We start from the raw sequence: 57671 nt of genomic DNA, 5'->3' as shown, positions 1-57671 counted from the left end.
TGGTGGTTAAACTGGGCGTCAGTAACGCCCGACAGGCTATCAGACTGGGTGTTGAGTTAGATCTTATCAGACCGGCAGCGTCAGCGGCCAGGTAGTTACGGCGACGGGCGCGCAGCCCGTACGTGCAACAATATCCCCACCCAACTGCTGTTTATCGGTTTCCCCGGCTGGCAGCGTCAGCAGATAAATACGCTCTTTTTCCGTCAGAAAAGCTTCTTTGACCACGCTGATTTGCCATCCGGACCGTTTCAGTATTTTCAGCATTGCCCGGCTGACTATCGTGTAGATATGCGTATAAGCATTGTTCTGCGCCCAGTTAACCATAGCCAAAAACAGTACCTGGCTGACAGGATAGTGCTCACCCAGCAGTTCGCGCGCGCGGGCTTTATCAACAAAAAAACGGCTGGACTCGGTGCCGTAAGCGGGCAGGGGAACGTCGTCAAAACAGTGACGAAAGGTGTGGGTAATCATATTGGGGCGATCCAGGCAGGTAAAGCGGACACTGCACACTAACTGCCCTTCGCAGATACCCAGAATATAACGCGTCCCTGGGCCATCAAACTCATCCGACTCCATGCCCTGACTGCACACGACTTCCCATCCCAGGCGGTCGCTAAAAGTTTTTTTTCTGAGCTTATAAAGTTCTTCTGAACGTGTGGTTTGCAGCTCTTCATAACTGACGTCAAACAGTTCAAGCATTCCATTTCCTCTAAAAGTTACTGCAGCCCTCACGGCTATCCTGTACTGATTTTACTAACTTTTCACTCTGACGTTCAGCTAAATAACATTTTATTCATCTGAAAATAGGGCTGCTCAGTCGTTCAGTGGGCAGGATAACGCATCTCGGGCGGTAAAATTCTCCCTGAAGAGATATTATTTGCCATAACGCAACAGAAAACAATACAAATAGTAACAAGGCTATACTATTTCAAGCGTGCATATTCGCCATGTCATAGCGATTTTATATGAGAACATTACTGGCTTATAACAAAGTAACCCCACCTGGTGTCAAAAATATTTCGTCAAAAATGTATTGATCGATAAGTTATCAATATGCACTGCATCACAAACCCGCAAAAAAACTAAATATCATAAATTGGCTGGTAATTTCTGGAATTGTTGCTACTCCTCCAGACTACTAATACTTGAGCCTGGCCTGCCTGTACAGGCAGAGCGTGGAAAGCTGACTGAACAGGTTTTTCACCTAATTATAAGGCTCATAACAATGACTATATCCTCTGTATCCTCTGTGCTCACGACAAAAGATAAAATGGGTTACGGCATCGGTGATGCCGCCAGTTCAATGGTGTGGCAAACCGCCACCTTGTTCCTCGCCTACTTTTATACAGATGTGTTTGGGTTACCGGCCGCCATTATGGGGACGATGTTTTTGGTGGTTCGTCTGGCCGATGCCTTTGTCGATCCCTGTATTGGCGCGCTGGTCGATCGCACCCGAACGAAGCACGGTCGTTTTCGGCCCTGGCTGATGTGGTTTGCGATTCCGTTTGGCGTCAGTTGTCTCATTACCTTTTATGTTCCGGATGTCGGCCCCACGGCGAAGATCGTCTATGCCTGTGTCACTTACACGATTCTCAGCTTTATTTACTCTGCGGTAAACGTCCCTTACTGCGCCATGCCCGGTGCACTGACGCTCGATCCCCGCGAACGCCATTCTTTGCAATCCTGGCGGTTTGCCTGCGCGTTTATCGGCGGGCTGGTGGTGACCGTCATCGGGCTGCCGCTGGTGGATCTGTTAGGTCAGGGTGACAAGGCAAAAGGCTACCTTTTTGCCATGGGCTTCATGGGGTTCTTAGGGGTGGTTTTAATCTACTGCTGCTTCTTTATGACCCGGGAACGTTATTTACCCCGCAGTGACAGCGCAAACTCGATGTGGTCCGACCTCAAGGCGCTGAGTAAAAACAGCCAGTGGTGCATCATTGTTATTTTTAACATCCTGCTGCTCACGGCGGTGGTAACCCGTGGCTCCTCCACCATTTATTACATGAACTACGTTTTATTGCGTCCTGACCTCGTATTCACTTTTATAATTACCGGCATGATAGCGGCATTGTGCGGGGCCTTTTTTTCAGAGCGGTTATTGGGAAAATTTGATCGCGTGCGCACTTATCAGATTTGCCTTGCCAGTTTTGTTTTTTTTGTCACCACGATTTATTTTATTCCGCCTTCTCAGGTCTGGCTGATCATTGCCGTGAATATTGTTTTTGGTTTTGTTCAGAACCTGACCACGCCCATTCAATGGAACATGTTCTCGGATGTGGTGGACTTTGAAGAACAGCGCAGCGGAAGACGACTGGACGGCCTCGTATTTTCAACGGCGCTGTTTGCCATCAAATTTGGCCTTGCCATGGGCGGGGCTGTCGTGGGCTGGATTCTGGGACTGGTTCATTACCAGCCCGGCGTGGCCGCACAAACACCTCGCATCATCACCACCATCAACCTGATGCACAACATTATTCCCGGCGTTCTGTTTACCTGCATGTTGCTGCTGCTTTTTCTCTACAAACTGAACAGCGCGCGGGTGAATGCTATCGCCCTTGAGCTGGCCGCGAAGCGCGCCGCTGAAGAGAAAATGGACGCCAGCAAGACTATCTGAAATCTGCATAAAGGAGTGAAACATGACTGCAATCTATAAGGATCCTCATCGTCCGGTCGCTGAACGCGTCGCGGATCTGCTGCCGCGCATGACGGCGGAAGAAAAGTTCGCGCAGATGCATGCTTACTGGCTCATTCTGGATGAAGAGGGCAATCACCAGGAACGCACAGATTTAAGCGATGAGTTTACTGGCGTCAGTGCCCAGACAGCACTGAAAGAAAGATTAACCCGCGGTATAGGTCAGATTACCCGTCCGCTGGGAACGCATATCGTTGACGCGCTGACTGGCGTCCGAGCGGCGAATCGCCTGCAGCGCGACGTGACTGAAGGCTCACGCCTGGGCATCCCGGCGCTGCTGCATGAAGAGTGCCTGGTCGGTTTGCTCTGCAAAGGCGCCACGTTGTTTCCCTCATCGCTCAACTATGGATCGACCTGGGATCCTGAACTCATCAGGCGGGCGGCACAGCGCATTGGCACAGAGGCGCGTTCTGTTGGCTGTAAGCAGGGGCTGGCGCCGGTACTGGATGTGTCCCGCGATGTCCGCTGGGGCCGGACGGAAGAAACCTTCGGGGAAGATCCCTGGCTGGTGGGCGTCATGGCCACCGTCTACGTCGAGGGCCTGCAGGGGGACACGCGCGATCTGTTAGCCACGCTGAAGCACTACGTCGGCCACTCATTCAGTGAGGGCGCCCGTAATCACGCGCCGGTACACCTGGGTTTCAGCGAGTTAAACGATATCTTCTTACTGCCGTTTGAAATGGCGGTCAAGCTGGCGAATGCGGGTTCAGTCATGCCGGCATACCATGACATCGATAATCAACCCGGTCACAGCGATCGTTTTTTATTGACGGAGGTCTTGCGGGAGCAGTGGGGATTCGACGGCATTGTCGTCGCTGACTACGGCGGCGTCAGCCTGCTTCATCAGCATCATGGCGTGGCGCAGGATGCGGCAGAATCTGCCGCGCTGGCTTTTAACGCCGGGCTGGACGTCGAACTGCCCAAAGATGACTGCGCTCGCCATCTGGCGGACGCCGTATCACGTAATCTGCTGTCGATGGAGAAGGTGGATGAAATTGTTGGCCGCATCTTAACCGAAAAGTTTCGTCTGGGCCTGTTCGAGCAGCCCTACATTAATGAAGAGACGATTTCACTGCAGGACGAGGAAACCCGTCAGGTCGCCCGGGAGGTTGCCACGCGGTCGATCACGCTACTGGAAAACAACGGCATTCTGCCGCTGCAACAAGCCAGTCGCGTTGCGGTTGTGGGCCCCTGTGCAGACGATCCACTCGCGCTACTGAGTGGCTACAGTTTTCCTGTTCACCTGATCATTAGCGATATGCTGGAGGAAACCTCGCAGGTAACGACGCCGCTCGCCGCCCTGCGCCATACGCTGGGGCAGCAAAACGTCAGCTATGCCAAAGGCTGCCATATTATTGAGAAACGCGCGGCAGGCGCTCCCGTTTTCCCCGGAGACAGCGGGGCGAAACCTGTGCAGCAGTCGCCTGTTTCACAGGATACGCATCTGATTGCGGAGGCGGTTCGCGTGGCACAAGAAAGCGATGTCGTTGTTGCCTGCGTAGGCGATCTGGCGGGCCTGTTCCAGAGCGGCACCGTAGGAGAAGGTTCTGATACCGACAGCCTGAATCTGCCAGGCGTGCAGCAGTTATTGCTGGAGGCCCTTGTGGACACCGGAAAACCGGTGATCGCGGTCATGACCGGTGGGCGACCTTATAACCTGCAGGGCCTGGAGAACAAGGTCGCCGCCTTTCTGCTGGCCTGGGCACCGGGACAGGAGGGCGGCTGGGCGATAGCAGATATCCTCACCGGCCGCGCAGAGCCGCAGGGCCGCCTGGTGGTGAGCGTTCCGAAGAACGTCGGTGCGATGCCGTTCTATTACAACCACAAACTGAAAAGCGGCGGCACGCCAATCGCCTTCCATTTTGGCGCACGCTATCCGTTTGGCTACGGTCTGAGCGGGACAACGTTTAGTTGGGGGACGCTCCAGTCCGAGCAGGACAGCGTCGCTATTGACGGCGAAATCCGCCTCAGAATGACGCTAACCAATAGCGGCCAACGGCAGGGCAGTGAAGTGGTTCAGCTTTATATCCGGGACAAGGTCGCCAGCATGGTGCGCCCGCTCCAGGAGCTCAAAGCTTTTCAGCGCGTCACGTTACAACCGGGTGAAACGGCTGAGCTGTGCTTTACGCTTCCCGTTGATATGCTTAACTTTACCCGTCGCGATGGCAAGCGCATTGTTGAGCCGGGCGAGTTTGAACTCCAGGTCGGATCGTCCTGTCGCGATATTCATGGCGTCAGCACGGTAACGGTAAGAGGCGAAACGCGTGTTCTGCCTTGCCACTGGCGCATGTTAAGCGACTGCAAGGTCAATATCATCTGATGCCTTAACCCTGTCCATTGAGAGATGGACAGGGGCAACCCTTGCGTTTTTGCAGCGTGAAGATCAGCGCGCTGCGCTTAACGCTTTCGTCAGATAATGACGTTGCATGCCCGGTTGAGGGAAATCCGTTAACGACATCTGCCGGGCATAACCCTGCTTCTGGTAGAAGGGCAGCGCCTGGAAACTAAAGGTATCCACCAGGGCACTGTGGCAACCCGCCGTGACAGCATCCTGTTCGGCTGCATGAACCAGCTGCTGGCCAAGGCCTGAACCGCGCACGGATTCACTCACCCAGAGAAACTCAATACAAAGCCAGTGCCCTTTTTGGCTACCAATCAGTCCGCCCAGCAATTTTCCCTGCGGATCACGACAAAATACCGCCAGCGGCCCCCATGTCGAAGTATCGATGAACGCGTTGTTATAGGCGCGCAGCCCGACCAGTAAATCCTGCTTATCATTCTCGGTGTAAGACCGCGTGACGGCCAGAGGAAAGTTACATTTGGTCATTGTACCTCCAAAATATCCGCTATCGGGGATAATTAAGTTATCAGGCGAAAGAGCAGCAAGTCTGATAATATCCTCTAACGGGGATAAATCCTCACTTATCAGGGAGCATACCGCATGATTTACAGTCCCCGCCAGTTGGCAAATCAGGTCAGGCTACTGCGGCAGCAAAACGGCTGGACCCAGGTCGAACTGGCGAAAAAAGTGGGCCTGAAACAGGCAACCCTGTCTCACTTCGAAAATGCCCCGGATACAACCTCACTGGCAACGTTGTTCAAAATCTTACAGGCGCTCGATCTTGCTCTGTTGCTTCATGAAAACAGCGCATCCTCAGCCCCGGCTGAGGATGCCTGGTAATGGCAAAGCTCATTGCCTGGATAAACGGCGAGCGTACGGGAACGCTGACGCTGCATCACAACGGCGCGCTGCATTTCCAGTATGACGCCAACTGGCTTCAGCATCCGCTTGCCAGACCTCTCTCGCTTTCGTTGCCCTTACAGCGCGCCGCGATGCATTCTGAGAAAGTCGTGCACTTTTTCGAAAACCTTCTCTATCCCAGCGCGTTGATCGAAAAGGATTTTTACCCGACTCACCCGATAAAATCCTGTGAGGTCTTTGCAACATTGCAGAAAGTGGGACACACATTACCCGGGGCGCTCAGTCTGCTGCCGGCAAAGCGGCAGCCCGTCGCGCCGGACCAGGCAACGCACAGCATCTTCACCCCCGCCGATGAGGCACAGCAGTTCGATATCGATAATGCGTATCTGTGTCTGTCCCTGGCCCGGGAGCTGACTATCCCGGTGCCGGATGCCGTGTTAGTTCATGAGAACGGCATCCGTAAATTGAGAACAGAACGATACGATCGCCGTTGGCGTCACGACGGACAACACCTTTATCATCTTCCTGAAGAAGACGTGTGTCAGGCGCTCGGCGTGCCGCTCTCTGGCCGCGATGAGCAGCAGGGCGGTCCGGGAATTGATGACATCATGGCCTTGCTGATGGGCTCAAGCTCCGCCATGAAAGACCGTGAGGATCTGATGCGCTGTCTGGTATTTCAGTGGCTGACGGGCATCACGCGCGTCAACGCTAAACATCTCTCGCTGCTGATTGCTCGCGGTGGCAGCTTCCGGCTCGCGCCTTTTAAGCATCTCCTTTCCGCCTGCCCGGGCCTTTCTCTACGCACAACAGACAGACGGGATTTCCAGCTGGGGATGGGCGTGACAGGCCCTGAGGGCAAACAGCATCACATTGACGCGATTGGGCCCGCGCATTTTCTTGCCCTTGCGGGGAGCGTGGGGTTCAGTCAGGCAGCGATGCGGCAGATACTGGCGGCCTTTATTCCGGGCTTGCCTGCCGCGATTGTTAAGGTGCGGGACAGCCTGCCCGATGATTATCCCCTGACGCTCGCCGATGCGGTTTTCAGCCACGCAATGATGATGCTGGAAAGGGTGCGCCAGGCGATCTGAGGTTAATGGCCTTCTGGTGCCCGGCGTCAGGGTTTTACTGCAACATAGTTAAGATGGCCGACTACGCCGCCTTTGCCGCCATCCCGGGGATGATTATTGCCATCTGTGACGGGCACGGAGGCGAAATCGAAAGGCGAAACGCCCGTCAGACAGGCGGCATTCACGCCGTACTGTTCAGGATTGGACCGGCTTTGATGAAACGTGTAGATGCCACAAATGGAACAGAAGTAGTGGACTGCCTCACCCGAATTAAAACGGTACTCGCTTAGCGTCTCTTTGCCTTTCACCACCTCAAGCCCCGAGACGGGCGCAAACACCACGACCGCGCCGCGCATACGGCAGAAAGAGCAGTTACAGCGCCGGGCCGTGTTCAGGCCATCCAGCAGTTTTACGTTAAACGCTACAGCGCCACAGTGGCACTGAGCCGATGTCGCATCAGACATGATTTGCTCCTTTTTTCATCCTGCAACCTCTGGGGAGGTGACAGGGATGAAGCGTTGGTGGCACAGGTAAAACAGGGGATCCCGGCTGGTATTGTGACGGGTTAAGGTCAAAGACACCAGACGGGATCCCGCAGCCTACAGATTTTTCTTCAGCATCCTGCGTTTGGTGCGCTGATGAGGGCCGTTCTGCAAGTCAGCGTTGAGTTCAACGGGCACTATTGACGGGATAACGCGGCAGGCGGTACTTGCGCCACAGCGGCGCCTGCTGTCCCGTTATGCCTGTATGAGCATACATTTTGCCTGGCAAAGCCTGACGAGATCCAGGAGACGCGTGAAGAAGGCCGTTACGACGGGTGGTGAAAGGGTGCAGAACGCGAGCGGGGAACACGCGGGCATCCTGACAAAAGAAAACGGCAGAGCCCGTGACGCGCTCTGCCGCAAACGCCCTTATCAGAACTCTTTTTGCCCGCCCAGTTCGATCACCCGGTTAGCCGGGATTCTGAACTGCTCATGTGCGCGTAGTGCATTGCGCTGGAAGAAGTGGAAGATAACGCCTTTGGCATGGGCCAGACCGCGGCGCTTTTTCATCACCAGCGTGTCGTGCGAGGTAAAAAACGACGCTTCATTTAACGTACAGCCAAAGCCTTCCAGCCCACAAAGATGCAGGACATCCTGCATCGACGGACGCTCATGCCAGCCATAGGTGGCCGTCACCTGCCAGAACGACGGGGACATCTGGCGCAACGCAATGCGCTGCTGATTGTGTACGCGGGGCAGATCGACCGTTTTGATATGCAGTAAGACAGTGCGCTCATGCAGTACCCGGTTATGTTTCAGGTTATGCAGCAGCGCCTGCGGAATTTCATACTCTTTACGCGTCAGGAAGATAGCCGTTCCCCCCACCCGCATCGGCGGAGAGGCTTCCAGGGAGCTAATCAGCGCTTTCAGCCGCACCGGATCGTCAGTGAGACGGCGGATAAGCCGGGAACGCTCACTGCTCCAGATAAGCATCAGCACCAGCATGGTCATCGCCAGCAGCACCGGCACCCAGCCGCCAGACAGGAGTTTCATCAGATTGGCGGCAAACAGCGGCACATCAATTAACAGCATGCAGAGCAGAAAAACCAACGCCACCGGCAATGGCCACTTCCAGTTTTTAAACGCCACAATACCGGCCAGACAGGCCGTCAGCACCATCGTGCCCGTCACCACAATACCGTAAGCGGATGAGAGCGCTGAGGACTGGCGGAAAGCCAGGATTACGACAGTTACCGCGGCAAACAGCAGCCAGTTTACGACCGGGATGTAGATTTGCCCTGATTCCGTAGCAGACGTAAAGATCACTCGCATCGGCGGCAGAAACCCCTGGCGAATGGCCTGATGCGTCAGCGTGTAAACGCCGCTGATGATTGACTGGGCAGCAATGACCGTGGCCAGGGTTGACAGGACAATCAGCGGGATCTGTGCCCAGACGGGCGCCAGAATATAAAACGGATTTTGCACGGCGCTGGGTTCGGCGAGCACCAGGGCGCCCTGACCAAAATAGTTCAGCACCAGAGCGGGCAGGGCAATGATCAACCAGGCCAGCCTGATGGGGGTTTTGCCCAGATGTCCCATATCCGCATACAGGGCTTCAGCACCGGTGACGGCCAGCACCACCATGCCGAGCGCGGCAAATGACAGGGCTTCATGATGAAGCAAAAAGGTCAGGGCAAAGGCCGGATTGAGCGCATGTAAAACGTGCGGATTCATGGCGATGCCGCGCACACCGAGTATCGCCAGGGTAATAAACCACACCAGCATGATCGGGCCAAAAACGCGGCTGACGCGCTCGGTGCCGTGCTTCTGGATCACAAAGAGTACCGCCAGTATGACCATGGCCAGCGGCACAATAAAGCGATCCAGCGCCGGGGCCACGACTTCAATCCCCTCAACGGCGGAAAGCACCGAGATTGCCGGGGTGATAATGCCGTCACCGTAAAAGAAGGCTCCTCCTGTGAGGCCTGCCAGTACGATGATGCGGCTGAGCCGCGCGCCGACATTTTGCCGGGCCAGGGACATCAGCGTCAGTATTCCGCCTTCGCCATCATGATCTGCACGCATGATAAAGATGACGTATTTCACCGTCACAATCAGCGTCAGTCCCCAGAATATCAGAGAAAGAAACCCCATGACCGCCTCTTCGGTCACCGCCCCAGAGGGAAGAATAGACAGACACTCTTTTAAGGTATAGAGCGGGCTGGTGCCGATATCACCAAATACGATCCCCGCTGCCGCCAGCATGCCTGCAGGAAGAGACTGTTTTTCAGACTGCGCCATTTAATATCCTGTTTTGCTTCACGTAATTATCCACCTTCGCCGGAAAGGTTATCCGGTCAGCGATCAGCACGAGATTACGCGGTTTAGCGTGAGTTAGGGAGTAGGTGGTTAAGTTATGAACTGCATTTTTACAGGTTTGTACCTTTTTTTTACGACATTTTTACACGACTGTCGATTAACTCAGCAGTTATTTCGCGCGAGAAGTGGCGTAAATCCGCCGTCACGACCAGGCTGTTTAAAACCGGTTTAGTCAGCGTGTTGCATTAAGCCAAATTATGTCTTTTGCTTTGTCAGCCATGCCGACCCGCGGCGTGAATGCGGCGAATGACAAGGCTGTGTCGCGGCGGAGACAGGGAAGCCAGCGCTATGCGGGTTTTTAACGCCCGGCCCGAACGAACGGAGAAGAACGTCCCGGCGTTAACAAAAAAATAAAAAAATTTTTAAAATAGTCCTTACTTATGATTAATTCGTTCGCGTTTGTTGCAGCGTTAATTTATTTCAAAAACGGCGGCATTAAACAACGGCGCAGCCGGTATATTCAGGCACAATTTTAAGCTGGCTTTAAGCGAAATTTTATTAATTAAACGCGCGCGCCATTTTGAATAAAGATTATTTCCCTCCTCTTAAATAAAAATTGACTTTCCTCCACCCATTAATTCCATTTGTATTTCCTGAGTCATAAAACCCTGCATCTTTATTTATGCATTCAACGGGCTAATGCTTTTTAACGGTAATGCCGCGTCCGCCCCCATTATTCAGCGGATTTACTATTCAGCGCATTAATGCTCATTCACGCCCTGTCGATATCTTTATGGCTAGCGCGCTTCAGCATAACGTAATGAATAACGAACATAGTATTCGGGGAATTTAATATGACTATTACTCAGCGGCTTTTCCTGACGTTTTCACTGCTCTCGGCATCGATGATTGCCATGGTGGTGATCGTCATCATGGTATTGAGCGGCTTCCAGTCGCGCTTTCAATACGTACAAACCAATACGCTGCCTTCACTGGTTGACCTGGATAAAATGGTCAATGGCAGTAACCGGCTTAACGTCTCGCTTTACCGACATTTGAGTGCAAAAGATCAAGGCAAACAGGCCGAGTTCGAAAAGGAAATAACAACGCGGCTGGATACCGTTAAAGCGCTGACTGAATTTTATTTGAAAAATGAAACCACTAACGATCAGGACATCAGGCTGAGTCAGCATGCCTTAGCGCTGATTAAGCAGATGGAAGACCGTTTGCCCGGTTTTATGGCGAATTCCCGTCTGCATGACGACGCTGCGCTGGCCGATCTGCAGGGCAATAGCGGGGTCGGGCAGTCTATTCGCGATTTAATTGAAAGTTACCAGAAACAGTTACAGTTTAATGTGGAGGTAGGGGCGGCATTTGAAAAAGATAACAACCGGGTTTACCGGCAAACGCTGGTGTGGTTAATTGCCGGTTCGGCCGCCATCATTCTGCTGCTGGGCGCGTTCTCCGTCAGAACGATTCTGGGGATCCGCAGGCACCTTAACGGTATGCGAATCACCATGGAACGTGCCAGCGAGCGGCTGGATCTTACCCTGCGTGCGGATGACTCCCGTCAGGATGAAATTGGTCTTACGGCCAAAGCGTTTAACAACCTTATCGGGAATGTGGCCCACTCGCTGTCGTCCGTTGAACGTTCGGCCCATTCTGTCAGTTCTGCCACCTCGCAAATTTCGGCCGGCAACGAAGATCTCTCTTCACGCACCGAGCAGCAGGCGGCCTCGCTGGAACAGACGGCTGCCAGTATGTCAGAGCTGAGTGAAACCGTGCGCCAGACGGCTGAAAACACCCGACTGGCCAGCCAGCTGTCGAAAAACGCCCGGGACATTTCGGACGACAGCGCCACGAAAGTTCACACCATGCTCGGCACCATGACCGACATTAAACAGAGTTCTGAAAAAATCACCGCCATTATTAGCCTGATCGAAGGCGTGGCTTTCCAGACCAATATTCTGGCCCTCAACGCTGCCGTTGAAGCCGCCCGGGCCGGCGAGCAGGGACGAGGTTTTGCCGTTGTCGCCGGTGAGGTGCGTAACCTGGCGCAGCGTTCTTCGGCTTCAGCGCGCGAGATTAAAGAACTTATCGAATCCTCGATGCGCTATGTGGAAACCGGCGTTAATCAGGCTGAACAGGTGGGTGACAATATCGGACGAATGAAGGACGCGGTGCGACAGGTAACCGACCTCGTTGACGAAATTGCCGTCGCGTCTCAGGAGCAGTCATTGGGGATTGGTCAGGTGCATCAGGCCGTCAATCAGATGGATGACGTGACACAGCAGAATGCGGCGCTGGTGGAGGAAGCCTCATCGGCATCCCGCTCGCTCATGGATCAGGCCTCAGCACTGAATCAGCTCGTCGCCACGTTCGTGCTGACCGATGCCGCGCCTGTTGCCCAATCCAGCCCCGCACGGGTTTCTTCCGCCTTTGTTCAGGCTCGTGCGGCCTATGCTAAGCAGGAAGATAACTGGCAACGTTTTTAGGGTTGTGCGGCGGGTGGGGCGATAACACGGGATAAAGGCATGCCATCGTCCTACCCGCTCAACCCGCCGCCCGAATGGTTTTATCCTGTCCTGCCACTGTAAAGCACCGGGCCGGTAGGCTGCCCGGTGGGTGAACCGCCCTGGGGCTCAAGGCTGACCGCAATCACCGCGTTTTTCAGCGTATCACGCGCGGCAAGTTTGAGCTGCGTGGTCTCCTGGGCATTCAGCAGCCCCAAGGAAACGGGCTGTTGACCGGCAGGGATGAGCCACAGTTGCAGGCTGTTGTTTGCGCCAATAGCGACCGGCTGCAACGGTGTTACACGCAGCTGCGTCAACGCCTTATCTGCACTGACCACCCATTGCCCCTGTTGCTCCGCGCCCCGCATTACGGTCAGCGGGGTAAAGTCGGGCGTCCTGATAACCTGATACGACACCAGCGTCAGCGCGGCAAGGGCAGCGGCAACCAGCCAGCCTACATAACCGCGCCTGACGCGCGGCGTTATCTTTGTTGGCAGACTTAGCGTAATTTTTTTCCAGACGTATTCCGGTGGAATCTGAGGCATCAGACTACGATCCAGTCCGGCAAGCAGGGTTTGCCATTTGGCTACCTGCTCAGTCAGTTCCGGCTCACTCTGTAGACGCTTCTGAAAGCGTAACCGCGCATTGCCGCGCAGCGTACCCAGCGCGTATTCCGCAGAGAGCGCGTCGTCACGTTGGCGTTTATTCATAGTCCGACACACTCCCGAAGGTGCGCCATCGCCCGGCGGATCCAGCTTTTCACCGATCCAACCGGCTGCTGGAGCCAGTGAGCAATATCGCCGTGGGACATGCCCTGATAGTAGGCCAGCGTGATGCTCTGGCGCTGCTCACTGCTGAGGTTTCCCAGACAGCGCTGTAAGCGTGCGGCTTGTGCATCATCCTGTCTGTTATGCAGTTCGTCATGTTCAGCGGCCAGTAGGTCATCGTTATGGGCTTCTTCCGCACTGGCAAGGCGTGCCTGTCCGCTGCGGAGCCAGTCGATACACCGATTACGAACAATGTGGGTCATCCAGGTCAACGGGGAGCTCAGCGCGGCATTATAGGTTTCCGCCTTGCTCCAGATGGTGATGTAGCAATCATGCAGCACCTCCTCAGCCCAGGGGCGATGCTGCAACATGCGCAACGCGATGGCAAAAAGGTGAGGCGATGTCAGCCGGTAAAGTTGTTCAAATGCCTGACGATCGCCGTCGGCGATTGCCTGCATCAATTTCACCTGCTCCACTGCCTGCACCTTGTCCATAAGCGTCCCGAATGATCTGTTTCCGTTCGAGTATAAATTATTACTTCGGCATTAATACGGTATCAATCACATCTATCACGCCATTTTTTTGGTTGACGTCATAGGTACTGATATTCGCGACGTTGCCCTGGCCATCTTTCAGCTGAATATTGTGGGGGCCATTGTTCATAATCCATAACGGCTGACCGTTAACGGTCTTCAGCTCGGCATGACCGCCACCTTGTTTGATTTTGGCTTCCAGCGCCTTCATATCGTACTTACCGGCAACCACGTGATAGGTGAGTACGCTGGTCAGTTTCGCTTTATTTTCCGGTTTGAGCAGACTGTCTACGGTGCCTGCAGGGAGCTTAGCGAAAGCCGCGTTAGTTGGAGCAAACACGGTAAAAGGGCCTTTACCTTGTAAGGTATCAACCAAACCGGCTGCTTTTACCGCAGCCACCAGGGTGGTGTGATCTTTTGAGTTAACCGCATTTTCAACAATATTTTTTTGCGGGAACATGGCGGCACCGCCTACCATGACAGAACCCGACTCCATAGCGGCAAGAGAGGCAGTGGTAAACAGTAATGCACTTGATACAACGGTAACAGCGATTAGCTTTTTCATCGTAAATCCTCATTAGAGCGTGGAGTAAGTGGCTTTCAATGAGATATACGAGTAGGGGGACGAAAGTGGATGCAGAAAAAATTAAATATTTTTAACTCTGCGCTTAGCCTGCCCAATTCATCAGCCTGCGCGTGTTTTTCGGCCATGTGCGCACAGGCAAGCAGCGGCCAGAATGAGAGACGTCCGTCCCTGTCCTCTGTCACACGACATCAAAGGTAAGCCGATAATGAAAATCATCAAAAATGCCGCCGTTCCCTCAGCGAAAGGTCCTGAGGCGTATTTTACCGGCCAGGTCCGCATTGATTCGCCTTTCAGCACAGCGGCCCCGGCACGGGTTGGCGGCGCTATCGTCACCTTTGAGCCCGGTGCCCGTACGGCCTGGCATACGCATCCACTGGGGCAGACGCTGATCGTCACCGCCGGTCAGGGATGGATTCAGTGTGAAGGCGAAGAGAAGCAGACGATTAATCAGGGCGATATCGTCTGGATACCGGAGGATGTTCGTCACTGGCACGGCGCCACCGCCAGCCATGCAATGACGCATATTGCCATCGCGGAATCCCTTAACGGCAGTCCGGTGACCTGGCTTGAGAAGGTCACAGAGCACGAATTTTTATCGTAAGCAACGCCTGTTCAGCCGGTGCAACACCAGGGAGGCCTAATCGATCTCCCACTGCGGTGCGCTGAAGGTGTGTTTCATCAGGTCGATAAAGCCCTGAGTGCGGGGAAGGCGCTTTTTTTCCTGCAGGCTCGTCAGGGCGACGATATCGGCAGACGGCAGGGTAAACGCGGGCAGCAAGGGAACAAGAAGGCCCTGGCGGATCTCGCGGCTGACATCCCAGGCGGAGCGCACCATAATCCCTTTACCGCTCAGCGCCCATTTTTTAATGATACGACCATCATTGCTGGCGAGACGTGGCGTAATCCTTACGGTCGTTTCGTCCCCGTTGTGGCTGAATGTCCAGCGCGTCACATCTTCCGCATTTTCCCGGATCACCAGACAGTGATGGTGCTGCAGCGCATCAGGATGCGTCGGCGTACCCTGCTGCTGCAGATAAGCCGGCGAGGCGCAGAGTAAACGCGGATTGGCGGCGAGCCGGGTGCTGTAGAGCGTGGAGTCGCGCAGATGGCCGATATAGATCACCACATCCCACTTATCGGCCTGCATCCAGTCGGGGTTATCAGAGAGGGTGAGATCAATACTGAGATCGGCATGGCTGTCGACGTACTCCGCCAGCAGCGGGGCAATGTGTTCGGAACCAAAGCCCAACGGGGCCAGCACTCTCAGCGTTCCGCTGATGCGATTTCGTGTCTGATCGATCACATCCTGCAACTGGTCTATCTCATGCAAAATCACCCGGGCGCGACCCAGCAGAGCTTCGCCTTCATCGGTCAGAATGATGCGTTTTGCCGGACGCAGGATCAGCTTCACCCCGATCTTTTGTTCAATACTTTGCAGGCGCTGCGTCACGGAAGGCGGCGTGATATCCAGATGGCGCGCCGCCGCCGCCAGCGTCGGATGCAGGGCAATGACCTGAAAAAAACGTAAATCTTCGCTGTTGATCATTAGGTTCAAACCTAATCATTAATTGGGCCTGACGGCATTTTAAACAGATTTAAACGATGAGAGCATCAATAAAACCTTACAGGAATTCGACGATGCTCAATCACTTAACCATAACCACGCCTTATCTGCTGTTAGATAAAGTTAAGTTTGAACGCAATATCAACCGCTTGTATCAGCGAATCGAAGGGCAACGCTGTCAGATTCGCCCGCATCTGAAAACGCTTCGCACTCTCCAGTCTGCGCCTTATCTGCTCAAAGCATCCTCTTCACCTGCCACCGTTTCTACCCTGGCAGAGGCCGAAGCCTTTGTCGCCGCTGGCTTCAGCAATGTGCTTTACGCCGTGGGGATTGCGCCCGCTAAATTGCCGCGTATTGCCGCCCTGCGGTGCAGCGGCAAACAGGTGCATGTGTTGCTGGACAGCATGGCGCAGGCACAGGCCATCAGCGATTACGCTTTACAGCATCAGGTGACGTTTTCCGTTTTCATTGAGATCGACTGCGATGGCCATCGCGGCGGCATTCGACCTGAAGACGAGACGTTGGCCGAGATTGCCGGTCATCTGCATCAGCACGGGATGGTAGTGGAAGGGGTGATGACCCACGCGGGCGAGTCCTACCATTGCCGCACGCCGCAAGACATTCAGCGGGCGGCGCAGCAAGAGTGCCAGGCTGCCATTACCGCTGCCCAGCATATCCGTGCCGCAGGGATCCCGTGCCCGGTCGTCAGCGTTGGCTCTACGCCCACGGCGCATGCGGCTAAGGACCTCACGGGCGTAACCGAGGTGAGGGCCGGGGTGTTTTCCACCTTCGATCTGTTTATGCACAATCTGGGCGTCTGCACCCAGGACGACATTGCGCTTTCGGTGGTGACAACGGTGATCGGCCACAACCACGACAAGGGCTGGGTTTTTGTTGATGCCGGCTGGATGGCTATGTCACGCGATCGCGGCACCGCCTCACAGGATACCGATTATGGCTACGGGCTGGTGTGCGACGACGCGGGTTGTCCGTTGGGATTGCTGCTGACAACCACCAATCAGGAGCACGGAATTATTGCGTTGCCGCGCGACAGTGCGTATTCCACCGGAGATTTTCCACTGGGTACCCTGCTGCGTATTCTGCCCAACCACGCCTGCGCGACCGCCGCGATGCATACGCACTATCAGGTGATCGACACCCGAAACGGCGAACATGAGGTCTGGCAACGCATCGTTGGCTGGTAGCGTTTTTTCCATTCATTGTGAGAGGACATCATGTCAGATTTTGATCCCGATAAGGTCCGTCTTTCGACCGGGCATTTTATCAACGGCCAGTTTGTTTCGGCATCCGGCAAAACAATGGGGATTAAACGTCCCTCGGATGGCCAGTATTATGCCGACATCAACGAAGCGGGCGCAGAAACGGTTGGCGAGGCGGTAAGCCTCGCGGAAGACGCGCGCATTCGCAGCGGCTGGTCAAGCTGCTCGCCACGCGAACGTGGCGCGGCCATTTCCCGCTGGGCGGATTTGATCGATGCCGACAAAGATTATCTGGCGCAGCTTGAGGCGGTGGGCTCCACGCGTCCGATAACGGACACGATCAATATTGAAGTGCCTTTCACCGCCGCTGCTCTGCGTTTTTATGCAGAATGCGCAGACAAGTACAGCGGAGATGTGTTTCCAACCCAGAACAGTAGCCTGGGGATGCTGGTGCCGGAACCTTATGGCGTGATCGGCGCGATCACGCCGTGGAATTTCCCGCTGTCGATGGCGTCATGGAAGTGCGGCCCGGCGCTGGCTGCGGGAAACGCGGTGGTGCTCAAGCCCTCTGAGCTGACGCCATTTTCCACCGCGCGGCTGGCTGAGCTGGCCGTGCAGGCCGGTATTCCGCCCGGCGTGCTCAACGTCGTTCAGGGCGGCGGACAGGTCACCGGCAATGCACTGGTGACCCATCCTCTGGTCAGAAAGGTGTCCTTTACCGGTTCAACCGCGACCGGGGCGGCGATCATGAGCCAGGCCGCGTTACAGGGTACCAAGCCCGTGACGCTGGAACTGGGCGGAAAAAGCCCGCAGCTGGTTTTTGACGATGCAGGCGATGCGGATGAAATCGCCGAGCGCCTGTTTCTGGGCTTCACCGTCAACGCCGGTCAGGCCTGTGTTTCAGGGACGCGTCTGATCATTCAGCAAGGTATCGCGGAACGGGTCATCGAAAAGCTTATCGCCCTGTGCAAAACACCGCTGCCCGGTATGACCTGGCAGGCCGCCACGCGTTACTGTCCGCTGATTGATCAACGTCAGGGGGAAAAAGTCGCGACGATTATCGCGCAGTCCGTGGCGCAGGGGGCCAGCATTCTGGCCGGCGGCCAGCGTTACGAAAACACCGCGCAGGGCTGGTTCTGGCAACCGACGCTGTTAGCCAATGTGAATCAGGATAACGTCGCGATTCAGGAGGAGATCTTCGGACCGGTGCTGACCATCCAGACGTTTAGCGATGAAGAAGAAGCCCTGGCGCTCGCACAGCATCGCGTTTTTGGCTTATGTGCAGGCGTGCATACGCTCAACATGCCACGTGCGATGCGGCTGATGAAAGCCCTGGACAGCGGTACGGTCTGGATCAACCGCTATCGTCGAACCTGGGACTTTATCATTCCAACCGGCGGCTTTCAGGGGTCCGGTTTTGGCAAAGATCTTGGGCGCCAGGCCTTTGAGTCATGTCAGCGCTACAAGAGTGTCTTAATCGATTTTTAACACCTTTACTGGAGATCACAGACGATGCCCGCACCGCTCAGGCTTGTTCAGGACAGTACGCATTTCCCCGATTCGGTGGATGTGGTGATTATCGGTGCCGGGATTGCAGGTGCAGCGACCTGTTGGGAGCTGACCAAAAAAGGCTATCGGGTTGCCGTGATCGAAAAGGGCCTTGTCGGCGCAGAGCAGTCCAGCCGTAACTGGGGCTGGTGCCGTCAGCTTAACCGCGACGAGCGGGAAATTCCGCTTATTCTGCACGCCCTGCAACGCTGGCATGCGCTGAGCGACGACATCGGGATGGACGTAGGGTTTCGCGCCAGCGGGCTGGTCTATGCCACGCGAACGGAGAAGGATATTCGCAACTGGGATAACTGGGGCAAGATGGCAAAGCAGTACGGCATTCGCAGTCGAATGCTGAGTGCCGCCGAGGCCAAAACGATGACGCCGGGCAGTACCACAAACTGGCATGGCGGCGTACATTCCCCTGAAGACGGTTATGCCGACCCGGCTTTAGCCGCGCCAGGGCTGATGGAAGCCGCGGTGAAAAAGGGCGCGTTTCTGTTTCAGCGCTGTGCGGTTCGCGGGCTGGATATCTCGGCAGGACAGGTCAGTGGGGTGATAACCGAACGCGGCCTGATCAAAACCGCCCGGGTCGTATGCGCCACGGGCGCCTGGACATCGCTGTTTTGCCGCCGCCACGGCATCGATCTGCCCGCCGGTAACGTCATTGGCAGTGCGTTTCGTACCCATCCTGCGGAGCAGCCGCTCACTCTGCCTTTCTATACGGATGCCTTTGCCTGTCGTCCACGCCAGGACGGAGGTTATACCATTGCGCTGTCTGGAACCGGACGGCTGGAGCCGGGGTTCCAGGGCTTACGCTATGCCCGAGAGTTTTTCCCCTTATACAAAGCCCGCCGGTTAAATCTGGAAACCAAAATCCGGTTCTCATCGTTTTTGCAAGGCCCTGAATCCCGGGCAAGCTGGTCTATGGATGGCCTTTCACCCTTCGAGAAACTTCGGGTGCTGGATCCTCAGGTTTCAGACGGCATCGTTGAAAAGGGGCTGGCGGCGATAGGCAGGGAGTTTCCGGCGCTGGCCGGGCTGCGGGTGACTCAGGCCTGGGGCGGCGTGATTGACTGCATGCCGGACGACATTCCGGTCATTTCTGCCGTACCGCAGCTTCCGGGGCTGATCCTGTCTTGCGGCTACAGCGGCCATGGATTTGGTATTGGCCCCGGTGCGGGACGTCTCACGGCGGACCTGGTCACCGGGGATGCGCCGATTGTCGATCCCACCGCGTTCCGCTATTCGCGTTTCCGCGACGGCACAACGCTGAAAAAGCCGGGCATGATGTAAAGAGGTGAAGATGCAACCATTAATACACACGCGCGATATACAGGACACACCGCATCCGGGCCACTATTCGCACTATGCTCTGGGCTCGGGATTGATGTTTATCTCCGGCCTGTTGCCGGTCACGCCAGCCGGAGAAATGCGCAGCACGGCCTCCTTTGCTGAGCAGACGTCGCAGGTGTTGGCCAATCTGGAGGCCTGCCTGCAGCAGGAAGGCCTCAATAAGCATCATCTGGTGATGGTGAGGGTTTATCTGGTGGATGTCGGGCTGTGGGCAGAATTTAACAGGCTATATGCACAATGGCTCGGCGAGTGGAAACCCGCCAGAGCTATCGTGCCGGTGCCGGAACTCCACTACGGCGTGCTGCTGGAGGTTGAAGCAACGGCGGCAACGGGCCGCTAAAACGCCGGACGTGAGCCTGTCCGGCAGCCGTGGTGCGTAAAAAATAAAAACCGTCGCAGGCGCGCCCGCGACGGCAGAGGTCAGGCCGTGCCTTGCGGGGTTTCCGGCTGCACCTGTTCTTTCAGCGCCCGCACCGTCTGGTGGCGATGCCAGTAATAGTTGAGCGTGTATTTAACGTGTTCAATCTCTTTTTTCAGACCGGGCAGGCGGATTTTGCTGCGCTTTTTGCCCTGTGCATTGGGCTGAACATGCTGCACATACACACTGTCTCTGCCGAACTGACGCAGCACGTTAATATTTTTGACGTTATACCACTCAAGCAAACCGGCTGAATGCGGCTGCACGATGCCTTGCCAGGTAATGATCATCTGCGAACCATCTTTAAGTGTAAAAGGCACATCCGGAAAATACTTTAAGACCAGCGCGGTCTCTTCTTCACCCGTCGGTTGGTAACGCCAGGCCAGGCTCTCTTCATGTTGCGAGGTGAAGTCTCGCTCATATTTTTGCCAGAGCCGCTGCTCAATCTGATCGGCGACCGGGATTACATCGACCCAGCTGTCCGCCGGTGATGTCGCGGCGATGACGGCGTAATCCGCCTCTTCCACGGCATAGTTAACGTTGCGCATTCTTTCAGACAGTGGGGGATGAGAATCAAAGGGATGGGGGATATTCTGTTCACGCATCGTGCTGACAAAGTCTGCTGAACTCACGTGTTGCGGCAGGCCAACGGCGATGGCCTGACTGATCCCGGGTGCATTTTCATACAGCGTTTTATTTGCAAAAAGCTTACGCTCAACTTCGTAACGATAGCTGGCATAGGCTGAGATTTTGATTAACGATTCAATAATCGCCGCAGAGGAGACCCGCGCGGCGGCGTTCCGGTCGGCGATAAATTCGCGTTCACGGCTGTTACGCTGCCACGCGAGTTCGAAGAACAGGCGATAAAGATAGAGCGGATAAAAGACAATAAGCGTGGACAGATTCTCGCTCATTAACTGCGTATACATATCGAACCGATGGAGCTTTGGACCCAGCAAGGCACCCGATGCCGTATCGCCTTCGTGCAGGTGTGTCAGTTCATGCACCATCACGCTGTCAGCCTGCGCGGTACTCAGCTGACGCAGCAGGGGAATACTGACATACAGTTTTCGGCCTTGCAGTGGCTGGTCGTTCACGCTCAGCGGTGCTTCTGTCACGAAGAAGTTGGTATCGATACCGGCGATGATGTGATCCGGCGGGATAGTGCCCACGCTGGCCGCCAGCGCGTCAACACGCGCCCAGAGTGCCGGGGCTGCTTCGCGGCTGACCACGTCGCCTTCAATGCTCTCCTCCGGCGGCAGCTTTTTAAAGATGCCTTTGATCATGTAATACATCGCAGCCAACACCAGCAGCGCGACCAGGATCACCAGCTTTGGATAGTATTTTTGCGTGAAAAAGGCGGTGCCCCAGAAAGAAAGCCACACCAACATGGCGCCCTGTACCAGCACCTGCAGCGAGCACGCCAGCATTAAAAAGGGACGCGCCAGGCGGAGGCTGAGTAACTGCCCCCGTCGGCTTTTAAATGCCAGCGCACTGAACAGAAGGATCATCAGCAGAATGACGCCGCTGAAAACCATCGTCCATAGAGCGACTTTGCCGATGAGATAAAATTGCGACAGTTCGGAACCCGGTCCACAGACGGCATTTTTATAGTCAATCAAATTATCGGCGACCGGTCCGCAGACGCTGGAAGGCGGATTGGCTTGCAGAAACTGCATTAATTTACCCAGACTTTGATTCTGCGCACGCGCATTATCGATAAAAATCTGGGTGTATTCCTGATCGAGTTCGTGACTGCCGTAGTGAGCAAAAACCAATGTAATCGCAGGGGTTAAAAACAGCGTGAGCAAAAGCCATAAGAAAACTTTTGCATATCCTTTTTTCAATGCCGTTAATTTATTCACAATAATTCGCTCGCTCATTGTCGGTGGGGGGACAAGCTGTTTATTATCTGGCGATACTGACAGGGCGTTTCCGACATCAGGAAAATGGCGTGAGATCCGTCTCAGCATGCTTCAGCTTTGTGCGTGTCTTATTTGTGCGTATCTTAGAAGAGCAAGATGGATTATATGCCAGCAATTACTTTACGTCTTCTTAACACTCGTGGCGTTCAGCGGCAGACAGCCGATCTGTCAATGCGAGAGGCTCGCGGCGGGGCTCACAGGAAAGCGATCCTGCGGCAGGCTGGCCGCATGCTCATCAGTCACGCGATTTTCGTCTGATAATTTATGATTAAACCTGATTAATGCGGCGCGTTTCGTTTTAGATTTTTTCGCTGGAAGGGCTTACTGACGCTCCATAAAGACCGGCAATTCAGGCACCGGTAACACGGATAAGACTTTCAGGCGCTGTAATGTTCTGACCTGCGCCCGCTCAAGGTGATCGCGCATACAGGCGGCCGCCAGTTCCCAGTTCCTTTTCAGTAAAAATTCATAGACCAGGCTGTGTTCATCCAGCATTGCGCTGTCGACAGGGATGCTGAGCCGCTCGTAGAAGATTCGGGTGACGATAAACGGCGATTGATTTTGCCGTAAAATTTGCATCATCAGCTTATTGCCCGCAGGCTCCAGGCTGCGAATGTGCAGATCTTCTTCCAGCATTTCGAGTTCCGCGGCATTAAGCTGTTTGCCCCGGCAGGTTTGCACGTTATCCAGCCGCGCGTTAAGCCAGGCAACACTTAACCGTTCGCCGGCTTTTCGTAATGCGGCCGGCTCCAGATGCGCCCTGATTTCAAAATGGTCAGCCAGTTCGCGCGCGGTTAACGGGCCTGTCAGCCACTGAGAATAGGGCTCTTTTTCTACCAGCCCCTTGTCGCGCAGGCGCATCAGGCTCTCGCGTATCACCGCGCGGCTGGTGTTATAGTGCTTCGCCGCGCCCGTTTCATCCACCTGGTAGCAGCCGAATACCATCGCGGTAGACAGGATCCCCTGCAGGTTTTCCAGCACTTTTTCACCCGTGCTGCGCGTATCAACCAGCCCGTCGCGCTGTTCAAGGCCGAACAGCTCGCGCGTCAGCGCAATGCGAACCGGCTCAACGTCCTCATTATCGCGCGCAACGATAAATCCCCGACCTTCAAAACGGGCAATCCAGCCTTCATCATGCAGCATGCTTAACGCCCGCCGGACGGGAACACGACTGGTGCCAAACAGCTGCGCCAGCGGACCCTCCAGCAGCACCAGCCCCGCAGGCACGCTATTCTGCTGAAAAACCTTCAGTAAAACCTGGCGAATACTTTCGTAACGCGCAGAGCCTGCATCGTCCATGTCCGTTCCCGTAACCTTGTTTTGCATTGTTTCATCTTCTGCTCTCCGTCCTGCCAGCCACATTAGCATATCTGACAGCACTCCCGGTGCAGGCTATCAACAGCACTGATGTAGTGCACCTTGCCCAATAATGGATCACTTTTAAATTAATACATTTAATGTCTGCGCGCAATTTCATCTGTGACGTGACGAAATACTCGAAAATGCGGCAAATAACCCCTTGATAACTCATCAAATTTAATTATAAGGATCGACATGATCACAATTATGCAACTTAACAGTGCTTTTTATGGCACCGTTATTGCTATCTTCAAATGTACATTGAAACGTAATATACATTTAAAGGTGATGCTGTGCAGGCCGAAAATGTTCGTCAGTTATTCATGGCTGGTCAGATTGATGCGCTGGGAATCAGTGCGCTCTATGCACAACAGCGCCTGTCGCCGCTGGCCTTTACCACAGCCTGTCTAAAAGCGGCTGAAAACGCGCCTTCCGTTTTCATCTCAATGACCGCCGCCCGTGCCCGCGAAGAGGCCGAAGCCTCAACGCTGCGCTGGCAAGCGTGCCGCCCGCTGAGCCCACTGGATGGTATTCCGGTGGCCTGGAAAGATCTGTTCGATATTCAGTCAAGCCAGACCTCCGCCGGGTCGGCTACGCGAAGCAATGTCCCTGTCGCACCACAGGATGCCGCGCTGGTGGCAAAGTGTTCGGCAGCAGGACTGGTGACGCTGGGTAAAACCAACCTGAGTGAATTCGCGTTTTCCGGCCTTGGACTCAATCCCAGTTTTGGTACGCCGGCCATCCGGGGCACTACGTCGCAGCTTTTTGCACCCGGAGGATCGTCCAGCGGCGCGGGACGGGCAATTGCAGAAGGTCTCGCCTGTATCGCCTTTGGCACCGACACTCGGCGGCTCAATACGGATTCCTGCCGCATTCAGCGGCACGATTGGCTATCGCGCCAGTCGCCAGCGCTATGTGACAACGGGCGTCTATCCTCTGGCGCACTCGCTGGACACGGTGGGGCCGCTATGCCGAAGCGTACGTGATGCTATTGCCCTGGATGACATTCTGTGCGGCGCGCAAAAAATGCGCTTTCCTGCGCCGCACTTTCGTGTCGACGAGGCCTTACTGGCCGCGTGCCAGCCGGCCGTGCGTGAGAACGCTTGTCGCCGAATAGCCCAGTTGACGGCCGCCGGGTTCAGAATTGATCACGCGCCACTTCAGGCCTTTAACCAGGCACTGGCCTGGATTGCCGATAAGGACTGGCCGGGTGGACGTGAGGCCTGGCTGCTGCATCGCGAACTGTTAGCCTCGCCTGACGCGGCATTGATGGATGCGCGCGTACGGGAACGCCTGCTTGCCGCCAGCCATCAGGATCCAGCGGTGCTTGAAACGTTTCTGGCGCAACGCAAGTCGTGGCAACAGGCACTGGCGGCAGAACTGGACGGGGCGGTGCTGATTACGCCTACCGTTGCCCACACCGCACCGGAACTGGCCCCCTTGATGCAAGACGACGATCTGTTTGTCCAGACCAATCTTGCCACGCTGCGGTTAACCATGCCAGGCAGTCTGCTGGATATGCCGGGAATCGCTTTGCCGACCGGCAAAGACGCAAACGGGCTGTATACCAGCCTGCTTTTTTCCCTTCCTGCTGGCGAGGATCGCCGGCTTCTTCACGCTGCCAGCACGGTCGCAGGCACGTTTACGGCAGACCATTCCGTCTGCGCTTAACTCCTTAGAGGAAAGACTCATGGCTAAAGAAATTTTGTGTGCATTTGGTGTTGATGTGGATGCGGTTGCGGGCTGGCTGGGTTCTTACGGCGGGGAAGACTCGCCGGATGATATCTCACGCGGACTGTTTGCCGGGGAGGTGGGTGCACCGCGCCTGCTGAAAATGTTTGCGGAACACCAGTTGCGTACAACCTGGTTTATCCCCGGTCACTCCATTGAAACCTTTCCTGAGCAGATGAAAGCGGTGGTGGACGCAGGGCATGAAATTGGCGTTCACGGTTACAGCCATGAAAACCCCATCGCCATGACACCCGCGCAGGAAGAAGCCGTACTGGACCGCAGCATTGAGCTGGTCACCCAGCTGTCCGGAAAACGTCCGACAGGCTATGTGGCGCCCTGGTGGGAATTCAGCAACGTGACCAACGAGCTGCTGCTGAAAAAGGGCATCAAATACGATCACAGTCTGATGCACAACGACTTTCATCCTTACTACGTTCGCGTCGGCGACAGCTGGACCAAAATTGATTACAGCCAGCATCCCGACAGCTGGATGAAGCCGCTGACGCGTGGTGAAGAGACTGATTTGGTCGAGATCCCCGCTAACTGGTATCTCGATGACCTGCCGCCAATGATGTTTATCAAAAAATCGCCAAACAGCCACGGCTTTGTGAACCCCCGTCATCTGGAAGAGATCTGGCGCGACCAGTTCGACTGGGTCTACCGCGAAAATGACTACGCCGTGTTTACCATGACCATCCATCCCGACGTTTCAGGTCGTCCGCAGGTGCTGCTGATGCTGGAACGTCTGATCAAGTACATCCAGAGCCACCAGGGTGTGCGATTTGTCACCTTCGACGAAATCGCAGATGACTTCTTAGCGCGCAAACCGCGTTAAGTTTCTTTCCTTTATCTTGCAGAGCGATCACGACATGAGCATCTACAAAAAAAAATCCGTTAACGGCTGGCAGCCACAGCAGTTAACCATCAGGGATGTGAAATTCGCCACATGGATTGCCTTCTTCGCCTGGATTTTTGCCGTTTACGACTTCATTCTTTTCGGCACGTTACTGCCTGAAATCGGCGGCCATTTTGGCTGGAGTGAAGTTGAGCAGTCGGAGATTGCCACCTGGGTCGCTTTCGGCGGGGCGGTCATCGCCCTGGCCATTGGGCCACTGGTCGACCGGCTGGGGCGTCGCATGGGCATCGTGATTACGGTGGGCGGCGCGGCGCTGTGCTCGCTGCTGACCGCAATCGGCGGCCTGTGGGGCAAGGGCGCGTTAACCGCTATTCGCTCCGTCGCTGGCCTGGGCTATGCAGAGCAGACGGTAAACGCCACCTATTTATCTGAGCTTTATACCGCACTCGACGATCCTAAACTCAACAAGCGCAAGGGCTTCGTTTACAGCCTGGTGCAGGGCGGATGGCCGGTGGGTGCGCTGGTCGCATCAGCCCTGACCGCGATTCTGCTGCCGATCATTGGCTGGCAGGGGAGCTTTATCTTCGCCGCGTTCCCCTCGCTGGTCATTGCGCTGCTGGCGCTCAGACTCAAAGAAACGCCACAGTTTGAAGTGCAGAAAAAAATCAAAACGCTGCGCGAGCAGGGCAAAGACAAGGATGCCCGTCAGGTGGCTGCCGACTATCTGGTGCCGTATGAAGATCAGCCTAAATCGGGTTTTGCTTCGGCGTTTCGTGGCACCGCCCTGCGTTCGACCTTAGTGCTCGGCATTGCCATTCTGCTGAACTGGTTCGCAATCCAGATCTTTAGCGTGCTGGGCACGACGGTCATCACCAAAACCCACGATGTGTCGTTCAATAACTCGCTGCTGATCCTGATTCTGTCGAATCTGGTGGGTTACTGCGGTTACCTGGCGCACGGCTGGCTCGGCGATCGGATTGGCCGCCGCAACACCATTGCCGGAGGCTGGATGCTGGGCGGTATTGCCTTTGCCGCCATGCTGTTCTGTCCGGACAACTTTGCCATCATCGTTGCGCTGTACAGCGTGGGTCTGTTCTTCCTGATCGGACCCTATGCCGCTGCCCTGTTTTTTATCAGTGAAAGCTTTCCTACCGCAATCCGCGCGACGGCGGGTGCCCTCATCATGGCGATGGGACCGGTCGGTGCCATCGTAGCCGGTATTGGTACTACCTCGGTGCTGAGTCAGGGCGGCCACTGGCAGGAAGCCGCTCTCTGGTTCGGTGCCGTACCCTGTTTTGTCTCCGGCATCATTATTCTGTTTGCACGACCGGCGGCGCAACTGGATACCCAGGTCAACGCCACCTCGACCCAGCCTCAGGCTTAAGGACAGCATATGCAGAATGAAAACGGAACGCCGGTCGCCGCTATCAGCGGTGCCGCCAGCGGCATTGGTCTGGCACTGGCCACGCTGTATGCGCAGCGTGGCGTGCGGGTGATTGCGGGTTATTACCCGCAGGATCCGCACGATCCGGCGCTGGCGTCAGCACAGGTTGAAGCCGCGGGCGGAGAGGCACTCTGGCTGCCGCTCAACGTTGGCTCCACCGCCTCCGTCGATGCATTTATCGCCCAGGGCGTTCAGCACTTTGGTCGGCTTGACTACGTGGTGGCTAACGCCGGCATTCTGCGCCGCGCAGGCATTGATGAGATGAGCGATTCGCGCTGGGATGAGATGCTGAATGTCGATCTGACGGGCGTGATGCGGCTGTTCCGCGCTGCCGCCGCGCATCTGCATTCCGGGGCCAGCCTGGTTGCCGTGTCATCGATTGCAGGCGGGGTTTATGGCTGGCAGGACCATGCTCATTACGCGGCGGCGAAAGCCGCCGTACCGGGCATTTGCCGGTCGCTGGCGGTGGAGCTGGCACCGCGCGGCGTCCGCTGTAACGCCATTATTCCCGGCCTGATCGAAACGCCGCAGTCGCTGGATAAACACAACTCGCTTGGCCCGGAAGGGCTGGCGAAAGCGGCGCACGCGATTCCCCTTGGGCGAGTCGGCCGGGCGGACGAGGTGGCAAAAACAATCGCGTTTCTCACCAGCGAAGAAAGCAGTTATCTCACCGGGCAAAGCCTGATTGTCGACGGCGGGCTGACCGTCCGCTGGCCTGATTAAGGAGAGAGTATGCAGTTAGCAAGCAAACGCTGCGTTGTCAGCGGGGCGGCCAGCGGAATCGGGGCCGCCATCGCTACGCTGTTCGCCCGCGAGGGCGCGCACCTGATACTGACCGATCGGAACAGTGAGCATCTGGAGGCCATGGTGACACGCTGTCGCGCCTTAGGTGTGCCCTGTTTTGGTGTGGTAGCGGATGTCGGGGAGGTCGACGGGGCCACGGCGGGCGTGGATGCCTGCCTGGAACGGTTCGATGGGATTGATATTCTGGTTAACAATGCCGGCCTGCTCACGCAGGCCCGCTGCACGGATATCACGCTGGCCATGTGGGAGCAGATGATGGCGGTGGATTTACGCAGCGTCTTTCTCGCCACCCAACGTGCGCTGCCTTCCATGCTGGCGCAGCGCTGGGGAAGGGTGATCAATATCGCCTCGCAACTGGGAATAAAGGGCGGCGCAGAACTGAGCCATTATGCCGCCGCCAAAGCGGGTGTGATTGGTTTTACCAAGTCTCTGGCGCTGGAAGTCTCTGCCGATAACGTGCTGGTGAACGCGATCGCGCCGGGGCCAATTGAAACCCCGCTGATCGATGGCATCAATCAGGCGTGGAAAACCGCCAAGGCCGCTGAGCTACCGCTGGGGCGTTTCGGCCGGGCAGAAGAAGTGGCACCGGTTGCGCTGCTGTTGGCCAGTGAGCCGGGCGGCAACTTGTTTGTCGGTCAGACGCTGGGGCCGAATTCTGGCGATGTAATGCCCTAAGGAGCACGCGATGTGTGGAATTTGCGGATTGCTGGATAATGGGCCGCAGTGGAGCGATGCGCTGGAAAACAATCTGCCCCAGCGTCAGCTCCGCCTGCAGCAGCTGGCGCTGCTTAACCGGGCGCTTAAGCCCTGGCGACTGAGCTTAACCGAGTTTCACACCAGTTGGGTGCTGTCCAGTCCGACGGGGCAGCAGGTCATGGTGAGCTCGCTGGACCTGCTGTGGAAAGAAGCCGAGAAGATGACCCGACGCACTCTCGATCCGCTGGATGAGACCTGGCTGGCGGCGCTTTGATGGCGAGTAACGGAGAGTCCGCGATGCGAAATGAAAAACTGCCGCTGCATATCCTGAGCGGCTTTCTCGGCAGTGGTAAAACCACGTTGCTGAAGGGCTGGCTGACGCACCAGAATCTTAACGATGTTGCGCTGCTGGTGAATGAGTTTGGCGAAGTCGGGATTGATCACCATCTGTTAAATGAAGTGGCACCGGATACGGTGCTGTTACCCAGCGGCTGCGTATGCTGCCAGATTCGCGGTGAACTGAAAACGGCGCTACTGGACCTCTACGAACGCCGTACGCGCGGCGAGCTACCACCGTTTAGTCAAGTGATACTCGAAACCACCGGGCTGGCCGATCCTGCGCCCATTCTGTCAACCTTGCTGCACGATCCGCAGCTTAAACACCATTTCAGTCAGGGCACGCTGGTGACGCTGGTCGATGCAGAGCACGCCCGTTTACAGTCGGCCCATCAGCCCGAATGGTTAGCCCAGGTGAGCGCGGCTGACAAACTGCTGCTCAGCAAATGCGATCGGATCGATCACGACGGTTTGCTCGCCCTCCAGACATGGCTTGGCGGTTTAAACCCCCTAGCGGAGCTGAGCGATACGCAACATGCGCTGGCCGAACCCGGGCAGTTATTCGCGCTTCGCCTCGCCAAAGGAACGCACGCACAGCGGTTTCGCTGGCTTGGTGCCGTGGGCGATGCCCGCTACAATCTGACTCCCGGACAAAAAACGCATCATCACCCTCTAACCCAGACCTGCGTGATCACTCTGGAAGACGAACTGAACTGGCCCGCGTTTGCTATCTGGCTGTCAATGCTGTTACATAGCCATGGGCAATCGGTCTTGAGAATGAAGGGCATTCTGCGTTTTAGCGGCACCAGTGCGCCGGTGGTGATTCACGGCGTTCAGCATACCTTGCATCCGCCCATACATATGAACGACTGGCCGGGGGATTTAGACACTTCCAAACTGGTTTTTATTCTGCGCGGACTCGACGCAGAGCGGCTGAAACAGGGATTTAACCGCTTCCAGCAGGCGTTAAAGGACAGGTAAAACGATGAATTCTGCAGCGAAGGTCAACGATCAACTCACTTTACGCGTGCTCGGGACCTCCGTCACGTTGCTCGAAATGCTACGCGTCAGCGCCGAGAAAGATCTGGGCATTCGCATTGAATATTTGCTGCACAGTGTGGAAGATGCGCAGCGCATTGCCGTCATGCAGCCTGAGAGCTATGACCTTTACGATCAGTGGTTTCACAATATTGATTTTGTCTGGCCCGCGCAGGCCATTCAGCCGCTGGAGATTAAACGACTCAAATACTGGGACGAGATCACCCCGCTGGCTAAAACCGGCAGGCTGCGTCCGGATCTGCCGCACGCTGACGGCAGCGTGCCCTCTGAACGGCTTTATGTGCAGCGCGACAGGCATCTGGGCAGCCATGCCAGCGATCACATCAGCATGTTGCCGCTGACGCACAACGTTGACAGCTTTGCCTATCACGCCGACAGGCTCCCGGCCGCGTTACAGCAGCAGGAGGAAAGCTGGGGATGGTTGTTGCATCCTTCACTAACGGGCCAGGTTGCCTTACAGGAAGATGCGGCAATGGGCGGCATCGATGCGGCGCTTGCCATGCAGGGCGCAGGTCTGGCGCGCTTTGCCAACACGGGCAATCTGACGCTCGAAGAGATCGACCTGCTGACGCAGCAACTGGCGCGCCTCAATCGTAACGGACATTTTGCGGCATTCTGGGCCTCCCAGGATGAAGCCTGCGATCTCATTGCCAATCAGCAGGTGGAAGTGCAGAGCCTGTGGGCGCCCATCTATTTCCGTCATCACTTTCATCAACGTGGCTATAAAATGGCACGTCCGCGTGAAGGCTACCGCGCCTGGTACGGCGGCATGTCGCTTTCGCGCTGCGCGACCGGCAGAATCAAAGACGCGGCCTACGACTATTTAAACTGGTGGCAGTCCGGCTGGCCTGGCGCAGTGATGGCGCGGCAGGGTTACTATATTTCCAACGCGGAACGCAGCCGGGCGCATCTGTCAGCTGCAGAGTGGGATTTCTGGTACGGCGGCCAGCCTGCGAGAGAGGTGCTACTGGATGCCTGGGGCGCACCGCTGATCCCCCAGGGTGAAGTGCGCGACGGTGGTAGCTACGACGCGCGCATGAGCCATATTGCCGTCTGGAACGCCGTCATGGATGAACATAACTACCTGACGCGCCGCTGGCAGGATTTTTTACGGGCCAGTTGAAGGACTGCGCCAAGCTAAAACAGAAGGAAGAAGGCATGCGTACGCGCCGCTCGGCCCGACTACTGATCCTCAATGCTTCGCATAACCTGTTGTTGTTTCGTTTTGTGCATACACAGGATGCACTCGCAGGCCATGCTTACTGGGCAACGCCGGGCGGCGGCGTAGAGGAGGGCGAATCCTTCGAGCAGGCGGCGCTCAGAGAACTTTATGAAGAAACCGGTATTCGCCGGAACGATCCTGGCCCGTCCCGAAGAGAGCGATGCTTTGTCATGACGCTGCCCTCGGGCGAACGCGTTCAGGCACATGAGCGTTTTTTTATCATTAATGTCTCGGGAGACGAGATTGATACCCTGGGTTGGAGTGAAAACGAAAAGTCGGTTATTGCCAGCTATCACTGGTGGTCGATTAGTGCACTTAATGCCACAACCGAAACGGTATATCCAGGCAATCTCGTAGAAATGTTGACCAGCATTGATTCAGATTCATCTGGGAAGTAGATTGATGTTTGTATTTGGTAGTTATACTTAAGATAAATTTATATGATGCCAGCCAGCCATCGAATGCAAAGCAATCAATTTCAGGACGAGTATGCTCAAATCAAAAGATTATTCCAAGGCAGAAGGTTACGCCAGCTTGGCCAAAGCTTTGGGAAACACCGCCACTAATGAACTGGTTTCCCACACTGTTAAGACTTCATCAGTCAACGATTTAGAGATGCCGGGAAATCTGTTAAAGCTCGAATGTGAAAATTCTGTGGAAAATTTGGCAACCTGGTGCACTAACTTTCATTTGGCAGCGTCAGTTTGGTTTGCAGGTAATCATGCAGCCCATGCAGCCTTATAAAAAAATTAAGATGCGACATGCCGGGACTCTGTGCATCTTCCATAAACACGCTTTCTCTATGCTAAGTGAATCTCGACAGAGCAGAGATGCTGATGCGCATTTCGAACCATGAACATGCGTCGCAAAAGTTCATCATCATTTAATCTCACTGAGTAAAGAGGAAAGTCGCAAAACGACAAAGCAGTTTTTTCGATTGTGGCCTGATGACGAAATGAATGAGATGTAGGTCATCAGGCAAACTTAAAGCCAGGGCGTAAAGAGACAGTAATGGCTTGGTATGCGAAAAAGACGGGCTAAACGGCCATATCAAAGTCTACCTGCAAAAGTGCGCATAATGTATATTATGTTAAATAAGGCATCCCGACACGTACCCGGTTACGCACCCGGCACCTCACCTGCGTCCCCTCTGGACCTGAAGCCCGTTAATCACCGGGCGCGCTACGTGAAAACTGGCGCACAGAACCCCTGCGGGTTATACAGAATTCACGTAGCGTTGCCTGTCAGGATCTGACAATTGCCCACTTTTAGCTGCACGGCAGCGTCATCACACTCTGTTGTTTACGCGTCATGCGCTTTGACCGTTCAGGCTGCTCTCGCGCGTACTCATCAGCAAGCAATCATAACAATGCGATAAGAATAATCATCCGCACGCAAACTGCCGCTGCACAGATTTCAGCACTGCGTTTTCAGCACTACAGCAGCACATTTTCCAGTTACGCTTAAGCCAGCAAATCGCTTTGCGTTCTTCGCGTCAACTTGTTCGGTTCAACGTCACCTGCGCGCCGTATTCACGCGTCAGCCGGCGCGACTGGTAATAAACGGATTTCCAGTATGGGTTATCCAGTGACGAACGAATCACGCCTTTGCTGGCCGAGGCATGAATAAACTGATGGTCTGTGTCATAGAAGCCGACATGCATACCACCGCCGATACGGAAAAACACCAAATCGCCCGGCTGTAAATGTTCCGGTGCTACGCGTACGCCCATATGCAGCAGATCGGCGGTAGTCACGCGGTCCATCGGCAGATTAAAGCGGTCATGCAAAGTACGCCAGACGTAACCAGAGCAGTCCACGCCCGACAGCTGCGTGCCGCCCCATTGGTATGGCGTATCATGCCAGGTGTGCATTTGGTCGTGAAGTGCAGCAACAATGGGAATTAAATCAGGATTTTGAGCTGAATCCGATGCGGAAACGTCCTCTGGAGCTTCGGGACGAGGATGATGGCTGCAGCCGGAAATCAGCAATATAAGGCCGGAAAGTAAAAAGAAAGATGTTCTACGCTTCATCGAGTGATCCGCACAGTAAAGATAAAGAGTCAGCAAAGTTAAGGGCTTTTATAACCTATTCAGAATCTTATAGAAACAACAGTAGTCTGGTTTACTGAAACTTACAATAGCAGGCTGCTTAGATTTTACTCATACTTTGATAGTTACATTTCCTCACATTCCGTTGCAGTTGTTCTTTGATTATTTACCTACCATACCCGCTGTTTATCTGAATACACATAATTAAAATAATAGACTCCAGGCCATAATATTTATAATCATCTAATAAGCGACTCTGCGACCTTAATAAATTCCTTTTTTAATTATTTAAACCAAGTACACCCAGTTTTCCGGCAAGTTCGAGCCTGCTGTAACGCCAGTCAGTCAGAGCCTGGATCTGCTGCTTCTCTGCATCAGCAAGAGATTTCTGGGCATTGAGCAATTCAATGATATTACCCACGCCATTCTCATAGCGATATTCTGCTACTGAATAGGACTTTCTGGTGTTATCGAAGAGGCTTTCAATTAATGGTAAATTATTTGTGTTAGCTTTAAGAGACTGAAAACTTTTCCATACATCAAGTTCAACGTTATGTCTTACTTCGGAGACAGCCCCCTGCTTCTGCTCAGCCTGAGCAAGACCTTCCTGGATTTTATATTCCCGAGTGAATCCCTCAAACAAAGGGACCGAGACCTGAATGCCTATGTATCTGTCATTGTGAGAGGAGTCAAGATAGGGTTGGCCTATTCCTGCGCTGACTTTCTGATTATCGCGGCTGGCTTTCCCTATGAGACTTAAAGTGGGCATTCCCTCAGCCCTCGTTTGATCGACCTCAGCTTCTGCTGCCTGTAACTGAGCCTGAGCCGCAAGCAGCGCCGGATGTATTTTAATTGCCTCATCGATTAATGCTGAAACTGATTCCTTAAATCTAAAATCAGGTTTTAGACCTTCCTGGACATTTGCCAGATTTATGTAACTGTCTGGGCGTAACCCCATATCGATAGCAATAACACCTAAATCATTCTCAAGCGTATTTTCTGCTTTCTCTTTCTCAGTTTTAGCCTGCAGCCAGGCCGTTCTTGCTTGTAATTCATCACCGACTGAAGCAGCACCATGCCCTTCTTTAGTTACAACCACCTCTACGCTCTTTGAGGCTATTCTTTCCATATCAGCCGCAGCAGCCAGGTTTCCAGCAGCAGCCTGTGCTGCATAATAATCTTTGGCGGTGGCTATCATCACAGACTGCAGAGTTTCCATATGACTGGCTTCAGCAGCAACGAGAAGAGCTTTCGCTTTGTGCAGAGCTGCTGAGCGGGCTCCAAAATCATAGAGCACCCAGTTTAAACTAAAGTCTGCAGAATAATTTGGCGATGAATTGACTGAGCCAAACTCCGGGTGCCCGGCAACATTTGTTTCAGAACGTTCGCTGATTTCTCTTCCGGACAAGGAGAAAGTTGGCAGGTATGCACCTTTAGCTGTGCCGACAGCGGCGCTTTCTGCCTTTATTTCAGCCCAGCTTTGTGCCGTTTTGGGGTTATTACATAAACTGCGCTCCAGTGCATCATTCAAAGCCAGTGGGCTTGGCAATGGACCAAACTCGCATATTGAGTTTCCATATACCGGTGCGGCCTGTGAGGAAGGAACATCAGCTTCAGTGTCAAATATATCAGAAGCATGATTTTTCACTGTATACAGGCCTGAGAGTATTAAGGCCATCACAGGCAATATTTTATTATCTTTCATGCAGACTCTCATTGCTCATTCTGATAAGCGGGTCGAAAAAGTATTGCCAGACATTTCTTTTTCCAGTTTTAATCTCAGCGGACACGGTCATGCCCGGCGTCAGTTTAATCCATCTACCTCCTGCCTCAATGCCACTTTTATCAAGGTGTACCCTGGCAGTAAAATTCAAGCCATGATTACGGTCCTGAACGGCGTCATTTGATACTGAAATTACATTCCCTTTGATATAGCCATAGTACGTGTAGGGAAAAGCATCAATTTTAACTGTGGCATTCTGCCCCTCTTTTATAAAACCAATGTCTTTATTCGCTATGTTAACTTCAACTTCCATCGCATCATCAGGTACGATTTCCATCACTTTCTGAGCACTGGTGACCACACCGCCTATCGTATGAACACTGAGTTGCTGAACTGTTCCACTTACAGGCGACACGAGATTGAGCAATTGCTTGCGTGTTTTAGCCTTAACTTCATCTTCGACGCTTTGTTTTAATTTTTGCTCAGCCTGTTCCAGAGCATCGAGCTGTTCCCGTCGGAATTGTGAACCTACTGAGGCTTTTTCTGCAATCTGCGCATCAATAGCAGCTTTGAGTTCATTAGCGTGACTGCGTTTGGCCGTAAGGTCATGCTCCTGCCCCAGCGCCGTCTGCTCTTTGTCAAGGTAGTCATTTCTTGCGACATAATGATCTTTGGCAAGCAGCTTATAACTGTTCGCCTGCTCTCTTGCCAACGGTGCCGTAGATTTTAAGCGTTCAATGTCCTGTAAAGTCGTGGCCAGTTCATCACGATGCTGTGTAAGCTCAGCATCCGCACGGTTAAGCTTATCTTTGTACTCCATGAAAATACCGTCAGCAAAACGGCTCGTGGCGTTAACATCGGCTTGTGAGAGTCCATCACTGACTTTCATCTCAGGGACATGACCAGAGATTTGCGCATCCAGTAAAGCTTTTGCCCTGATTATCGCCAGCATGGACTCCGCTCTTGACGCCTCGGTTTTAGTTAAATCGGCTTCTGCCTGTGTGGAATCCAGAACCATCAAAACGTTACCAGCATTTACACGTTGCCCGTCATCAACGTAAATATGGCGCACCACCCCCGTGATGGCAGGCTGAATTTCTTTTACTCTTGCATCCGGAATAACTTTACCCTTAGCCACAACGACAATATCTAACCTGCCAAAAAGCGAGATGCTGATAAGAACAAGTGTCAAAATAACGATGATCCTCATCGTCCAGTAGGGTGCCGGGTGAACAGGTGCTTCTGCCAGTTCTATATTTGCCGGCAAAAATGCAAGCTCATAAGACTGTCTTTCATAAGCGTTCAGTTGCTTACGCATTTTCCAGTTGGCAAGGAATACATCCTTGTAACGACGCAGCAACTCAGTTAAAGCTATTATCTTCAACATTGAATGTTCCTTTTAAGCATGCTGAAGGGAAACCAAGTGACTGTACAGACCGTTTTCTTCAATTAGTTGAGAATGGTTGCCCTGCTCTACTATCAGGCCTTTCTCCATAACTAAAATGGTGTCAGAATTTCTTACTGCAGTCAGTCGGTGAGCGATGATAATAACTGTTCGGCCCTGACATATGGCCTGCATGTTTTTGTGAATCACCCGTTCTGTTTCAAAATCGAGAGCGCTCGTTGCCTCATCGAAGATGAGAATTCGTGGGTTCGTAATCAACGCGCGTGCAATAGCAATACGCTGACGCTGGCCTCCTGACAGCCCACTTCCGTGTTCTCCGATTCGTGTGTCATAACCCTCAGACATTTCACTGATAAAATCATGAGCGCCAGCAAGTTTGGCGGCGTTTATAACTGATTCTAAAGATATGCCAGGATCAGCCAGCGCTATATTTTCACGAATTGATCTACCAAAAAGTATGTTTTCCTGAAGGACCACTCCAATTTGTCTGCGTAACCATGAGGGGTCAGCCAGGGCTACGTCGGTTCCATCGATCCAGACACGGCCAGATTCGGGAAGATAGAGACGCTGAATTAATTTAGTGAGCGTACTTTTTCCTGATCCTGAACGTCCGACAACGCCAATAACTTTTCCTGGCTCAATATCAAAAGAGATATTATTCAGAACTGCAGGTGCTTCAGGTTTATATCTGAACCTTACATTCTCAAAACGAATGGCACCCTTCAGAGAGGGCTGAGAATTCCGGCCTTGTAAGTTTTCTGTACGGGTATTGAGAATATCACCTAACCGTTGCATCGAAATGCCTACCTGCTGAAAATCCTGCCATAGCTGTGCCAGGCGCAGAATCGGCGCAGAGACGCGTTGAGACATCATATTGAAAGCTATCAGAGCGCCTACGGATAGTGCGCCCGATATGACCAGTTTCGCTCCTAAGAAAAGGGTTAAAATAGTGACTATTTTCCCAACAAACTGAACTAACTGCTGCCCAATATTTCCTAAATTACTGACACGAAATGATGCAGCAACATAACCAGCCAGTAAATTATCCCACTGACGAATAAACAAAGGCTCAACTGCAGATGATTTGACAGTTTCTATTGCGGAAACGGTTTCAACTAAAAATGACTGGTTATCAGCCCCACGCGCGTATTTTTCATTAAGACGTCGTCTGAAAGCCGGGATGATAACTGTTGTAATAATGACATAGACAGGTAAAGACAGCAGCACAATGAGTGTAAGCTTTATGCTGTAAAGGCACATCACGGCGACAAAAACCACCGAAAATATGCTGTCTATTATCGCTGTAAGGGCCTGACCGGTCAGGAAATTGCGGATATTCTCAAGCTCTTTTACGCGTGCGACAGTGTCACCAACCCGGCGCGTTGCGTAATACCCGACAGGTAACGCAAGTATATGTCGGAAAATACGCGAACCCAGTTCAACATCCATGCGGTTAGTGGTATGTGAGAAAACATAATTCCGCAGGCCAGTCAGTAAAACTTCAGCGATACCGCTGACCAACAGCCCTATACAGACCACATTAAGCGTTGAGAGAGCATTATTTACCAGCACTTTATCCATTACAACCTGGAACATAAGTGGTGATACAAGACCAAAGAGTTGTATGAGCGCAGAAACAAAAAAGACTTCTAATAAAATTTTCCTGTACTTGACTATCGCAGGCATAAACCACGTAAAATCGAATTTCGCCAGTTCACCCGTTAAAGATGCTCTGGAAGCAAACAGAAGAAAATCGCCATTGCAGCGCTGCCAGAGCACTTCTGAAAGGATGACTGTAGGTTTTCCAGCATCAGGCTCCAAAACCAATACCCTGTCCCCATCGCATGCCGTAACAATAAAATGGCGACCAAGCCGATCCAGAGCCAGTGCAGGAAAAGGTGTTTTAGCTAAACGTTCAGGCCGCACGGTAACTTTACGGGATTTAAGCCCCATTGTTCGCGCGGCAAGAATGAGGTCACCATCGGTAAGCTGTTTTTTACCTGAACCTGATAAATGTCTGATTTGTTGTGAATCAGCAGCGATTTTATGATACCTGGCTATTAAAACTAAAGCTTCGACACCCGAATCTTGTTCTACTTCTTTTTCCGTATAATGGTTTTCATTCATTTTTTTATTTGAGCTATAAGAGGAACTCATGGAATTACCTGAGTAATTTTACACTGTTGCAATCATATAAAGGCAGGCCTCTACCTGAGTAAAAGCCTGCAGCTAAACGTTAATTCCAGGCTGCGTCTAAGCTTGGTTTTAATTGCGTCATCTGATCCTGGCTAAGTGTCGTCTGACCCATTGCAGGTGGTGTCATCGTCGCCATTGCGTTAATTAAATTATCAAGCTGTGAATTAACCAGTGCATGGCCGTCGCCTGACTTTATTTGTAGTTGATTTGTTCCGCCTTCGAACCAGTTGTTAACATCAATTTCCTGGTGCGTACCTATAACGGATGCCACCAGGGTATTTCCACTCTGGCTGAACCAGAGCTGATCGGTACTTATACCATTCATGAACTGCAAGGCATCGTCCTGTGTTGCGTTTGCAATATTAAGTGACAGCGTACCTGTATTGTTCATGGAAACAATATCAGCCGACCCTGTTATTGTCAGCGAGTCACCATTACCGCTTACTGTCACAGTGTCCCCGCTCCCCTGAACGGATGTCTGTATCTGGTTGCCAGCCAGTGAAACAGCCGTCACCCCGCTGGTGACGATACTTGAATTATCACCCGTTACGATAATGCTATTGTTTTGACCGGATACGGATATCAACTGATTTTTACCATCAAGCATGACAGCATTGGAATCTCCTTTGATGACAACAGTATTGCTGTCACCCTCAAGTTTAATAACCGACTGGTTACCGGTGTAAGCCAGGGCGTTATTGTTGCTCTGGGTGTTAACAGCCATTGCTGTTCCTGACACCATAAGGGCCGAGTTATCATTACTGAGCGTAACAGAGGTAGCTGTACCGGCCTGCAGGACGTTACCTTTGCCACTCACATCAACGTTGTCAGTTGTTCCGTTTAACGTAACCAAATCATTGCCCGTCATGGTAACTGTATCCGTGTTTCCGTTAACGGTTAATGTGTCACCCAGTCCCATAAGCACGGAGTTGAAGTCACCATTAAGAATATTGCTGCTGGCAGCGGTCGCTGTTGAGCTTCCACCGTACCAGTGGTCGACAACATTCTGCGCAGGTTTCCCCTGGACGCTGAAATCATCTGCGGCTACACCTGACGGATTGGCTTCCCAGTTCCACAGATAAGCCCCCTCCATCCAGCTGCCTTGCCCACTCCATGCCTCAAAAAAGGCTTCAAGAGCACGTGTCTGTTGCTGGAAATCAACCCAGTGGAAGCCACTCCAGTCACCGTTTAAAGTATTTGTTCCATTTACGCTGCGATAACCGACTTCAGTAAGAAGAACAGGCTTTCCATAAGCAGTCGACAGCGAATGGTAAAAATCAATCGGAGACAAATTATTGAATAGTGATGCTGTAGAGCTATCGCCTGAAACACTGTTCCAGCCGGCAACCATTTGCGCCACGGTGGGATCGGTGATATCGGTCGGGGCCTCATAGGCATTCGCCCCAATAACGTCTACTTTGTTCCAGAAGCTGACACTACCGGTTTCATTCCATGCGGAAGCATAGGTAATGGGTCCGGTATAAACCTGCCGTACGGCGGATATAATATCATCCCAGTAATTTGTATAAGCACTTCCACTCATTGATGTCAGCTCTGTGCCTACACTGAACATACCCACGTGCGTTGCCTGTGCAATCGCCGCGTAGTGCAGAATAAACGTTTTGTAACTGGCAAAAAAATCGTCAACATTGGAAGGTTTCAGTAATGCCCTCCAGGTACCATCTTCAATATCGATATGCGGCTTCAGAAGCACCGACATCCCATCCGCCTGAGCCTGTCCGATTGCGAGCTCAAGATTGGCGTCGGATTCTGTCGCCGCAGTGGCTGCAATGCTGTCGCTTGTCACAGAATCCAGATACTGAGTCACCACAATTTGTGTTGAGTTAGCGCCGGTCTGTTGCATGGCTTTAAGTGATTCAGATGCATTGGCATACTGACCATTTGCAGAGGAGGTAAAACCAAATCCTTTAACCTGGAAACCACTGTTCACATTACTGTTTGACGAAACACTGTCCAGCGTAAGAGACGAGCTGGTCATCTGTAACACGTTACCCGTGCCGGAAATATCCAGTGAACCGTTCGAAGCCGCAGTAACAGTATTGTTGTTACCCGAGAGATTCAGGCTTGCTCCTGCCTCTAAAACAGCATTACCGCTGTTCATCAGAGCATACTGACCATTACCATCAACGGTAAGTTGCCCGCCATTACCGTTAAAGCCGACACCATTTTCACTACCTTTCAGCAAGACTGTGTCTGTTGACTGCGCATTAACCCAGTTATCTCCGCCATCGACTTCAACATTAGCAACTTTGCCCGCGGTGACTATGTTGCCATGGCCCTGAAGAATGAGTTGCGCATCGGCAGCAGCTATTACACTGCCATTTTCCATGACGACCGTCTGGCCCGTTCCCGTTAAGCTGACTTCTCCACCCGTTCCGTTAACGCTGACATTGTTGCCATTTCCGTTCATCTGGATACTGTCGCTGTTGCCGTTAGCCGTAAACGTATTGCCTGAGCCATTCAGCGTTATGTTACTCCAGTCTCCCTGAAGCGAAGCACTACTCCCTGCTCCGTTGAAATTTAATGAATAACCGCTGCCATTGATTGATATATTATCATTGTCACTCAGGACGACTTTATTTCCCCCGCCATTTAACCATGCCTGGGTATTGTTTTTAACTGATACAGCATTCCCGCTCGTATGGAGGTCGTCCTGGCTGCCATCCAGTGAAATTTCATCCCCCGAACCATTGGCATAAATAACGTTCTGCTGCCCATGAATATCAATATTATTCATATCACCATTGGCCGTGATGCTGTCGTTATTTCCTGAAACAACATTAAAAGAATGTCCGCCATTGGTCGTAAACGTATTTTGATTGCCTTTAACGGTGACTACCTCACGATCACCGTTAGCGACAACAGTGGACTGCTGTCCAGTGAGGTTAATGACAAAGTCACCGCCATTAATGGTGTCGTTATCTCTGTTTCCAAGCGTGACACTGTCATCGACGCCTGACAAGGTTGCCTGAGTATCATCAGAGACAGCAACAGTACCGTCTCCGATTGTCAGTTTACTGTTTTCACCCTGTAACAGGACAATATCACCTGGCCCGTTTGCCACAATATCGTCGTTTTCACCCTGCATCTGAATCCAGGTGGAAGGACCATTCGCTGTCAGCATATTGTTGTTGCCGACAACAGTAACAACAGCTTTTGCACCGTTCAGTGTGATGGTGTTATTTACACCTTTAACGATAGCCACTTCTTTATCACCATTGGCAGTGATATATGATGCGCTTCCTTCTGCAAGCAATGTTGAGCCGCCACCGTTAACAGTGATTAAGTCTGCATTACCAATATGAACAGCATCATTATTGCCGTTGAGAGTGAGCTGGCTGGCATCAGACAAAACTATTTGTGCACCGCCTGTAGCCAGGCTGTCATTCTGTCCGGATATTTCCACATTGCTGTGTTGTCCATTTGCAGTAAAGTTATCATTATTTCCTGATACAAATACTGTTTCGTTGTCGCCGTTACTCGTGACAGACGAATTATCTGCCTGCAGATAGAAATTGTATTCACCGCCGTTTGCTGTGAGTGTTTCATTATTACCTATAGCAACCGTATCATTACCACCATTGATGATCAGTGAATCATTGTCTGCGAGTATGGCAGTACCGCCGGACAGCGTTACGTCCTCTCCCTGGCCTTTAATATAGACAGTGTCTCCCTTTCCGTTCGCAGCAAGTGTGTTGCTGTTTCCTTCAACGAAAAATTTCGCGTTGTCACCATTAACGGTTAAGCTGTTGGTATCACCTTCCGTTGTCATCACAGCTCTTCCGCCATTCATGACAAGGGTGTTTTTACTGCCTTTGGTGATGATGTTGTTTCCATCACCATTAGCAATAATTTGGGAGGCAGTCCCGTTTGTGGTGATCGAAAAGCCGCTTCCGTTTACCTGCAGGTTTTCATTACTGCCTGCACGGACAACACCCACACTGCCTTTGACTGTACCCTGACTGTCATTTGCAAAAAATACGCTGCCACCACCAACATTAGCCGTGTCAGCCTGACCATCCATAACGACCACGTCACCACTGCCGTTCGCCCATACGGTATCGTTATTTCCGGTAATCAGAATCTGATTGTTGTTACCATTTGCTGTAAGCGTTGATGAATTACCCTGTATAGCAGAAGTGAAACTGTTGCCGTTCGTTGTGACATTATCATTGTTTCCAAGGCCAACAATATTTGACAGCCCGTTGACCACAGCCTGAGTACTGTTTGCTGTCAGTAATGTACTGTTACTGGTAGTGGCACTGTTATTTGCTCCGTTAATAACAATAATATTTTTATCACCATTAGCAGTAATACTGTTCCCGGATCCCCCTATCGTGACAACTTCAGTGTTGCCATTGGTGGTAATTGCAGAGCCATTACCTTCGAAAGCTAATGCAAAATTTCCACCATTAATTGTACCGCTGTCGCTGTTATGGACAGTTACTGAATTATTGGTACCATTGATATTTACTTTAGTATTGTCATTCAAAACGATACCATTATGCCTTGAGTCGGCGGAAATTCGCGACATAATTGCCGTGTTATCATTACTGGCAACCTGCTGAATCTGACTGGGAGTGCTTGACGCATTAGCGCCGTCTGGCAAGCTTCCGTTATCAATCACGCTATATGCAGAGCTGTTAAACGCCCCATCGATCATGTTCAGAATCTGTTGCCAGACGGGATTGACGGTACCGTTCCATCCTGGCGTAGCGTTACTGCTACCCTGAGCGAAGTTTACGTTTTCAATCGGTTCGATACTGCCATTGCTGAATATCACCGTCGCGACACCAGATACCTGATTGCCTTGCGCATTGACTGACAGTGTTTCGTTTTGCAGACGAATAGACTGAATTCCAAGCTGTGAAAGTGTGTAAGCCTGTGCCTGAGCACTGCCGTTACCTGTCGGATCAGCAAGCACGCGCAACTGGTTAAAGACCACATCAGAGGCATCAATCACGCCGTCTTTGTTAAGGTCATAGCTGGCCAATACTGCCATTGCATCCCCGGCACCGTTAACCAGGGAAGGATTAATTATTTGTGTTCCAGCCGACGTCACGATTGCGAGAACGCCGGTGTCCGAGCCGATCCAGCCCGAAGTTGACGACTGACCAGCAATGTTTACGACTGCATGCGACAGGTTTAGCGGGATAAGCTGTATCGGATGCCCGTCAAGACTCATGACTAATGGATCGCCACCACCACCACCACCGCCGTCACCACCATCACCACCGCCGTCACTACCGCCGTCGCTACTACCACCGTCGCCATCGTCACCACCACTGCTGTGGTTGTAATTATCGCTACCTGAATCTCCATTATCTCCTGTATCGCCGTTATCTCCACTGTCTCCAGCTGAGGTATCGCCATTACCATCGTCTCCTGAACCGTCTCCTGAACCATCCGCGCTCCCGTCATCGTCGCCATCATCGCCTGGGTCACCCGCCAGACCGCCATAAAGATCACTTGTTACCACATCTGGTATTTGCGCATCGAAGGAATATTGCGAAGCGTCAGAAATCCAGTTTCCAACGGCCAGGCTTTCAGTTTGAAGTGAGTCAGCAGTAAAGTTAGTGAAGGAGTCTGATGTTGCTGCGCCATTGAGTAAGGTATCTGAAAAAGAAGGCACTGAAACAAAGCTAGGAACAGTAAGATTTGCGGTGTCAAAATTAAGCTGGGCTCCTGCTGCCCCCCAACTATCTCCACTGGGAGTATAAGAGGAGCTGCCCAGGCCTGTGGGTGCTGTATCAAGTAGCGTTAAATTCAATGCACCGGCCGCATTCCAGCTAGCGAACCTGTCTGTCTCAGAAGTCCAGCTTAAATCAAATTCTTTATCATAATTAACTTGTTCGGAAGTACCATCTGAATAATTGAATTCTGTTTTAGTTAATTCTCCAGTTCCAAAGGCCTGGGAGAAAGTTTCTGTCATTGAAACAACATTGCCTCCAGGTGAACCATAGAGTGTATTACTGGAGGTACCATCTACATTATTAACAAGAGACGACGTTAGGTGTCCTGTGTCATTCAGACCACTATACTGGTTCATCACCATAGTCCAGTTCCCTTCGGTTCTGTCAATAACAGTATCCTCCGAAGTACCGTCCGGGTTATTAACCAGCGATTCGGTTAAATTTCCTTGTGCGTTAAGACCCAAATAACTATTCGTTGTGGTGGTATTACCACTGTAATTTGTTTCTGTAGATGTGCCATCCAGATTATTTGTCAATGTACTAAGGAGAGTGCCCGTTTCGTTTTCACCACTATATTTACTGGTCACGGTGCTCCAGTTACCAGTGGATTCGTTATAGACGGTCGTTTCCGATGTGCCGTCGAAGTTGTTTATTTTTGTTTCTGTGATCTGATTGGTATTATTAGCATCACCGTAAATATTAAATTTATTAGTATCAGTCCCTGTTATACTGTTCCCCGTTCCGACAATTGTTCCTGTGGAGTCATCGCCCATGAAAGCACTGTTGTTATTTCCAAAGACTGAAACGTTATCTGATGAACCACCTGTTATTACATTGCCGTTACCTATAATGTTGACTTCAGCATCAGATTCTAGATTAATAACAGAGTTATTAGCTGTAATATCAAGCCTTCCAGATGAGGATGAGATAGTAGCTGCCGAATTATTACCAACCAAAGTTGCAAAGCTTGTATTTCCATCCGAAGTAGAATAAGAGTATGTATTGCTTTTTTCGGATGTCATTGAGGTATTTACACTACTGCCATTTCCGAGATTAAATGTATCGTTACCAGTTTCTCCAGTAATGTTAACAGTTATACCACTGTCAACATTAAGCTGAACGTTTTTTAATTCACTAAATGCCGCTATTGTTGCATCATCTCCATCACCTTTTGTAATATTTATAATGGTTTCAGGGAGAGATTCTTTGGACACGGTATTATTGAAGGCATCACTGCGCGTTGCATCGCCCGGATCTGCCGCTGAAAACCAGTTTTCCATGTTCTCAGAAGCAGTTAAAGAATCACTCCATGTAAGTGAAATACCGTTAGTTACGATTGATTGTCCCGATAAGAAACCTCCGAATTGGCGTAATAGGCTGGTACCAAACTGATTTGCGATGTCGTAAATACGCTGTATAGATTCAGGTTCTGAAGCTATTTGCGAATAAATATCGTCATTAGTAATATCAAGGAGATTGGTAGTTGTGTGAACTAATTGCGCTTCATAATTGTTAAGCAAATTATCCATGATCTGCTTACCAGCAGTAGTTGCCAGAGCAGCTTGTAGCTGTTCGCTTAATGCTGTTTTAACGTCATTACCAAGAGTACCTCTTTGGGATAGTTGGTCAATTTGAGTGTCAGTAAAGCCCATGGACCTTAGCGCGTCCTCTGCAAGATCATTGTTTCTAACATCAAATTGATACAATCCGAAAGAATAAGAACTATATCCACCTGCCCAGTTAAACTCGTTTAAGACTGATGGTCTCGAACCATCTTCTGTAGCAAAAGCCGTCGTTCGATATTGTTTGAGTTGGTCAATGAGAGTTTGTTTATCAATAAATTCACTTGCAGACATGATCGTTTCCTTATATTAAAGTAATGATAATTTATTTTGGCCAGGAGTCCCACAAGTCACCGATTTTTTCATTATAAATTATACTGTTATTTTTTTGTTGTTCTTTAAGTAATGGGGCTAACTTAAGCTGCCAGATATTTACTATTTCATCTTTCCCTTGTGCCGATTTAACAATATTAGTGGGAGTTCTATATGCTTCCTGATTGTGAACACATTCAAAACTTACCTTTCCGTTCATAGTGACTGCGCTTGGATTGTCATTAATATTTTCATCGAAATATAGACGAAATAAACCTTTTTTTGTTTCAGCCTGCAATATTGTTGATGCACCGCTTTTTGGGATATTAACAATTTGTTTTATTTTATCTAGTTTCAGGTTTTTAATATTTAAATTTTCTTGGTATGCAAAAAACATTTGTTTATTTGCACTATTCATGCAAATAGCTATAGTTTCTTTCGATTTGCTCGGGCATGAGAAAATCTCTATTTGTTCTTTATTGCATATTGTTGGATAGGATGTTTCTGGGGTTTGCACCCATGCCTTTACATCAATATTATCAGAAGCATATACTTTTATGATTGCCAGATTTGAAATTAAAATACAATTAATTAAGAGAATACTAAAGAAATTGAACATTTTAGTTCCTTTTGAAATCCCAGGTTTTTTCTGAAGGTTTAAATTAGAAAAAAGAGCACAAAGAGATTGGGAAGCTAACAGATAGAATTATTTTAAAGAAATAAATATCTTAAGTAAGTCCCTTATAATATTAAGCTTACAGTAGAAATATAAAAAATTCTCGCCAATATCATATATTGTCAACATGGAAAAATAACTTCACCCATTCATGGGTTATTATATCATCTTGTCATTTCTAGACTATTTATATTTATGGGTGGTTATTAATCATCCTGAAGCTAAAATTAATTTTTATTTCTTCACACCGCCTGACAATTTAAAACACCTTAAGTGCAATGGAGATTTTTCGCCACTTGTTTTTAATTTATTTATGCATTGTTTAAACTTCATTTAATCATAAGTATAGTGCTAGAAGCATAAATATTTACACATATAATGATAAACAAAATAAAATTATCTTACACATAGACACAAAAATAGTTTAAGCAAAGGTTTTTTCTTTTTTACAGCTAGTACTTTTTATAAATAACTTAAAAGTAGGGGGGGTGATTTTTTAAGTAGTGGCAGATGAAAATTCTAATTTAATTTTTAAATTAAGTTTCTTATAAACCTTAAAGAAAAATAAACAGGCTAAAAATGAAGTGATCTGTAAATGACATGTGATTAATCTGACACAACTATCATTTCTTATGGGGTATTAATTTAGGCAATGACTGTAGTGTCTGACATGAACGATGTGAAAATTTATTCAGTGGTCAGGCTATGTCATTAAGATGATAACCACTATGCTGTGCAAAATCTGACGCATAACTCTCCTGCTTTTTTGCCAGAATTAATGAAACTACGTCTGTTTTTTATCCTGTTCATTCTCGCTCGGACCCAGTCCTTCATCCTTTAAGTGTAATGAACTGTCACCTTTCACACAGCTGATGCTCCTCAATATACTTTCCAGCTATCAGGTCATAGGGAGCAGCTCACTTGGCGTATTGATGCGGAACGAACACGACCGTTTTGATGACCACTATAATACTGACATTATTCCACAACTCCGTTCCTGACCAGGTATTCATACCAGAGTACCTGGACGCCTTCGCCCTGCCCGGCTTTTTCATTTTCTTCATTATCACCAGAGGGTTAGCATCACTGAGAGTGCGTGAAACTGCGCCGGGAGCCTGCTTTTTATTTCCGTCTGACCAGGTTATTCTCCATATACGGGAGAAAAGCCGGGAAACCGATCCAGAAAGGATCCGTTGCGGATCGATTTATTCTCATCGAAAACCCTTTACAGATGCGCGAAAATACGTTCCACACCGGCTGATAACGGAGATTAAAAGTTTGGGTACTTTGCCCCGCGAAATGACGCAGATTTCACACAGCGACGCCAGTGGTCACAATGTGAACACTTCCGGCGCTGCACGCTATTTTGACTATGAAAGTGCGGTCGCGCTGCGAAACCTGGCCGCCGCCTACGGCACCGACATGCCACGCTACCTGCTCGCCCCCGAGGTGGCCGTGCTGCTGTCAAAGGTGACCGATCTCCGCAAACGCCTGTTTATCGATACGCTGTTGAACACCGGCGGCCGGCTCAATGAAATACTGCCGCTGACCAAGGGGGATTTTGTGCTGGACGATCCGCTGAGCGCGGCTCCGCTCGTCTCGCCGTTTGTGGTGCTGCGCACGCTCAAGCAGCGCAGGCTGGAGGAATCTGCCGGCAGCCGGTCCCGTCGCCGCGGGCGCCCGACAAAAGAAGAACAGCAGGCTGAGCAGGAGGCGCAGGCAGAGATACGCGATAACCCGCCGCGCGCCGTGCCGCTCACCGATCCGGCCTTCGTCCAGCGGCTCAGGGAATGGTTTGCGATCGCACAGCCCGCCCCGGGCGCACGGCTCTGGGATATCCGGAGCGAAGACACCGCCCGCAGCTGGATAAGTCAGGCAGTTGAAGCCGCAAAGCGTGACGGCGTCACGTTCTCCATCCGGCCGGTCACGCCCAAAACGTTCCGGGATTCGTTTGCGATGCACCTGGTTCAGCACCAGGTACCCCAGAAGGTCATTCAGACCCTGATGGGCCACAAGGACGCGAAGTCGACCGAATGGTATACGCGGGTGTTTGCGCTGGACGTGACACGCCAGCTCGGCGTGCGGTTCAGCATGGATGCAGCTCGGGCAAGGGACCTTCTCGGGCAATGATCTGCGCGAATCACTGACACTGCCGCCACGGAAAGGCTTTTACGCAACAGTTATTTTCGGTTTTGTAATGCTGTCGCCCGGACAGTTGCAGTAATGTTTAGCCTCGCAAAGAATAAGAGACGGTGACTTATCCCTCATCAGACGGTTAAGAGGATATTTTTGCAGAACCAACAGGCGCCAGTTAATCTGGTAATTTAACTTAGCTTAACCAGAGTGAAAAGACATCCTGGCCTCGTTGTCAGTCAAGATGCGTGGCCAGACTACAAAGTGCGTAATAGTCACGCATGATCATTCCAGTCTCCAGATGTCTCAGTATCAGTATCTGAAAAGCTTCGTGATGATGTTTATTGCTATCCAGGTCTCCGTGGACTGATGTAGTAGTGGGTGGTCGTCCCTGACTGTAATTATCAAAACTTTTTTTCAAAAATTGAATTGCAGCCTCTGACCAGCCCCCAGTATTAGATACAACCTTCAGTTAGTAATGTCGGTGGGTTTTTCTTCATGTTTCCCGTTTCGCCAGCCTGCTGCAAATTCAGATGGCGTCTGATAATTCAGCGATGAATGAGGTCTGGACTCGTTATAGTCCTGCCGCCAGTCATTAATGATTTTCCGGGCATGAAGAACATCGCTGAACCAGTGCTCATTCAGGCATTCATCCCGAAAGCGACCGTTAAAACTCTCAATAAATCCGTTTTGAGTTGGCTTGCCTGGCTGGATTAAGCGCAGCTCAACACTATGTTCAAAGGCCCATTGATCCAGCGCGCGGCAGGTAAATTCCGGACCATGATCGGTTCTTATTGTCGCAGGATATCCACGAAACAGCGCAATGCTGTCCAGAATCCGCCGTGACCTGAACACCTGAAATCCCGAAAGCGGCTGTGATCGTCAGACACTCTTTCGTGAAATCATCTACGCAGGTCAGGCACTTAATCCGGCGGCCGCTGGCAAGTGCATCCATGACAAAATCCATTGACCATGTCATGTTCGGCGCATCCGGGCGGAGAAGCGGAAGCCGTTCAGTCGCCAGACCCTTACGGCGGCGCCTGCGTTTTACACACAGACCGTTAAGGTGATAGATGCGGTAAACCCGCTTATGGTTGACGTGAAGGCCCTCCCGGCGCAATAACTGCCAGATCCGCCGGTAACCAAATCGCCGGCGTTCAAGTGCCAGCTCTGTGATCCGTAGAGACAGTTGCGCGTCAGCAGCAGGACGCTGGGCCGAATAACGGCAGGTTGAAAGTGACAGACCAGCCAGACTGCAGGCACGGCGTTGCGACAGACCCATTGCCTCACACATGACCTCCACGGCTTCCCGCTTCTGGTCTGTCGTCAGTACTTTCGCCCCAGAGCCACCTGAAGTGCCTCCTTATCCAGCATGGCTTCGGCAAGGAGCTTCTTGAGGCGGGCGTTCTCCTCTTCAAGCGACTTGAGCCGCTTCACTTCGGGAACTTCCATGCCGCCGAACTTCTTGCGCCAGGAGTAAAAGGTGGCATCTGAAATGGCATGCTTGCGACAGAGTTCCCGGGCCGAAACCCCGGCTTCTGCCTCGCGGAGAATACTGATGATCTGTTCGTCGGAAAATCGCTTCTTCATGGGGATGTCCTCATGTGGCTTATGAAGACATTACTAACATCACGGTGTATTAATCAACGGGGAGCAGGTCATATCAACTATGTAATGTGCGTCTACAACTGGATGTCCTACATTGTTAGCATCGAAGCCTGACACTGTAAAAATTGATGTGGCACCTAGTTTTTCCATTATTTTTCCTTAAGATTGCTGTTAATTTTTTATTTTATGGCGCAGTGATAGCTGGGGTAATAATTGAAATTTTTATCAAACAAATCATATTCAACAGCGTAAAAAGAATGACCAACATCAGATGTTTTAAAGAGTATTGAAGGCATACTTATTTCTTTAGCAACACCGTAGAGTATGCTGTCATTCTTTTCTCTGGCAATTGAGTACCAGGCTTTATACCACGAGCAAGAACGACTATCTTCCGGTAACATCAATTCTCCACCAGTATCATAAAAAACATCATAATTCCCCCCCTCTATTTCAGGGTATGTTCTAAAACAATAGGCGAGTGTTTGCTCCTGATTTTTACCATAATGTTCCAGAGCACAGTGTGATAAGTTTTTATAAAACTGACCTCTAAGTGTATAAAATCCTTTATGAATAATTAAATCTTTCAAACCTGAATAAGGATAAATAACGACCATGGTAACTGACAACACAAGAACAAATAAATAATGCCACTTCCTTTTTATTAAGCTAAAAAAGAAAATCAGTACATATAAAATAATAATAATGAATTCTATTGTTGAGTTTAAATGGCCAAGAGCGCTGTATTTTGTGAAGTCAAAATATATATAAGCACCAGGAAGTGACAGGAGTAAAACCAATGTAAACATAGTTGGCTTTACTTTTTTTCTGAATTTATAATTACTTTCTTTTTTTTCCTTACAAAACCCCATTTTTTCCTCATCATTGACTTAACGGCATAATCGGTTTAAGTAATCTTTAATTCACTCTTAATTTAAAATGCACTCGCTTACAAATTAAATGATTACTCCGGCCATGATCCCCATAGATCATACATTTTATCTTCATGTAATTCTGGATTATCTTTTTGTTCTTTTTCAAAAAAAGCATTGAATTTAATATGCCAGAGATTTACCAGATCATCTTCACCTTGTTTCGATTTAATAATATATGTAGGGGTTCGATATGTTCTCTGGTCGTGGATGCATGCGAAAGCGACCTTTCCGTTCAGAGTCACCACTCCTGGATAATTTTCATCTGAATCTGAAGAATTTTCATCAAGATAAAATCGAAATAAGCCTTTTCCTGTTTCAGCTTGCAATATGGTAGATGGTCCATTTGACGGGCTATCCATAGCCCGTTGGATGCTGTTCAGCTGAATGCTTTTCTTTATTCGATGCTGCCGGTAGACAAAGCTTATCAATTCATCTTTTCTAGTCATGCACAATGCAATAGTGTGCCGTGATTTATCAGGGCATGAGAATAATTCAATCTGATGTTTATCACAGAGCGTTGGATAGGCAGTTTCCTTTGTCTCTCTCCACGCTGAGGCGCTGATATGATCAGAGGAATAGGCTTTGGTAGCCAGAGTACTCAATGCGAATGTAGAACAGAAAATGAATGAATGTATAAAGTGCGACATTCCGTATCCTTTATAATGATGAAGCCGTGGCGGAAAAACTTCCTTTTTTTAACATAAAACCTATAATTTATTAAAAATATAAACCGCTCATGAGTCGTAAATTTAAAACGCTCAAAAACTTGACTGGTAAATGTTAAACTAAAACATGGTTAATTTGAGCATGTTCAAAATAAATAAAATCATAATGAATTTCTTATTAGATAATTTTTTTTCCTACCCTTTGTTTACACTCTGTTTAAATACGGAAATCCATTAGCCTCCTGAATTGAATTGCGCAATTACACCCCAATGACGGAAATTTATTGACACAACATCCAACATTAAAATATAAAAATATACATCTAGTAACACAAACACATCTCTTTAATGTATTAAGAAAGAAAAACATTAGCGAGATTAACATCCCCCCCGAGGGTGTTAACTCTTTATTTTATGTTCAGATATCTCATGCCAAAATAAGATATACTTAAAGGCGTTTTCCTCAGCATTTTATTTTACATAAAAATTAAATTTTGGATGTTTTTAGCTAAGTATTTTAAAAGCAGGATAACAACGCTACGCCAATTCTGACCCATAACTTCCCCTGCCCGTTCCTCAGAATTCACGTAGCGACGCCTGTTTTTTGTTCTATCCGTTTTCACTCGGATCCAACCCGCACACCTGCCAGCGCACGGAACTGACACCTTTCTCCAGGCTGATGCGGCTCACCAAACTTTCCAGCTGTCCGGTCATGCTGGGCTGTCCCATCACTTCAGCATTCACTTCCATACGATGTGGCGGATCCATATCTTCGCTATGGAGCGACTGCAGGCGCAAGCCGCTGTTGCCCAGGCTGTGCAGCATCAGGCTGCGTACCTGAACTTCATCCTGAGCCAGACAGACAATTTGCACTTTATAATGTTGCACCGCTTCGTCGGCGGAGACGATGGACTGACGATTAATGCCCAGCGCCAGCTCGCGCAGCAGGATATTGGCGCACAGAATCACCATGCAGCCAATCGCGGCTTCAAGCAATAATCCCATGCTGCACAGCACCCCAACGGCCGCGGTACACCACAAGGTGGCGGCAGTGTTCAGGCCACGAACGTTTAATCCGTCGCGCATAATCACCCCGCCGCCGAGAAAACCAATACCAGAAACCACATAGGCGGCAACGCGCGTCGCGTCGCTGGCAATGCCCGGCACAGATTGAGTCATAAGAACGAACAAGCAGGCGCCGGTGCTCACCAGCGCATTCGTACGCAAGCCGGTCATACGTTGGCGCAGCTGGCGTTCGCAGCCAATCAGCGCGCCAAGAATTAGCGCAGCCGACACGCGCAGTAAAAAGATTTTCCAGTCCATGATAAACCTCTCTCCGCTACGCACGTATGCGCAGTACGGAAAAATAAAGATGAATAAAATGGATTACAGCGGGCGCTGATGCACAGAGCACATCACGTTATGGAGGGAAGATTGAGCCGCCATCTTAACGCGCAGTTAAGACAGCCAGAAGACTATCTTACTGCAGAAGCCAGGTGTAATCGTTCGGGACTTGTGTCCAAGGTTGATTGCCTCATGAGTAAAATTCCCGGCGATTATAGCCATCTGAGTAGAGATTTCCACTCAGATGGCCGTTCGTTAAGGTTTGGTTTAGACCAGCAGAAAACCGTTAGCGGCGCGTTGCGCTATCCGCCGGCGCCTCTGTCTGGGCCAGTTCCATCATTACCGGGGTGCTTTTATAGGAAGGAATACCGCTTTTCGTGTCGTAGCTGTCCAGCGGTATGAGTACGTTGGCCTCGGGATAATAAGCTGCGACCGAACCTTCAGCCATGTCATGTACGGCAATGGTGAGATTATCAATACGACGATGCGTTGGGTTTCCGTCAGGATCCAGCGCAATCACATTCACCCGATCGCCCATGCGGACACCGTTTTTTTCCGCCTCATTTTCACTGATAAACAACACATCACGGCGTCCTTTGATTCCGCGATAGCGGTCGTCAAGGCCGTACAGCGTGGTGTTATATTGGTCGTGGCTGCGCAATGTCGTCAACACCAGGTCGTGGCACTTCAGCGAGCGCGGATCTTCATTGATGCCTTCCATGACCAGGAACTGCGCTTTGCCCGACGACGTGTGCCAGACTCGCTCGGAGGCGCCGTTGGGTAAACGAAACCCGCCAGGCTGCTGGAGGCGCTCATTAAAGTTTTCAAAGCCCGGCACCACTTTCTCGATGGCATCGCGAATGAGGCTGTAATCGGCGATCATGCTGTCCCAGTCCACTACCGTGCCCGGCAGTGTGGCTTTCGCCAGGCCTGCAACCAGCGCGGGTTCGGATTTCAGATGCGGTGAGGCAGGATCAAGGGTACCGCGTGATGCGTGCACCATCGACATGGAGTCTTCAACCGTGACGCTCTGCGCGCCGGATTGCTGCCGATCGATCTCTGTGCGGCCTAACACCGGGAACAGATAGCTGTGTTTTGCCAGAAGCAAATGCGACCGGTTCAGCTTGGTGGCCATATGCACGACCATGTCCAGCTTGCGCATGGCAGGAAACGTCACCTGAGGATCAGACATCGCTTCGGCCAGGTTACCGCCGAGGCAGAGCAACGCGTTGATTTTGCCATCCCGTATCGCCTGAACGGCCTGTACCGCACTGTGACCATGTTTGGCCGGTGGCTTAAAGCCAAAGACCTTTTCGAGGCTGTTCAACAGGCTTTCGGAGGGAATCTCAGTGATGCCAACGGTACGATCGCCCTGCACGTTAGAGTGACCGCGTAAAGGGCAGATTCCTGCGCCCTTCTTGCCCATATTGCCGCGCAACAGTAGCAGATTGGCAATCTGCTGAACATTTTGCGTTCCATACTGGTGCTGGGTAATCCCCATGCCGTAGCAAATGATTGTGCGTTCAGCATTGGCATAAAGGTGAGCAATATGCTGGATTTGCTCGCGCGTCATACCGGACACTTTCAGGATATGATCCCAGTCTGTCGCAGCCAAATCGGCCTTTAACGCGTCAATGCCTTGCGTATGTTGTTCAATAAAGGTGTCATCGAAGATGCCAGGGTTGCCGTTCGCTTTAGCTTCATCATCCATCGCCAACAAACATTTCATCACGCCTTTCAGCATCGCGGCATCGCCGCCTACCCGAATTTTATAATAGGTTGAGGCGAGTTCCGTTGAGCTGAGGGTTATCATCTGAACCGGACTCTGTGGCGCGGTAAAACGTTCAAGACCGCGCTCGCGCAGTGGGTTGATGGCGACGATTTTGGCACCGCGTTTTGACACCTCCTGCAGGGTTGCCAGCATGCGGGGATGGTTGGTTCCAGGATTGTGACCGATGCAAATCACCAGATCACAGTGGTCAAAATCATCCAGCTCCACCGTGCCTTTGCCGATGCCAATGGATTCGGGTAAGCCTACGCTGGTTGGCTCATGGCACATGTTTGAGCAGTCGGGGAAATTGTTGGTCCCAAACTCGCGGGCAAACAGCTGCCAGAGAAACGCCGCTTCGTTAGAGGCGCGGCCGGAGGTGTAAAACTCCACGCTGTCGGGATCCTGATAACTCCGCAGTCGCTCGCCAATTTCGTTAAAGGCCGTTTCCCATGCAATGGGCTGATAGGTATCGCTGGCGGGATCATACTTCATCGGATGCGTCAGTCTGCCCTCGCCTTCAAGCTCATGGGCATTGCGCCCCCATAGCTCGGTAACGGTATGCGCCGCAAAAAATTCAGGTGTGGTGCGTTTGCTGGTTGCTTCCCAGGAAACCGCTTTTGCGCCGTTTTCACAGAACTCAAACGATGAAGTATGCTTGGGATCGGGCCAGGCGCAGCCCGGACAGTCAAACCCTTCAGGTTGGTTGACCTTGAACAGCGCAATGACATCCTGGGTTACCGCCATCTGTCCGCGAATGGCACCGGCCACTGCTTTTAACGCGCCCCAGCCGCCCGCCGCACCGTCATAGGTATGAATGCCTGATGTGCTCTCTTGCTCTTTCATATTGCTCCACAATCACTGTTATTGGCTTTTCTTTAAGCCTGGTACAGTAATTGCGTTGGTGCGTGGGAACAGTGATGTAAAAGCCAGGATAACTTTTGCTAAATGTTACATGGCAGGTTATTGCAGGCAAAAACACCCGCTTTCTACCGGCTTTCAGGCATCTGCATTAGTGGCTCGCCGCTGCCGACGGCACCGCTCGGAGCAATATTGCACCTCTTCCCAGCACTTTTCCCACTTTTTGCGCCAGGTCATCGGTTTCTGACACTGTTTGCAATAGCGAACCGGCAATGACTGTTTATTGCCTTTAAATGTTTTCATTTATCGCTCCTTTGCTCAGGTTACGCCTCAGCATAAAAAGTTCAGGCGCCGGGTAAGGCAAACTGCGTGACCTGATGCTGGCAGGGTTGATTGACTTTGCGGCAAATAGGATCAGAATAGCCTGCATCAAGGACTGCGCTACACGGAGTTTATCATCATCAGCCTTCGCAATCTTTTCCGCCTTAACGCGGCGGTAAAACCCGGCCTGTTAGCCTCGGCTTTACTGCTGGTCAGCTGCGCCTCGACGCCGCCTAAGTCACTGGTTACGCCTTTTCCGCCCGCCAGCAAACCTGCGCCGCCTTCTCAACCGGTGCCGCATAACGCCCCCATGCGCGGCGTCTGGCTCACAACCGTTTCACGCCTCGACTGGCCGCCGCTCGCCTCGGTGAATATCAGCAGCGACGACGGGCGCATCCGGGTGCAGAAAAAAGCGTTGACGGATAAGCTGGATAAACTGAAAAGTCTGGGAATCAACACGGTGTTCTTCCAGGTTAAACCTGACGGAACCGCGCTCTGGGACTCAAAAATCCTGCCCTGGTCAGACATGATGACCGGGAAAATTGGGCAGAATCCGGGCTTTGACCCGCTGCAGTTCATGCTCGATGAAGCGCACCGGCGCGGTATGCGGGTACATGCCTGGTTCAATCCCTACCGTGTATCGGTGAATACCAAACCTTCAACAGTAGCCGAGCTAAACCGCACGCTGTCGCAACATCCTGC

General features: G+C 51.5%; 45 protein-coding genes and 1 pseudogene (2 of these 46 cut by a window edge). 24 read left to right on the top strand and 22 right to left on the bottom strand.

From position 1 onward, the window contains the following. On the top strand, window positions 1-95 hold the end of the coding sequence (locus EL29_RS07430; protein ID WP_013025833.1) for a helix-turn-helix transcriptional regulator. The gene continues 655 nt to the left of window position 1, outside the view; 95 of the gene's 750 nt are visible here — the last part of the coding sequence; its start codon lies off the left edge, out of view; its stop codon occupies window positions 93-95. Here EL29_RS07430 and EL29_RS07425 read toward each other — a convergent pair. Further along, window positions 67-699 (bottom strand): acyl-homoserine-lactone synthase, encoded by a 633-nt coding sequence (locus EL29_RS07425; protein ID WP_019105188.1) that lies wholly within the window; start codon window positions 697-699, stop codon window positions 67-69. The genes EL29_RS07430 and EL29_RS07425 overlap by 29 nt on opposite strands. 526 nt (window positions 700-1225) lie before the next feature. Between EL29_RS07425 and EL29_RS07420 the strand changes: the two genes are divergently transcribed. Then, entirely contained in the window at window positions 1226-2614 is a 1389-nt protein-coding gene (locus tag EL29_RS07420; protein ID WP_028715169.1) for an MFS transporter, read from the top strand. 22 nt (window positions 2615-2636) lie between these two features. After that, on the top strand, window positions 2637-5012 hold the full coding sequence (locus tag EL29_RS07415; RefSeq protein WP_028715168.1) for a glycoside hydrolase family 3 N-terminal domain-containing protein: 2376 nt from the start codon (window positions 2637-2639) through the stop codon (window positions 5010-5012). A 63-nt stretch (window positions 5013-5075) separates the two neighbouring features. Here the strand turns inward: EL29_RS07415 and EL29_RS07410 are convergent, their stop codons facing one another. Then, a complete protein-coding gene (locus EL29_RS07410; RefSeq protein WP_014605800.1) occupies window positions 5076-5519 on the bottom strand; it encodes a GNAT family N-acetyltransferase in 444 nt (147 codons plus the stop codon). A gap of 114 nt (window positions 5520-5633) precedes the next feature. On the opposite strand from EL29_RS07410, the gene hipB reads away from it, so the two are divergent. Together hipB and EL29_RS07400 are read left to right on the top strand one after the other, a co-directional pair. Next, window positions 5634-5873, top strand: coding sequence for a type II toxin-antitoxin system antitoxin HipB (gene hipB / locus EL29_RS07405; protein ID WP_014605801.1), 240 nt, complete (start codon window positions 5634-5636; stop codon window positions 5871-5873). Then, window positions 5873-6982, top strand: coding sequence for a HipA domain-containing protein (locus tag EL29_RS07400; RefSeq protein ID WP_028715167.1), 1110 nt, complete (start codon window positions 5873-5875; stop codon window positions 6980-6982). Before hipB ends, EL29_RS07400 begins: the two co-directional genes overlap by 1 nt. Window positions 6983-7008: 26 nt before the next feature. On the opposite strand, the gene EL29_RS07395 is transcribed toward EL29_RS07400, so the two are convergent. Together EL29_RS07395 and kup are read right to left on the bottom strand one after the other, a co-directional pair. Beyond that, window positions 7009-7425, bottom strand: coding sequence for a GFA family protein (locus EL29_RS07395; protein WP_014605803.1), 417 nt, complete (start codon window positions 7423-7425; stop codon window positions 7009-7011). A gap of 450 nt (window positions 7426-7875) precedes the next feature. Beyond that, window positions 7876-9744, bottom strand: coding sequence for a low affinity potassium transporter Kup (kup, locus tag EL29_RS07390; protein WP_013025825.1), 1869 nt, complete (start codon window positions 9742-9744; stop codon window positions 7876-7878). 872 nt (window positions 9745-10616) lie between these two features. On the opposite strand from kup, the gene EL29_RS07385 reads away from it, so the two are divergent. Then, on the top strand, window positions 10617-12257 hold the full coding sequence (locus tag EL29_RS07385; RefSeq protein ID WP_013025824.1) for a methyl-accepting chemotaxis protein: 1641 nt from the start codon (window positions 10617-10619) through the stop codon (window positions 12255-12257). 80 nt (window positions 12258-12337) lie between these two features. On the opposite strand, the gene EL29_RS07380 is transcribed toward EL29_RS07385, so the two are convergent. Genes EL29_RS07380 through EL29_RS07370 form a run of 3 tightly spaced genes read right to left on the bottom strand, consistent with a single transcriptional unit; the run spans window position 12338 to window position 14140 of the window. Then, window positions 12338-12985 carry an anti-sigma factor gene (locus EL29_RS07380; RefSeq protein WP_014593753.1) on the bottom strand — a complete coding sequence of 216 codons (648 nt, stop codon included), beginning with the start codon at window positions 12983-12985 and terminating at the stop codon, window positions 12338-12340. Continuing rightward, entirely contained in the window at window positions 12982-13536 is a 555-nt protein-coding gene (locus EL29_RS07375; protein ID WP_013025822.1) for an RNA polymerase sigma factor, read from the bottom strand. Before EL29_RS07375 ends, EL29_RS07380 begins: the two co-directional genes overlap by 4 nt. A 40-nt stretch (window positions 13537-13576) precedes the next feature. Continuing rightward, on the bottom strand, window positions 13577-14140 hold the full coding sequence (locus EL29_RS07370; RefSeq protein ID WP_014593752.1) for a fasciclin domain-containing protein: 564 nt from the start codon (window positions 14138-14140) through the stop codon (window positions 13577-13579). A gap of 226 nt (window positions 14141-14366) precedes the next feature. Here EL29_RS07370 and EL29_RS07365 point away from each other — a divergent pair, with 226 nt between their 5' ends. Beyond that, window positions 14367-14762, top strand: coding sequence for a (R)-mandelonitrile lyase (locus EL29_RS07365; protein ID WP_028715166.1), 396 nt, complete (start codon window positions 14367-14369; stop codon window positions 14760-14762). Between the two features lie 36 nt (window positions 14763-14798). Here the strand turns inward: EL29_RS07365 and EL29_RS07360 are convergent, their stop codons facing one another. Further along, complete coding sequence (locus tag EL29_RS07360; RefSeq protein ID WP_028715165.1) at window positions 14799-15707, bottom strand: LysR family transcriptional regulator; 909 nt, start codon at window positions 15705-15707, stop codon at window positions 14799-14801. Window positions 15708-15799: 92 nt separating this feature from the next. Here EL29_RS07360 and EL29_RS07355 point away from each other — a divergent pair, with 92 nt between their 5' ends. From EL29_RS07355 to EL29_RS07340, 4 genes are read left to right on the top strand one after another with little or no spacing between them, the layout of a single operon-like run. Further along, complete coding sequence (locus tag EL29_RS07355) at window positions 15800-16930, top strand: DSD1 family PLP-dependent enzyme (protein WP_028715164.1); 1131 nt, start codon at window positions 15800-15802, stop codon at window positions 16928-16930. A gap of 30 nt (window positions 16931-16960) precedes the next feature. Further along, a complete protein-coding gene (locus EL29_RS07350; protein WP_028715163.1) occupies window positions 16961-18433 on the top strand; it encodes an aldehyde dehydrogenase family protein in 1473 nt (490 codons plus the stop codon). A 24-nt stretch (window positions 18434-18457) separates the two neighbouring features. Further along, a complete protein-coding gene (locus EL29_RS07345; protein ID WP_028715162.1) occupies window positions 18458-19789 on the top strand; it encodes an NAD(P)/FAD-dependent oxidoreductase in 1332 nt (443 codons plus the stop codon). Window positions 19790-19799: 10 nt separating this feature from the next. Next, window positions 19800-20189 carry a RidA family protein gene (locus EL29_RS07340; protein WP_019105197.1) on the top strand — a complete coding sequence of 130 codons (390 nt, stop codon included), beginning with the start codon at window positions 19800-19802 and terminating at the stop codon, window positions 20187-20189. Window positions 20190-20269: 80 nt separating this feature from the next. Here EL29_RS07340 and EL29_RS07335 read toward each other — a convergent pair whose 3' ends face one another. Beyond that, window positions 20270-22150 (bottom strand): M48 family metallopeptidase, encoded by a 1881-nt coding sequence (locus EL29_RS07335; protein WP_028715161.1) that lies wholly within the window; start codon window positions 22148-22150, stop codon window positions 20270-20272. Between the two features lie 363 nt (window positions 22151-22513). Continuing rightward, a complete protein-coding gene (locus EL29_RS07330) occupies window positions 22514-23560 on the bottom strand; it encodes a GntR family transcriptional regulator (RefSeq protein WP_028715160.1) in 1047 nt (348 codons plus the stop codon). Window positions 23561-23844: 284 nt separating this feature from the next. Between EL29_RS07330 and EL29_RS23285 the strand changes: the two genes are divergently transcribed. From EL29_RS23285 to EL29_RS07280, 11 genes are all read left to right on the top strand, one after another. Continuing rightward, the gene (locus EL29_RS23285; RefSeq protein WP_275100910.1) at window positions 23845-24537 is read left to right on the top strand and encodes an amidase family protein; all 693 of its coding nucleotides are present in this window, start codon (window positions 23845-23847) and stop codon (window positions 24535-24537) included. After that, window positions 24437-25222: an amidase family protein gene (locus tag EL29_RS23280; protein ID WP_275100911.1), complete on the top strand. Its 786-nt coding sequence runs from the start codon at window positions 24437-24439 to the stop codon at window positions 25220-25222. Before EL29_RS23285 ends, EL29_RS23280 begins: the two co-directional genes overlap by 101 nt. A 19-nt stretch (window positions 25223-25241) precedes the next feature. Beyond that, window positions 25242-26117, top strand: coding sequence for a polysaccharide deacetylase family protein (locus EL29_RS07320; RefSeq protein WP_013025811.1), 876 nt, complete (start codon window positions 25242-25244; stop codon window positions 26115-26117). Between the two features lie 34 nt (window positions 26118-26151). Continuing rightward, window positions 26152-27522: an MFS transporter gene (locus tag EL29_RS07315; RefSeq protein WP_028715158.1), complete on the top strand. Its 1371-nt coding sequence runs from the start codon at window positions 26152-26154 to the stop codon at window positions 27520-27522. Window positions 27523-27531: 9 nt separating this feature from the next. Further along, window positions 27532-28305: an SDR family NAD(P)-dependent oxidoreductase gene (locus EL29_RS07310; RefSeq protein ID WP_028715157.1), complete on the top strand. Its 774-nt coding sequence runs from the start codon at window positions 27532-27534 to the stop codon at window positions 28303-28305. A 9-nt stretch (window positions 28306-28314) separates the two neighbouring features. Continuing rightward, window positions 28315-29061 (top strand): SDR family NAD(P)-dependent oxidoreductase, encoded by a 747-nt coding sequence (locus EL29_RS07305; protein WP_028715156.1) that lies wholly within the window; start codon window positions 28315-28317, stop codon window positions 29059-29061. A gap of 10 nt (window positions 29062-29071) precedes the next feature. After that, window positions 29072-29356, top strand: a complete 285-nt coding sequence (locus EL29_RS07300) for a hypothetical protein (RefSeq protein ID WP_028715155.1) — start codon at window positions 29072-29074, stop codon at window positions 29354-29356. A 23-nt stretch (window positions 29357-29379) separates the two neighbouring features. Beyond that, window positions 29380-30399, top strand: a complete 1020-nt coding sequence (locus tag EL29_RS07295) for a CobW family GTP-binding protein (RefSeq protein WP_014605819.1) — start codon at window positions 29380-29382, stop codon at window positions 30397-30399. Window positions 30400-30403: 4 nt separating this feature from the next. Next, window positions 30404-31600, top strand: coding sequence for an ABC transporter substrate-binding protein (locus EL29_RS07290; RefSeq protein ID WP_028715154.1), 1197 nt, complete (start codon window positions 30404-30406; stop codon window positions 31598-31600). Window positions 31601-31635: 35 nt separating this feature from the next. Continuing rightward, complete coding sequence (locus EL29_RS07285; protein ID WP_028715153.1) at window positions 31636-32097, top strand: NUDIX hydrolase; 462 nt, start codon at window positions 31636-31638, stop codon at window positions 32095-32097. Window positions 32098-32188: 91 nt separating this feature from the next. Then, entirely contained in the window at window positions 32189-32443 is a 255-nt protein-coding gene (locus EL29_RS07280; RefSeq protein ID WP_155270041.1) for a hypothetical protein, read from the top strand. A gap of 751 nt (window positions 32444-33194) precedes the next feature. On the opposite strand, the gene EL29_RS07275 is transcribed toward EL29_RS07280, so the two are convergent. The 6 genes from EL29_RS07275 to EL29_RS07250 form a co-directional block, all read right to left on the bottom strand. Next, entirely contained in the window at window positions 33195-33731 is a 537-nt protein-coding gene (locus EL29_RS07275) for a C40 family peptidase (RefSeq protein WP_014593738.1), read from the bottom strand. A 298-nt stretch (window positions 33732-34029) separates the two neighbouring features. Further along, the gene (locus EL29_RS07270; RefSeq protein ID WP_028715152.1) at window positions 34030-35454 is read right to left on the bottom strand and encodes a TolC family protein; all 1425 of its coding nucleotides are present in this window, start codon (window positions 35452-35454) and stop codon (window positions 34030-34032) included. Further along, window positions 35444-36859: an HlyD family type I secretion periplasmic adaptor subunit gene (locus tag EL29_RS07265; protein WP_014593736.1), complete on the bottom strand. Its 1416-nt coding sequence runs from the start codon at window positions 36857-36859 to the stop codon at window positions 35444-35446. The genes EL29_RS07270 and EL29_RS07265 overlap by 11 nt, the downstream gene beginning before the upstream one ends. 12 nt (window positions 36860-36871) lie before the next feature. Beyond that, window positions 36872-39004: a type I secretion system permease/ATPase gene (locus EL29_RS07260; RefSeq protein ID WP_050442526.1), complete on the bottom strand. Its 2133-nt coding sequence runs from the start codon at window positions 39002-39004 to the stop codon at window positions 36872-36874. Window positions 39005-39113: 109 nt separating this feature from the next. Then, entirely contained in the window at window positions 39114-46643 is a 7530-nt protein-coding gene (locus tag EL29_RS07255) for a glycoside hydrolase family 113 (protein ID WP_152548263.1), read from the bottom strand. A 31-nt stretch (window positions 46644-46674) separates the two neighbouring features. Further along, window positions 46675-47280, bottom strand: a complete 606-nt coding sequence (locus tag EL29_RS07250) for a hypothetical protein (protein WP_014593732.1) — start codon at window positions 47278-47280, stop codon at window positions 46675-46677. Between the two features lie 1014 nt (window positions 47281-48294). Here EL29_RS07250 and EL29_RS07245 point away from each other — a divergent pair. Next, window positions 48295-49467, top strand: a complete 1173-nt coding sequence (locus EL29_RS07245) for a tyrosine-type recombinase/integrase (RefSeq protein WP_308701207.1) — start codon at window positions 48295-48297, stop codon at window positions 49465-49467. A 471-nt stretch (window positions 49468-49938) separates the two neighbouring features. On the opposite strand, the pseudogene EL29_RS07240 reads toward EL29_RS07245, so the two are convergent. The 6 genes and pseudogenes from EL29_RS07240 to EL29_RS07215 all read right to left on the bottom strand — a co-directional run bounded on the left by EL29_RS07240 (window position 49939) and on the right by EL29_RS07215 (window position 56951). After that, a pseudogene (locus EL29_RS07240) lies at window positions 49939-51060 on the bottom strand (IS3 family transposase). A 197-nt stretch (window positions 51061-51257) separates the two neighbouring features. Continuing rightward, on the bottom strand, window positions 51258-51947 hold the full coding sequence (locus EL29_RS07235; RefSeq protein WP_028715148.1) for a hypothetical protein: 690 nt from the start codon (window positions 51945-51947) through the stop codon (window positions 51258-51260). A 92-nt stretch (window positions 51948-52039) separates the two neighbouring features. Then, window positions 52040-52657 carry a hypothetical protein gene (locus EL29_RS07230; protein ID WP_014593729.1) on the bottom strand — a complete coding sequence of 206 codons (618 nt, stop codon included), beginning with the start codon at window positions 52655-52657 and terminating at the stop codon, window positions 52040-52042. Window positions 52658-53284: 627 nt separating this feature from the next. Beyond that, window positions 53285-53998: an MgtC/SapB family protein gene (locus EL29_RS07225; protein WP_019105205.1), complete on the bottom strand. Its 714-nt coding sequence runs from the start codon at window positions 53996-53998 to the stop codon at window positions 53285-53287. Window positions 53999-54305: 307 nt separating this feature from the next. Then, a complete protein-coding gene (locus EL29_RS07220) occupies window positions 54306-56633 on the bottom strand; it encodes an FdhF/YdeP family oxidoreductase (RefSeq protein ID WP_028715147.1) in 2328 nt (775 codons plus the stop codon). Window positions 56634-56786: 153 nt separating this feature from the next. After that, a complete protein-coding gene (locus tag EL29_RS07215) occupies window positions 56787-56951 on the bottom strand; it encodes a DUF2256 domain-containing protein (RefSeq protein WP_013025800.1) in 165 nt (54 codons plus the stop codon). Between the two features lie 154 nt (window positions 56952-57105). On the opposite strand from EL29_RS07215, the gene EL29_RS07210 reads away from it, so the two are divergent. Then, window positions 57106-57671: the start of a glycoside hydrolase family 10-like protein gene (locus EL29_RS07210; RefSeq protein WP_373420983.1), read on the top strand. 769 nt of this gene lie beyond the right edge of the window; only the first 566 of its 1335 coding nucleotides appear in the window; its start codon is at window positions 57106-57108; its stop codon lies beyond the right edge, outside the window.

This window comes from Pantoea ananatis LMG 2665 (genome assembly GCF_000710035.2).
GTDB classification, from domain to species: domain Bacteria; phylum Pseudomonadota; class Gammaproteobacteria; order Enterobacterales; family Enterobacteriaceae; genus Pantoea; species Pantoea ananatis.
Note: the sequence above shows the minus strand (reverse complement) of the source record. Positions and strands in the feature narration are given on the sequence as shown.

Bases quoted from the DNA above. Each gene is read 5' to 3' on its own strand.
- EL29_RS07425 (WP_019105188.1), bottom strand. From the start codon at position 699: ATGCTTGAACTGTTTGACGTCAGTTATGAAGAGCTGCAAACCACACGT.
- EL29_RS07420 (WP_028715169.1), top strand. From the start codon at position 1,226: ATGACTATATCCTCTGTATCCTCTGTGCTCACGACAAAAGATAAAATG.
- EL29_RS07415 (WP_028715168.1), top strand. From the start codon at position 2,637: ATGACTGCAATCTATAAGGATCCTCATCGTCCGGTCGCTGAACGCGTC.
- EL29_RS07410 (WP_014605800.1), bottom strand. From the start codon at position 5,519: ATGACCAAATGTAACTTTCCTCTGGCCGTCACGCGGTCTTACACCGAG.
- hipB (WP_014605801.1), top strand. From the start codon at position 5,634: ATGATTTACAGTCCCCGCCAGTTGGCAAATCAGGTCAGGCTACTGCGG.
- EL29_RS07400 (WP_028715167.1), top strand. From the start codon at position 5,873: ATGGCAAAGCTCATTGCCTGGATAAACGGCGAGCGTACGGGAACGCTG.
- EL29_RS07395 (WP_014605803.1), bottom strand. From the start codon at position 7,425: ATGTCTGATGCGACATCGGCTCAGTGCCACTGTGGCGCTGTAGCGTTT.
- kup (WP_013025825.1), bottom strand. From the start codon at position 9,744: ATGGCGCAGTCTGAAAAACAGTCTCTTCCTGCAGGCATGCTGGCGGCA.
- EL29_RS07385 (WP_013025824.1), top strand. From the start codon at position 10,617: ATGACTATTACTCAGCGGCTTTTCCTGACGTTTTCACTGCTCTCGGCA.
- EL29_RS07380 (WP_014593753.1), bottom strand. From the start codon at position 12,985: ATGAATAAACGCCAACGTGACGACGCGCTCTCTGCGGAATACGCGCTG.
- EL29_RS07375 (WP_013025822.1), bottom strand. From the start codon at position 13,536: ATGGACAAGGTGCAGGCAGTGGAGCAGGTGAAATTGATGCAGGCAATC.
- EL29_RS07370 (WP_014593752.1), bottom strand. From the start codon at position 14,140: ATGAAAAAGCTAATCGCTGTTACCGTTGTATCAAGTGCATTACTGTTT.
- EL29_RS07365 (WP_028715166.1), top strand. From the start codon at position 14,367: ATGAAAATCATCAAAAATGCCGCCGTTCCCTCAGCGAAAGGTCCTGAG.
- EL29_RS07360 (WP_028715165.1), bottom strand. From the start codon at position 15,707: ATGATCAACAGCGAAGATTTACGTTTTTTTCAGGTCATTGCCCTGCAT.
- EL29_RS07355 (WP_028715164.1), top strand. From the start codon at position 15,800: ATGCTCAATCACTTAACCATAACCACGCCTTATCTGCTGTTAGATAAA.
- EL29_RS07350 (WP_028715163.1), top strand. From the start codon at position 16,961: ATGTCAGATTTTGATCCCGATAAGGTCCGTCTTTCGACCGGGCATTTT.
- EL29_RS07345 (WP_028715162.1), top strand. From the start codon at position 18,458: ATGCCCGCACCGCTCAGGCTTGTTCAGGACAGTACGCATTTCCCCGAT.
- EL29_RS07340 (WP_019105197.1), top strand. From the start codon at position 19,800: ATGCAACCATTAATACACACGCGCGATATACAGGACACACCGCATCCG.
- EL29_RS07335 (WP_028715161.1), bottom strand. From the start codon at position 22,150: ATGAGCGAGCGAATTATTGTGAATAAATTAACGGCATTGAAAAAAGGA.
- EL29_RS07330 (WP_028715160.1), bottom strand. From the start codon at position 23,560: ATGCTAATGTGGCTGGCAGGACGGAGAGCAGAAGATGAAACAATGCAA.
- EL29_RS07320 (WP_013025811.1), top strand. From the start codon at position 25,242: ATGGCTAAAGAAATTTTGTGTGCATTTGGTGTTGATGTGGATGCGGTT.
- EL29_RS07315 (WP_028715158.1), top strand. From the start codon at position 26,152: ATGAGCATCTACAAAAAAAAATCCGTTAACGGCTGGCAGCCACAGCAG.
- EL29_RS07310 (WP_028715157.1), top strand. From the start codon at position 27,532: ATGCAGAATGAAAACGGAACGCCGGTCGCCGCTATCAGCGGTGCCGCC.
- EL29_RS07305 (WP_028715156.1), top strand. From the start codon at position 28,315: ATGCAGTTAGCAAGCAAACGCTGCGTTGTCAGCGGGGCGGCCAGCGGA.
- EL29_RS07300 (WP_028715155.1), top strand. From the start codon at position 29,072: ATGTGTGGAATTTGCGGATTGCTGGATAATGGGCCGCAGTGGAGCGAT.
- EL29_RS07295 (WP_014605819.1), top strand. From the start codon at position 29,380: ATGCGAAATGAAAAACTGCCGCTGCATATCCTGAGCGGCTTTCTCGGC.
- EL29_RS07290 (WP_028715154.1), top strand. From the start codon at position 30,404: ATGAATTCTGCAGCGAAGGTCAACGATCAACTCACTTTACGCGTGCTC.
- EL29_RS07285 (WP_028715153.1), top strand. From the start codon at position 31,636: ATGCGTACGCGCCGCTCGGCCCGACTACTGATCCTCAATGCTTCGCAT.
- EL29_RS07280 (WP_155270041.1), top strand. From the start codon at position 32,189: ATGCTCAAATCAAAAGATTATTCCAAGGCAGAAGGTTACGCCAGCTTG.
- EL29_RS07275 (WP_014593738.1), bottom strand. From the start codon at position 33,731: ATGAAGCGTAGAACATCTTTCTTTTTACTTTCCGGCCTTATATTGCTG.
- EL29_RS07270 (WP_028715152.1), bottom strand. From the start codon at position 35,454: ATGAAAGATAATAAAATATTGCCTGTGATGGCCTTAATACTCTCAGGC.
- EL29_RS07265 (WP_014593736.1), bottom strand. From the start codon at position 36,859: ATGTTGAAGATAATAGCTTTAACTGAGTTGCTGCGTCGTTACAAGGAT.
- EL29_RS07260 (WP_050442526.1), bottom strand. From the start codon at position 39,004: ATGAATGAAAACCATTATACGGAAAAAGAAGTAGAACAAGATTCGGGT.
- EL29_RS07255 (WP_152548263.1), bottom strand. From the start codon at position 46,643: ATGTCTGCAAGTGAATTTATTGATAAACAAACTCTCATTGACCAACTC.
- EL29_RS07250 (WP_014593732.1), bottom strand. From the start codon at position 47,280: ATGTTCAATTTCTTTAGTATTCTCTTAATTAATTGTATTTTAATTTCA.
- EL29_RS07245 (WP_308701207.1), top strand. From the start codon at position 48,295: ATGACCACTATAATACTGACATTATTCCACAACTCCGTTCCTGACCAG.
- EL29_RS07235 (WP_028715148.1), bottom strand. From the start codon at position 51,947: ATGGGGTTTTGTAAGGAAAAAAAAGAAAGTAATTATAAATTCAGAAAA.
- EL29_RS07230 (WP_014593729.1), bottom strand. From the start codon at position 52,657: ATGTCGCACTTTATACATTCATTCATTTTCTGTTCTACATTCGCATTG.
- EL29_RS07225 (WP_019105205.1), bottom strand. From the start codon at position 53,998: ATGGACTGGAAAATCTTTTTACTGCGCGTGTCGGCTGCGCTAATTCTT.
- EL29_RS07220 (WP_028715147.1), bottom strand. From the start codon at position 56,633: ATGAAAGAGCAAGAGAGCACATCAGGCATTCATACCTATGACGGTGCG.
- EL29_RS07215 (WP_013025800.1), bottom strand. From the start codon at position 56,951: ATGAAAACATTTAAAGGCAATAAACAGTCATTGCCGGTTCGCTATTGC.